The organism is Blautia sp. HA8986 (genome assembly GCF_056504635.1).
This window is the reverse complement of sequence record NZ_JBWLUQ010000001.1, coordinates 1501963-1559633: the sequence shown is the minus strand read 5'-3', so window position 1 is coordinate 1559633 and position 57671 is coordinate 1501963. Positions and strand designations below refer to the sequence as shown.

45 protein-coding genes, 3 rRNA genes and 4 pseudogenes (2 of these 52 only partly in view) are annotated in these 57671 nt (G+C 44.8%); 45 read left to right on the top strand and 7 right to left on the bottom strand.

The genetic code is table 11. The features are described from left to right. From AC04Q4_RS07290 to thiI, 3 genes and pseudogenes are all read left to right on the top strand, one after another. Positions 1-228, top strand: the end of a protein-coding gene (locus tag AC04Q4_RS07290; protein ID WP_173737332.1) for a 16S rRNA (uracil(1498)-N(3))-methyltransferase. 516 nt of this gene lie to the left of the window's left edge; 228 of the gene's 744 nt are visible here — the last part of the coding sequence; the start codon falls outside the window, past its left edge; the stop codon is at positions 226-228. 3 nt (positions 229-231) lie between these two features. Continuing rightward, positions 232-1387, top strand: a pseudogene (locus AC04Q4_RS07285) (cysteine desulfurase family protein). 20 nt (positions 1388-1407) lie between these two features. Next, a complete protein-coding gene (gene thiI / locus AC04Q4_RS07280; protein ID WP_173737330.1) occupies positions 1408-2589 on the top strand; it encodes a tRNA uracil 4-sulfurtransferase ThiI in 1182 nt (393 codons plus the stop codon). A 186-nt stretch (positions 2590-2775) separates the two neighbouring features. On the opposite strand, the gene AC04Q4_RS07275 is transcribed toward thiI, so the two are convergent. Beyond that, positions 2776-3012 (bottom strand): HPr family phosphocarrier protein, encoded by a 237-nt coding sequence (locus tag AC04Q4_RS07275; protein ID WP_015527084.1) that lies wholly within the window; start codon positions 3010-3012, stop codon positions 2776-2778. A gap of 130 nt (positions 3013-3142) precedes the next feature. Here AC04Q4_RS07275 and mtaB point away from each other — a divergent pair, with 130 nt between their 5' ends. From mtaB to AC04Q4_RS07230, 9 genes are all read left to right on the top strand, one after another. Further along, a complete protein-coding gene (gene mtaB, locus AC04Q4_RS07270; RefSeq protein ID WP_173756945.1) occupies positions 3143-4471 on the top strand; it encodes a tRNA (N(6)-L-threonylcarbamoyladenosine(37)-C(2))-methylthiotransferase MtaB in 1329 nt (442 codons plus the stop codon). A gap of 89 nt (positions 4472-4560) precedes the next feature. After that, on the top strand, positions 4561-4833 hold the full coding sequence (locus AC04Q4_RS07265; protein ID WP_015527087.1) for an IreB family regulatory phosphoprotein: 273 nt from the start codon (positions 4561-4563) through the stop codon (positions 4831-4833). 1 nt (position 4834) lies between these two features. Then, a complete protein-coding gene (ruvX, locus tag AC04Q4_RS07260; protein WP_173737328.1) occupies positions 4835-5290 on the top strand; it encodes a Holliday junction resolvase RuvX in 456 nt (151 codons plus the stop codon). Between the two features lie 68 nt (positions 5291-5358). Further along, entirely contained in the window at positions 5359-5628 is a 270-nt protein-coding gene (locus AC04Q4_RS07255; RefSeq protein WP_173737327.1) for a DUF1292 domain-containing protein, read from the top strand. Between the two features lie 290 nt (positions 5629-5918). Next, entirely contained in the window at positions 5919-7559 is a 1641-nt protein-coding gene (locus AC04Q4_RS07250; RefSeq protein ID WP_173756973.1) for a ribonuclease J, read from the top strand. A gap of 4 nt (positions 7560-7563) precedes the next feature. Beyond that, on the top strand, positions 7564-7902 hold the full coding sequence (locus AC04Q4_RS07245) for a YlbF/YmcA family competence regulator (RefSeq protein WP_173756940.1): 339 nt from the start codon (positions 7564-7566) through the stop codon (positions 7900-7902). Between the two features lie 14 nt (positions 7903-7916). After that, positions 7917-8321 carry an endolytic transglycosylase MltG gene (locus AC04Q4_RS07240; RefSeq protein ID WP_173756938.1) on the top strand — a complete coding sequence of 135 codons (405 nt, stop codon included), beginning with the start codon at positions 7917-7919 and terminating at the stop codon, positions 8319-8321. Continuing rightward, positions 8318-8974: a class I SAM-dependent methyltransferase gene (locus tag AC04Q4_RS07235; RefSeq protein ID WP_173756936.1), complete on the top strand. Its 657-nt coding sequence runs from the start codon at positions 8318-8320 to the stop codon at positions 8972-8974. The genes AC04Q4_RS07240 and AC04Q4_RS07235 overlap by 4 nt, the downstream gene beginning before the upstream one ends. Further along, positions 8971-10194: a peptidase U32 family protein gene (locus tag AC04Q4_RS07230; RefSeq protein WP_173737323.1), complete on the top strand. Its 1224-nt coding sequence runs from the start codon at positions 8971-8973 to the stop codon at positions 10192-10194. The genes AC04Q4_RS07235 and AC04Q4_RS07230 overlap by 4 nt, the downstream gene beginning before the upstream one ends. A 37-nt stretch (positions 10195-10231) precedes the next feature. Here AC04Q4_RS07230 and sigK read toward each other — a convergent pair whose 3' ends face one another. Beyond that, complete coding sequence (sigK, locus tag AC04Q4_RS07225; RefSeq protein ID WP_173756932.1) at positions 10232-10861, bottom strand: RNA polymerase sporulation sigma factor SigK; 630 nt, start codon at positions 10859-10861, stop codon at positions 10232-10234. A 179-nt stretch (positions 10862-11040) separates the two neighbouring features. On the opposite strand from sigK, the gene AC04Q4_RS07220 reads away from it, so the two are divergent. From AC04Q4_RS07220 to AC04Q4_RS07210, 3 genes are read left to right on the top strand one after another with little or no spacing between them, the layout of a single operon-like run. Further along, positions 11041-14580: a DUF5717 family protein gene (locus tag AC04Q4_RS07220; protein ID WP_476388781.1), complete on the top strand. Its 3540-nt coding sequence runs from the start codon at positions 11041-11043 to the stop codon at positions 14578-14580. Further along, positions 14577-15851, top strand: a complete 1275-nt coding sequence (locus tag AC04Q4_RS07215; protein WP_476388780.1) for a DUF5716 family protein — start codon at positions 14577-14579, stop codon at positions 15849-15851. The genes AC04Q4_RS07220 and AC04Q4_RS07215 overlap by 4 nt, the downstream gene beginning before the upstream one ends. Beyond that, positions 15848-16630, top strand: a complete 783-nt coding sequence (locus AC04Q4_RS07210; RefSeq protein WP_476388779.1) for a hypothetical protein — start codon at positions 15848-15850, stop codon at positions 16628-16630. Before AC04Q4_RS07215 ends, AC04Q4_RS07210 begins: the two co-directional genes overlap by 4 nt. A gap of 208 nt (positions 16631-16838) precedes the next feature. On the opposite strand, the gene AC04Q4_RS07205 is transcribed toward AC04Q4_RS07210, so the two are convergent. Then, positions 16839-18071, bottom strand: coding sequence for a hypothetical protein (locus tag AC04Q4_RS07205; protein ID WP_476388778.1), 1233 nt, complete (start codon positions 18069-18071; stop codon positions 16839-16841). 176 nt (positions 18072-18247) lie between these two features. Here AC04Q4_RS07205 and AC04Q4_RS07200 point away from each other — a divergent pair, with 176 nt between their 5' ends. The 7 genes from AC04Q4_RS07200 to AC04Q4_RS07170 all read left to right on the top strand — a co-directional run bounded on the left by AC04Q4_RS07200 (position 18248) and on the right by AC04Q4_RS07170 (position 25411). Then, the gene (locus AC04Q4_RS07200; protein WP_173737318.1) at positions 18248-18970 is read left to right on the top strand and encodes a LytR/AlgR family response regulator transcription factor; all 723 of its coding nucleotides are present in this window, start codon (positions 18248-18250) and stop codon (positions 18968-18970) included. A 91-nt stretch (positions 18971-19061) separates the two neighbouring features. Further along, positions 19062-19949 carry a transporter substrate-binding domain-containing protein gene (locus AC04Q4_RS07195; RefSeq protein WP_476388777.1) on the top strand — a complete coding sequence of 296 codons (888 nt, stop codon included), beginning with the start codon at positions 19062-19064 and terminating at the stop codon, positions 19947-19949. 202 nt (positions 19950-20151) lie between these two features. Further along, entirely contained in the window at positions 20152-20802 is a 651-nt protein-coding gene (locus AC04Q4_RS07190; protein WP_173737316.1) for an amino acid ABC transporter permease, read from the top strand. A 21-nt stretch (positions 20803-20823) separates the two neighbouring features. Continuing rightward, on the top strand, positions 20824-21516 hold the full coding sequence (locus AC04Q4_RS07185; protein WP_173737315.1) for an amino acid ABC transporter ATP-binding protein: 693 nt from the start codon (positions 20824-20826) through the stop codon (positions 21514-21516). A gap of 122 nt (positions 21517-21638) precedes the next feature. Continuing rightward, complete coding sequence (gene purB / locus AC04Q4_RS07180; protein ID WP_118624081.1) at positions 21639-23072, top strand: adenylosuccinate lyase; 1434 nt, start codon at positions 21639-21641, stop codon at positions 23070-23072. Between the two features lie 108 nt (positions 23073-23180). Continuing rightward, on the top strand, positions 23181-24455 hold the full coding sequence (locus AC04Q4_RS07175) for an adenylosuccinate synthase (RefSeq protein WP_119240432.1): 1275 nt from the start codon (positions 23181-23183) through the stop codon (positions 24453-24455). Positions 24456-24589: 134 nt separating this feature from the next. Next, positions 24590-25411 carry an HAD family hydrolase gene (locus AC04Q4_RS07170; protein WP_173737314.1) on the top strand — a complete coding sequence of 274 codons (822 nt, stop codon included), beginning with the start codon at positions 24590-24592 and terminating at the stop codon, positions 25409-25411. Positions 25412-26024: 613 nt separating this feature from the next. Here AC04Q4_RS07170 and AC04Q4_RS07165 read toward each other — a convergent pair. Next, positions 26025-26312, bottom strand: coding sequence for a hypothetical protein (locus tag AC04Q4_RS07165; RefSeq protein WP_476388776.1), 288 nt, complete (start codon positions 26310-26312; stop codon positions 26025-26027). A gap of 217 nt (positions 26313-26529) precedes the next feature. Further along, positions 26530-27462: pseudogene (locus AC04Q4_RS07160) on the bottom strand (transposase family protein). Positions 27463-27964: 502 nt separating this feature from the next. Between AC04Q4_RS07160 and AC04Q4_RS07155 the strand changes: the two are divergent. The 3 genes from AC04Q4_RS07155 (at position 27965) to thrS (ending at position 31343) form a co-directional block, all read left to right on the top strand. Continuing rightward, entirely contained in the window at positions 27965-28474 is a 510-nt protein-coding gene (locus AC04Q4_RS07155) for an SEC-C metal-binding domain-containing protein (RefSeq protein ID WP_173737313.1), read from the top strand. After that, positions 28474-28956, top strand: a complete 483-nt coding sequence (locus AC04Q4_RS07150; protein WP_022427352.1) for a YdcF family protein — start codon at positions 28474-28476, stop codon at positions 28954-28956. The genes AC04Q4_RS07155 and AC04Q4_RS07150 overlap by 1 nt, the downstream gene beginning before the upstream one ends. Positions 28957-29381: 425 nt before the next feature. After that, a complete protein-coding gene (gene thrS / locus AC04Q4_RS07145; RefSeq protein ID WP_476388775.1) occupies positions 29382-31343 on the top strand; it encodes a threonine--tRNA ligase in 1962 nt (653 codons plus the stop codon). Between the two features lie 61 nt (positions 31344-31404). Here the strand turns inward: thrS and AC04Q4_RS07140 are convergent, their stop codons facing one another. Beyond that, the gene (locus AC04Q4_RS07140; protein WP_476388774.1) at positions 31405-32271 is read right to left on the bottom strand and encodes a shikimate dehydrogenase; all 867 of its coding nucleotides are present in this window, start codon (positions 32269-32271) and stop codon (positions 31405-31407) included. Between the two features lie 312 nt (positions 32272-32583). On the opposite strand from AC04Q4_RS07140, the pseudogene AC04Q4_RS07135 reads away from it, so the two are divergent. The 15 genes and pseudogenes from AC04Q4_RS07135 to AC04Q4_RS07065 form a co-directional block, all read left to right on the top strand. Continuing rightward, positions 32584-32754: pseudogene (locus AC04Q4_RS07135) on the top strand (sigma-E processing peptidase SpoIIGA); the annotation flags it as partial. A 49-nt stretch (positions 32755-32803) separates the two neighbouring features. Next, the gene (locus AC04Q4_RS07130) at positions 32804-33082 is read left to right on the top strand and encodes a hypothetical protein (protein WP_476389097.1); all 279 of its coding nucleotides are present in this window, start codon (positions 32804-32806) and stop codon (positions 33080-33082) included. Further along, a complete protein-coding gene (locus tag AC04Q4_RS07125) occupies positions 33027-33317 on the top strand; it encodes a sigma-E processing peptidase SpoIIGA (protein WP_476389087.1) in 291 nt (96 codons plus the stop codon). The genes AC04Q4_RS07130 and AC04Q4_RS07125 overlap by 56 nt, the downstream gene beginning before the upstream one ends. A 133-nt stretch (positions 33318-33450) precedes the next feature. Further along, positions 33451-34176: an RNA polymerase sporulation sigma factor SigE gene (gene sigE, locus AC04Q4_RS07120; RefSeq protein WP_119240425.1), complete on the top strand. Its 726-nt coding sequence runs from the start codon at positions 33451-33453 to the stop codon at positions 34174-34176. A 190-nt stretch (positions 34177-34366) separates the two neighbouring features. Continuing rightward, on the top strand, positions 34367-34549 hold the full coding sequence (locus tag AC04Q4_RS07115; RefSeq protein ID WP_476388773.1) for a hypothetical protein: 183 nt from the start codon (positions 34367-34369) through the stop codon (positions 34547-34549). Further along, the gene (locus AC04Q4_RS07110) at positions 34546-35364 is read left to right on the top strand and encodes a helix-turn-helix domain-containing protein (protein WP_476388772.1); all 819 of its coding nucleotides are present in this window, start codon (positions 34546-34548) and stop codon (positions 35362-35364) included. Before AC04Q4_RS07115 ends, AC04Q4_RS07110 begins: the two co-directional genes overlap by 4 nt. A 103-nt stretch (positions 35365-35467) precedes the next feature. Beyond that, positions 35468-38116, top strand: a complete 2649-nt coding sequence (locus AC04Q4_RS07105; RefSeq protein ID WP_476388771.1) for a family 78 glycoside hydrolase catalytic domain — start codon at positions 35468-35470, stop codon at positions 38114-38116. Between the two features lie 162 nt (positions 38117-38278). Further along, positions 38279-39103 (top strand): HD domain-containing protein, encoded by an 825-nt coding sequence (locus AC04Q4_RS07100; RefSeq protein WP_476388770.1) that lies wholly within the window; start codon positions 38279-38281, stop codon positions 39101-39103. 477 nt (positions 39104-39580) lie between these two features. After that, a 16S ribosomal RNA gene (locus tag AC04Q4_RS07095) occupies positions 39581-41110 on the top strand. A 60-nt stretch (positions 41111-41170) separates the two neighbouring features. Then, positions 41171-41288, top strand: a 5S ribosomal RNA gene (gene rrf, locus AC04Q4_RS07090). 437 nt (positions 41289-41725) lie between these two features. After that, positions 41726-44615: ribosomal RNA gene (locus tag AC04Q4_RS07085) — 23S ribosomal RNA — on the top strand. The 16S, 23S and 5S rRNA genes sit together here, the layout of an rRNA operon. A 405-nt stretch (positions 44616-45020) precedes the next feature. Further along, positions 45021-45632, top strand: coding sequence for an ECF transporter S component (locus tag AC04Q4_RS07080; protein WP_178773253.1), 612 nt, complete (start codon positions 45021-45023; stop codon positions 45630-45632). 269 nt (positions 45633-45901) lie between these two features. Beyond that, entirely contained in the window at positions 45902-46324 is a 423-nt protein-coding gene (locus AC04Q4_RS07075) for a MarR family winged helix-turn-helix transcriptional regulator (protein ID WP_118170774.1), read from the top strand. 93 nt (positions 46325-46417) lie between these two features. Beyond that, on the top strand, positions 46418-47701 hold the full coding sequence (locus tag AC04Q4_RS07070) for a cytidylate kinase family protein (RefSeq protein WP_021976210.1): 1284 nt from the start codon (positions 46418-46420) through the stop codon (positions 47699-47701). 19 nt (positions 47702-47720) lie between these two features. Further along, positions 47721-48617 carry a DMT family transporter gene (locus tag AC04Q4_RS07065; RefSeq protein WP_118170771.1) on the top strand — a complete coding sequence of 299 codons (897 nt, stop codon included), beginning with the start codon at positions 47721-47723 and terminating at the stop codon, positions 48615-48617. Here the strand turns inward: AC04Q4_RS07065 and AC04Q4_RS07060 are convergent. Next, positions 48592-49653 carry an AraC family transcriptional regulator gene (locus AC04Q4_RS07060; RefSeq protein WP_173738536.1) on the bottom strand — a complete coding sequence of 354 codons (1062 nt, stop codon included), beginning with the start codon at positions 49651-49653 and terminating at the stop codon, positions 48592-48594. The two genes, AC04Q4_RS07065 and AC04Q4_RS07060, sit on opposite strands and share 26 nt — an antisense overlap. A gap of 281 nt (positions 49654-49934) precedes the next feature. Between AC04Q4_RS07060 and AC04Q4_RS07055 the strand changes: the two are divergent. The 5 genes and pseudogenes from AC04Q4_RS07055 to AC04Q4_RS07035 all read left to right on the top strand — a co-directional run. After that, a pseudogene (locus AC04Q4_RS07055) lies at positions 49935-51356 on the top strand (MFS transporter). A 131-nt stretch (positions 51357-51487) separates the two neighbouring features. Continuing rightward, positions 51488-54286, top strand: a complete 2799-nt coding sequence (locus tag AC04Q4_RS07050) for an alpha-L-rhamnosidase (RefSeq protein ID WP_173738534.1) — start codon at positions 51488-51490, stop codon at positions 54284-54286. A gap of 1 nt (position 54287) precedes the next feature. After that, the gene (locus tag AC04Q4_RS07045) at positions 54288-55157 is read left to right on the top strand and encodes an MBL fold metallo-hydrolase (RefSeq protein ID WP_118071934.1); all 870 of its coding nucleotides are present in this window, start codon (positions 54288-54290) and stop codon (positions 55155-55157) included. Next, complete coding sequence (locus AC04Q4_RS07040; RefSeq protein WP_118170769.1) at positions 55154-56143, top strand: ROK family protein; 990 nt, start codon at positions 55154-55156, stop codon at positions 56141-56143. Before AC04Q4_RS07045 ends, AC04Q4_RS07040 begins: the two co-directional genes overlap by 4 nt. A gap of 12 nt (positions 56144-56155) precedes the next feature. Further along, positions 56156-57671, top strand: partial view of an oxidoreductase gene (locus tag AC04Q4_RS07035; RefSeq protein ID WP_173738533.1) — the 5' portion only. It continues 431 nt past the right edge of the window; 1516 of the gene's 1947 nt are visible here — the first part of the coding sequence; its start codon is at positions 56156-56158; the stop codon falls past the right edge of the window.

Below are 57671 nucleotides of genomic sequence, written 5' to 3'. Positions count from 1 at the left end.
GAGCTTGCAAAAGGAATGAAAGAGACAAAGGAGCTGATCCGGTCGATCGAACCGGGAAAAAGCATAGGTGTCTTTATCGGCCCTGAGGGTGGTTTTGAAGAGCAGGAAGTGGCAGATGCCATGGAAGCGGGTGCGAAACCTATCACCCTGGGACACCGAATCTTACGGACGGAAACCGCGGGACTCGCAGTACTTTCTGTTCTGATGTTTCAACTGGAGGATGAATAGATTATGGAAGCATATTTTGACAATTCCGCGACAACGAGATGCTTCGATGAAGTAAAGGATATTGTCTGCAAAACCATGACAGAAGATTTTGGAAACCCTTCTGCCATGCATGAAAAAGGGAATGGAAGCGGAGAATTATGTCCGCAGAAGTGCCCAGACCCTTGCAAAATTACTGAAAGTGAATGAAAAAGAGATTCTTTTTACCTCCGGTGGAACAGAATCGGATAACCTTGCCATCATTGGCGGTGTGGAAGCCAATAAGCGTATGGGAAACCATATCATCACAACAGCAGTAGAGCATGCAGCGGTGGCCCAGCCTTTTGCTTATCTGAAGGAGCAGGGCTATGAGGTGACAATTCTACCTGTTGACGAGCGGGGAGTTGTAAAGCTGGATGCATTGGATGCAGCTTTGCGTTCGGATACGATCCTTGTGTCTGTTATGTATGTAAACAATGAAGTTGGTGCGGTGATGCCGATCGACGAGATTGGAAAACTGGTTCATAAGAAAAGTCCGAAAGCACTTTTTCATGTAGATGCGATCCAGGCATTTGGTAAGTACCGTATCTATCCGAAGAAACTGGGAATAGACCTTCTTTCTGTGAGCAGCCACAAGATCCACGGCCCGAAAGGTGTGGGATTTCTTTACATCAATGAGAAAGTAAGAGTACAGCCTCAGATCCTTGGTGGTGGGCAACAGAACGGTATGCGTTCCGGAACAGACAATGTACCGGGAATTGCAGGTCTTGGTGTGGCAGCTGAGATGGTTTACACAGATTTTGACAAAAAAATACAGCACCTCTATGACCTGAAACAGCGGATGGCAGAGGGCTTAAGAGAACTTGGAGACGTTACTGTCAACGGAATGCCGTTAAATGAGGGGGCACCGCACATTATGAGCGTTACCTTCCACGGAGTCCGGAGCGAAGTTCTGCTTCATACACTGGAAGAATTCGGAGTATATATTTCCGCAGGAAGTGCATGCTCCAGCCATAAGAGAAAACCAAGTGCGACTTTGACAGCAATGGGATTATCAAGAGCTGATGTGGAGAGCACTGTCCGTATCAGCTTCTGTGAGGAGAATACTTTTGAGGAAGTGGATTACTGCATCGATACCCTGAAGAAATCGATTCCAATGTTGCGCAAATATGCACGCAGATAATATACAGGAAAGGAATTTTTATGTTAGTACACGCATTTCTGATCAAATATGCGGAGATTGCCCTTAAGGGAAAAAACCGCTACCGTTTTGAAGATGCTCTCGTACATCAGATGGAGATCGCACTCTCCAAGATTGAGGGCGAGTTTGAGGTAAAAAAAGAGCAGGGAAGAGTCTATGTATTCTGTCCGGAAAATTATGATTATGATGAGGCTGTGGATGCACTGCAGCATGTATTTGGTATTGTTGGTATCTGTCCGGTTATGATTTATGAGGAACAGGGATTTGAGAAGCTTGCAGAAGATGTGGTTGGATATATGAAGCAGTGGCATCCGGACTTTAACGGAAGCTTCAAGGTATGGACACGCCGTGCAAAGAAGTCTTATCCGATCAGCTCTATGGAAGTCAGCGCAGAGCTGGGTGGACGTATTCTGGATGCTTTTCCTGAGGCAAGTGTGGATGTTCATCATCCGGAACTGGATCTTTCTGTTGAGATCCGTGACAAAATCTATGTATATTCCCAGACAATCCCGGGAGCAGGCGGAATGCCCATCGGAACCAACGGAAAAGCCATGTTGCTTCTTTCCGGCGGAATAGACAGTCCGGTTGCCGGTTATATGATCGCAAAACGTGGAGTTAAGATCGATGCGGTATATTTCCATGCACCGCCTTACACAAGCGAACGTGCCAAACAGAAAGTTGTGGATCTTGCCCGTCTGGTAGCAAAATACAGTGGACCGATTCGCCTTCATGTTGTTAATTTTACAGATATCCAGCTTTATATTTATGATCAGTGCCCGCATGATGAGCTTACTATCATTATGAGAAGATACATGATGCGTATTGCTGAGCACTTTGCGAAAAAAGACCGCTGTCTTGGCCTGATTACAGGTGAGAGCATTGGACAGGTTGCAAGCCAGACATTACAGAGCCTTGCTTCCACAAATGAAGTCTGCACACTGCCTGTATACCGTCCGGTGATCGGCTTTGACAAAGAGGAGATCGTCCGCATTTCCAGAAAGATCGATACTTTTGAGACATCCATACAGCCGTTTGAGGACTGCTGTACTATTTTTGTTGCCAAGCATCCGGTAACGAAGCCCAATCTCAAAGTGATCCGCCGTTCTGAGCAGAAACTCTCTGAGAAGATTGATGAGCTGATGGAGACTGCACTGAACACAACTGAAATTATTGAGATCCGGTAAATGAGAGAAAAGGAACCCCGGTAAACAGGTTTCATGAAATGGATGAGGCTTAACTGCAATATAAAAAAGCCGCATACCGGAAAAAAGGGAAATTCCGGTGTGCGACCCATTCATCCATATAGTTTATCACATGAAAAAAGAGGAACTGCATGTTCCATACAGTTCCTCTCAAATATACATCATGGATTAGTCGATTGTATATTTGGAAATAATCTGCATTACGTTATCCAGAGCAGCGCCGTCTGCGTGGATGTTGAGGTCGATTGGCTTGGAGAGATCCAGGCTGAAGATACCCATGATGGATTTTGCATCGATCACATATCTTCCGGACACTAAATCAAAATCGCAGTCGAATTTGCTGATCTCGTTTACGAATGCCTTCACCTTATCGATGGAGTTCAGTGAGATTTTAGCTGTTTTCATTATAATAACCTCCCTTGATAGATTTTTGTTTTACAGCTTTCATCTTACCTGTCGGCCCCAGAAAAGTCAAGGTAAAAAGAGATAAAAATTGTTTCAATAATTAGTTAAAATGTAAAAAAAGTGAGGAAACATGGGAAATAAAGTTGCATTACACAATCTTGGCTGCAAAGTCAATGCTTATGAAATTGAAGCTATGCAGCAGCTCCTGGAGGAGGCAGGCTATGAAATCGTACCTTTTGAACCGGGAGCGGATATTTATGTGATCAATACCTGTACTGTCACCAATATTGCAGACAGAAAATCAAGGCAGATGCTCCACAAAGCAAAAAAAATGAATCCGGAGGCCATTGTTGTGGCAACAGGCTGCTATGTACAGACAGGTGGAGACAAGCTGGAAAAGGATGAGGCTATTGATCTTGTGCTTGGCAATAACCGGAAAGGAAATATCGTGGATGCACTGGCAGAATATGCCGAGAACAAACCGGGCCACGGCTCTCACGTGATCAAGATCAATCAGACAAAAGAATACGAGGATCTTTCCATTGATCATACAGCGGAGCATGTAAGAGCGTACATTAAGGTTCAGGACGGATGCAACCAGTTCTGTACCTACTGCATCATTCCTTATGCAAGAGGCCGTGTGAGAAGCCGCAATATTGAAAGTGTGCTGAAAGAAGTCCGTGCACTTTCCCAAAAAGGATATAAGGAGATAGTTCTTACAGGAATCCACTTAAGCTCCTATGGAGTGGACTTCCCGGAGGAGAAGAAAGAGACGTTGCTTTCGCTGATCCGTGCAGTTCATGAGATTGAAGGAATCAAAAGAATCCGTCTTGGTTCCCTAGAGCCTGGAATCGTTACCAGAGAATTTGCAGAAGGGATTGCTGCACTTCCGAAGGTTTGCCCGCATTTTCATCTTTCCCTTCAAAGTGGCTGCGATGAAACCCTTGAGAGAATGAACCGCAGATACAGAAGTGGCGAATACAGGGAACGCTGTGAGCTTTTAAGGGAAGTTTACGGAAATCCGGCATTGACTACAGATGTGATCGTTGGTTTTCCGAAGGAATCAGAAGAGGAATTTCAGAAGTCCTATGATTTTGTGGACAGTATCCGTTTCTATGAGACACATATTTTCAAGTATTCCAGAAGACAGGGAACAAAAGCAGCTGCCATGGATGGACAGCTGACAGAGGCCGAAAAAGCTCTTCGCAGTGAAAAAATGATCGCCATGCATCACAGACATGCAAGCGATTACGAGAAATCCATGCTTGGAAAAATACTGGAAGTTCTTATAGAGGAAGAGTACAAAAAAGACGGCCAGACCTGGTATCTGGGACATAGCCGGGAATATATCAGGACAGCTGTGAAAAAGTCTGAAAGCTACGGTGTGAATGATATTGTGAAAGTGAGAGCGGAGGAATTTCTGGAAGAACATATCATGACAGGCAAAGTTGTGGAGTAGAGAATGAGAGCTCGCTTAAAATTAAGATTGTAATTTATGTAAATTTATATTAAAATAAAAAAGAATATATTTTAAGGACGTGAGAGATAATGGCAGAGAATAATCTGGGAAATACACAGTATTTCAGAACAAAACCGGATCAGGAACTTCAGGTAAAAGAAGTCCTGGACCTGGTGTACAATGCAATGGATGAGAAGGGATACAATCCGGTAAATCAGATCGTAGGATATATTATGTCCGGAGACCCGACCTACATCACCAGCCACAAGGGTGCGAGAAGCATGATCATGAAGGTGGAGCGTGATGAGCTGGTAGAGGAACTTCTTACCGAGTATATCAAGAATAAATCCTGGGAACGGTAATATGAGAGTACTGGGACTGGATTACGGCTCGAAGACAGTGGGAGTTGCAGTAAGCGATCCTCTTGGTCTGACAGCACAGGGCGTGGAGACAGTATGGCGCAAGCAGGAGAACAAGCTGCGCCGTACACTGGCACGTATTGAAGAGATCATTTCGGAGTATCAGGTGACAGAGATCGTTCTGGGATACCCGAAGAATATGAACAATACCGTAGGAGAGCGGGCTGAGAAATCTCTGGAATTCAAGGAAATGCTGGAGAAACGTACAGGCCTGCCTGTTATTATGTGGGATGAAAGACTGACTACCATGGCAGCGGACCGTACACTGGAAGAGACTGGCGTGCATAAGGAAGACCGTAAACAGTATCTGGATCAGGTAGCTGCAGTCTTTATTTTGCAGGGATATCTGGATGCCGCAGCATACAAAAAAGCGCGGGAGAACGATAACCCGGAAGAGTAGACCACGAACGAAACAGGAACGCGGATCATAATATCCGCCTGACAAGAACGGATAAGGAAGAATTAAATATGGAAAAAATAATATTTCAGTCAGACGACGGCACAACTGCTGAGTTTTACGTAGAGGAGCAGACCAACATTGCGGGTGTGACTTATCTTTTGGTGTCCGATTCACAGGATGAGGAAGCAGACGCATATATTCTGAAGGACATTTCAGCTCCGGGAAGCACTGAAGCTTGTTATGAGATAGTCGAGGATGAAGAGGAGCTTCAGGCTGTATACGCAGTTTTTCAGCAGATGCTGGATGACGTGAATTTTGAATGGAGGAGCGATTTTTGAAAAGCGAGAACAACGGTGACAACAGAAACGCGGAAAACAGAAACTTTAACTCCGCAGGCGGTTCCAGAAGACAGGGACCAAGACAGAGAAACGCTGGATCAAGGACAAGACAGTACAGGGGCGGGAATAATAACAATAAGAGCCGTCAGGACAAGCCCTTCCGCTCGGCAGTAAAGAAGACAGCGGCCACTGGAACAGTAAAGAACAATTTCAGAAACACACAGAGACCGGCAAGAAACAGCGGCAGACCTTCCGGACGGAAAAACAATAACCGCAGATCATCCTCGAAACTGAAGATCATACCGTTAGGCGGTCTGGAACAGATCGGAATGAATATCACTGCTTTTGAGTATGAAGACAGCATTGTAGTTGTAGACTGCGGACTTTCTTTTCCTGAAGATGATATGCTGGGAATCGATCTTGTTATTCCTGACGTAACGTACTTGAAGGAGAACATCTCAAAAGTCAAAGGATTTGTGATCACTCACGGACACGAGGATCATATCGGAGCACTTCCGTATGTACTGAAAGAGGTCAATGTTCCGATCTATGCGACCAAGCTTACGTTGGGACTGATCCGCAATAAACTGAAAGAACACAATCTTGTGCGCTCCACGAAGATGAAAGAAGTGAAGCATGGACAGGTGATCAATCTTGGAGATTTCGCTGTGGAATTCATTAAGACCAATCACAGTATCCAGGATGCATCTGCACTTGCCATCTACTCTCCGGTAGGAATCGTGGTACACACAGGAGACTTTAAGGTAGATTATACGCCGGTATTCGGAGATGCCATCGACCTTCAGCGTTTTGCTGAAATCGGAAAGAAAGGGGTTCTTGCATTGATGTGCGAGAGCACCAATGCCGAGAGACCGGGATTTACAATGTCCGAGCGTACAGTAGGGCACGTATTTGATAACCTGTTTAACGAATACCGTGCATCCAGGATCATTATTGCAACATTTGCTTCCAATGTCGACCGTGTGCAGCAGATTATCAACACTGCATATCGTGTTGGAAGAAAAGTTGCAGTAGAAGGCCGAAGTATGGTTAATGTTATTTCCGTGGCATCTGAGCTTGGCTATCTTCAGATTCCGGAGAATACGCTGATTGATATCGATCAGGTGAAGAATTATCCGGATGACAAGGTTGTTCTGATCACAACGGGAAGCCAGGGCGAGTCCATGGCAGCACTTTCCCGTATGGCAGCCAATATCCATAAAAAGATCACCATCAAGCCGAATGATACCATTATTTTCAGTTCCAACCCGATTCCCGGAAATGAGAAAGCCGTTTCGAAGGTTATCAATGAGCTGTCCATGAAGGGCGCCAAGGTTATCTTCCAGGATGTCCATGTTTCCGGACATGCCTGCCAGGAGGAAATCAAGCTGATCTACTCCCTTGTGAAGCCGAAATATGCGATTCCGATCCATGGAGAGTACCGTCATCTGACAGCACAGAAACACATTGTGGAGGATCTTGGAATTCCGAAGGAGAATATCTTTATTCTTGCTTCCGGCAATGTACTGGAACTGGATGGACAGGATGCAAAAGTAACAGGAAGCGTCCACACAGGAGCAATTTTTGTAGACGGACTTGGTGTGGGTGATGTTGGAAATATCGTGCTTCGTGACCGCCAGCATCTGTCTGAGGACGGAATCATGATCGTAGTTATGACACTGGAGCGTCACAGCAATGTGGTTCTTGCAGGACCGGATATTGTTTCCAGAGGTTTTGTATATGTAAGAGAATCCGAGGATCTTATGGAGCATGCAAAACAGGTCGTAGAGACCGCACTGGATTCCTGTCTGGAGAACAACATTACAGACTGGGGCAAGATTAAGACTGAGGTAAAAGATGCTCTGGGCGAATATCTGTGGAAACGTACCAAGAGAAGTCCGATGATCCTGCCAATCATTATGGAGGCATAAGAACATGGATGAGATCAGCATGGACATTGAGAGGCTTCTCGATGCTGTGCACAGAAGCAGTGAATACCAGGAATATCAGAAACAGGCAGCTCAGCTTGATAAAGATCCTGAGCTTAAGGCAAGGGTGATGAGATTCCGGGGAGATAATTTCAGACTTCAGAGCCAGGTAAACCAGGATGAGCTGTTTCATGCAGCGGAGCAGCTCAACCAGGAGTCTGCAAGTCTGAGACAGAATCAGAGAGTGAATGCCTATCTTGACGCTGAGCTTGCACTGTGCAGACTGATGCAGAGAATCTGCAGAACTCTGGTGGCCGGGATAGACATACAGATTCCTGATTTATAGGAGGAAGAAAAACTATGGCAGACACAAGAGACAAGCTGGGCAGAGCCGGCGTTTTTCTGGCTGGAGGGGTATTTAAGATTGCCCTGTATATCTGCGTCATTGTATTTCTGATCTGGGTTGGAAAATCAACATATCAGTTTGGCTATAATGTGTTCAACCAGCAGGCTATGAGCCCTGGTGAGGGACAGCAGGTGACTGTGGTTATCAAAGAAGGTTCATCTGCATATAATGTTGGCAGGACACTTGAACAGAAAGGTCTTGTAAAAGATGCACTTGCTTTTGCAGTACAGGAGAGAATGTCCGCATATCACGGACAGATCAAGACAGGTACATATCTCTTGAGCACAGCTTACACTCCGACCAGGATACTGGCCGTGCTGTCGGGAGAAGATAGTGAGGAAGGATCGAACAGCCAGTGATCGTAGAAGAACGCATGAAAACCTATATCAATTCTCTTGATATGGGGAATACTCCTTTTTTGCAGGAGTTGGAAGCACAGGCACTTGCGAACAGGGTGCCGATCATCCGGAGGGATATGCAGAGCTTTATGAGGATGCTTCTGGCCATGAAACAGCCTAAGCGAATTCTGGAGGTGGGGACTGCCGTAGGCTTCTCCACACTTCTTATGTGCGAATATGGACCGGAGGATCTTAAGATCACCACCATAGAGAATTATGAAAAAAGAATTCCTGTTGCGAAGGAAAATTTCAGACGTGCAGGAAGAGAATCCCAGATTACACTTCTGGAAGGGGATGCCGGTGAGATTTTGAAAGAACTTACCGGAACGTTTGACATGATCTTCATGGATGCGGCTAAGGGCCAGTATATCAACTGGTTGCCAGATGTGCTGCGCCTGATGGAAGAAGGAAGTGTACTGGTGTCAGATAATGTTCTGCAGGAGGGAGACCTTATTGAATCCCACTATCTTGTGGAACGGCGCAACCGAACAATTTATAAGAGAATGAGAGAATATCTCTGGCAGCTGACCCACAGTCCCATACTTCGTACTTCGGTCCTTCCGCTGGGAGACGGAGCAGCTGTAAGCATAAAAACAGGAGAACAGGTTTTATGAAACGACCAGAACTTTTGGTTCCGGCGAGCAGCCTTGAGGTTTTGAAGGTTGCCGTCATATATGGTGCAGATGCCGTTTATATCGGTGGAGAAGCTTTTGGACTTCGTGCAAAAGCTAAGAATTTTTCAAAAGAGGATATGTGCGAGGGTATCAGATTTGCACATGACCATGGCGTAAAAGTTTATGTGACAGTGAATATCCTGGCTCATAACAGAGATCTTGAGGGAGTAAGGGAATATCTTCAGGAACTGAAAGAGATTGGTCCTGATGCATTGATCATCGCAGATCCGGGAATCTTTATGTATGCAAAAGAGATCTGTCCGGAGATCGAACGTCACATCAGCACTCAGGCCAACAATACCAACTATGAGACATATCGTTTCTGGTATAATCTTGGTGCAAAGCGTGTGGTAAGTGCCAGAGAGCTTTCTCTGGAGGAAATACGTGAGATCCGCGCACACATTCCGGATGATATGGAGATCGAGACATTTATCCATGGAGCGATGTGCATTTCCTATTCAGGAAGATGCCTGCTCAGCAATTTTATGGCCGGAAGGGATGCCAATCAGGGAGCCTGTACACATCCATGCAGATGGAAATATTCTGTTGTTGAGGAGAAGCGTCCCGGGGAATACATGCCGGTATTCGAGAATGAGAGAGGAACTTTTATTTTCAATTCCAAGGATCTCTGTATGGTAGAGCATATGGAAGATATTCTGACAAGCGGTATTGACAGTCTGAAGATCGAGGGCCGTATGAAAACAGCTCTTTATGTGGCAACAGTAGCCAGAACTTACCGTAAGGCTATTGATGACTGTCTGGAAAGCCCGGAGAAGTATCATGAAAATATGCCATGGTATCAGGAACAGATCTCAAACTGTACATATCGTCAGTTTACAACCGGATTTTTTTACGGAAAACCGGATGAGAACACACAGATCTACGACAGCAATACTTATGTGAGAGAGTACACATATCTTGGATTTGCAGAGGAAATCGATGAAAGAGGGCTTGCGAGACTGACGCAGCGAAATAAGTTTTCTGTAGGAGAGACCATCGAGATCATGAAGCCGGACGGAAGAAATATTTCTGTTCAGGTAGAAGCTATCTACAATGAAGAAGGCGAGTCCATGGAGAGTGCACCGCATGCACAGCAGAGAATCTATGTGAAGCTTACTGAGACACCGGAGGTATTTGATATCCTTCGAAGAGGTGAATAAGATATTACCAGGGGAGAACGGAAAAACGTTCTCCCCTTTACTGCTTTTCGGGAAAAAGAGCTCTGAGTTTTCGTAGTGCATTTTTTTCGATGCGGGATACATAGGAACGGCTGATGAAGAGATCTTTTGCGATTTCCCGCTGGGTCAGGGGCTCCTGGCCGCCCAGACCGTAGCGGCAGCAGATCACATGGTACTCTTTTGGAGAAAGGCTGTTTTTGATGTGCTTAAGAAGATGGGAAATATTGTCCCGTTTAAAACAGTCTTCCACAACATCTACCGGCGGACTTTCAATCACATCCAGAAGACTGATCTCGTTGCCTTCCCGGTCAGTGCCGATCGGGTCGTAAAGAGAGACTTCCCTGGAGCATTTTTTGCGGGCGCGCAGCATCATAAGAAGCTCATTGTCAATACAGCGGGCAGCGTATGTGGAAAGTCTGGAAGTGCGGCTTAAGTCAAAGGTGGAGATAGCTTTGATAAGACCAATGGTGCCAATGGAGATCAGGTCATCCGGGTCTTCTTCACAGCTCTGGTATTTCTTTGCAACGTGGGCTACCAGACGGAGATTGTGTTCGATCAGAATGTTTTTGGCTTCCGGATCGCCCCTTTGGAAGCGGAGCAGATAGTGCTGCTCTTCATCAGCAGACAGCGGTTTTGGGAAAGTTTTCAAAGATTCACCTCAAAGGGGATTTCCATACAGTTTATGAAAAGGACACGCTTTTCGTGCTTTTCCAACAAAAACTTTCCGTTTGGGACAAAGGCGAACACCTGTTGCACCGCTTTTGGTTCTGGTGTATAATCATAAAATATGAATGATAATAACAGTGTATATGACGAGGAGTATATATTTTGAAAAAGAGGATAGAACAGCTTCTTAACGGAAAATTTATTTATGAACAGCCGGGGCTTCTGTTTTCCCAGGATGAGATCTCCGTCAGTCTTAAAGCAGGAGATACGACAAAGAATGAGATCTATTTTGGAACAGATGATAACCGCAGAATCAGTGGCTTTGTCACATCTTCAGACAGGCGGCTGGTACCGGGATTTGACCGCTTTTCAGGAACAACGGTGCGTATGCCGTATGGAGTAGACGCAGAAGGAATGGAGCCAGGCGAGTGCTTTGAGGGATGGCTGTGTTTTACAACAAGCATCGGAGAATATAAACTTCCGTTTAAGGTAACGACAAAAACAGAAGAAGTGAAGAGTTCTGGCGGCAAGGTTTCTTCACTGGATGAATTTATCCGGATTGCGAAGAGGGATTCCCGTGAGGCATACAGGATCTTTACTGAACCTCATTTTTCCCTGATCCTTAAAGATCAGAGTGAGAAGATCCGTGCCCTTTATGCTGGATTGTCCCAGCAGCCGGTGACATACCAGCATCTGGAGGAATTTCTGATAGCTGTAGGTGCCAAGGAGAAAGTAACTCTGGAATTGAATAAAGATGAGGCGAATTTCTATGATGTCAGAGAGACTGTTCAGGAGTCACTTTACATCCACAGAAGCGGCTGGGGACATTTGCGTGCTGATATCGAAGTAAACGGAGATTTTCTGGAAGTCAGCAAACATGTTGTTACGGAGGACGATTTTATCGGAAGTGCCTGCGAAGTGAATTACGTGATTCACAGAGAGAGAATGGGTCGAGGCAACCAGTACGGGGAGATCATTGTACGGACTCCATATCAGAAGCTGATCTTTGGGGTGCTGGCATCCCGCGGAACAGAGAGTACTGTAAATATCGATCTTCTGGAGAAACAATACAGGGCTGAGATGATCAGGGAATATTTGGGATATGTCTGTGGCAGAGTGGATTTTGATACCTGGACAGCGAATGCCCATGAGCGTTTTAACAAGCTTGGTGAGAACGGGCTGAAATATCCGGAGTATGAGCTTTTTGAGGCATATGTCCTTCATCTGGAAGGTAACGATGAGGAAGCAGAGAAGATTCTGGCGCGATATCAGAACAAGTCCTTTCATCATAATGAACTGGAACTGGCCGGAATTTATCTTTATCTTTGTGTGGAGACCGGTATTTACGGAGATAAATCCCAGGCTCTGCGTAAGATCCAGAATTTCCAGATGCAGAAGGAGGACAGTTTTATCCTTCTGAAGCTTTTGTTTGACATGGATCAGAATCTTTCCCCATCCAGAAAGATCTTTCTTATGGAGGAACTCTTTGAGAGAGGATGTACAAGTCCGTTTCTGTATCTGGAAGCATGGAACAGCATCTGCAAAGATATGTCGCTGCTTCACAGAATGAATCGTTTCTGGGCGCAGGTATTCCTTTTTGCGGGCAGGGAACAGATGCTTACAGAGGAGCTTGTGATGCGTCTGTCTTATCTTTCAGGTTACGAGAAAACATTTAATGAGAGCCTTTACCGTGCCATGGTCATGGGATGCGAGGCATTCCCTGAGGATGATACAGTTGAGGCTATCTGTAAATACATTATGAAGGGAAATCCGAGAAGGGCAGAATATTTCCGCTGGTTTTCCAAGGCTGTGGATCGGGGAATCCGTATCACAAGACTGTATGAATATTATGTGGAAACACTGGATACCTCTTACAGAAGAGCACTGCCGAAGCCGCTTCTTATGTATTTTACTTATAACAACAATACACTTGGAGATTCTAAGCGCGCATATCTTTATGCCTGCATCATCGCTGAGAAAGAACGTGATCCGCAGACTTATGAGAGCTACAGGGAGAGCATGAGAGAATTTGCTTTGCGCAAGCTCCGTGAAGGCCGGATGAATGAGAATTATGCAGCTGTCTACCAGGAATTTATGAGGGAACCGGGAAACAGTGAGGAAGCACAGGTAACTGCTTCCAGAATGTTTACCAGCAGATTGTATACAGATGATCCTAAGGTACGCAGTGTGATCGTCCGACACAGACAGATAAATAAGGAGGAAATCTATCCGTGTATTCACGGCGTTGCCTATCCACGCGTTTATACGAAGGATGCAGCTGTTGTTTTCCAGGATGAGAAGCAGAGACGTTATGCTGCAACTGTGGATTACAACCGTTCTCCGCTATTTGACGACAGGGAGATGGTTCCGGCAGTTCTGGAGAAGGGAGCAGATGAACCGGGTGTGCTGCTTTATTACTGTGAAAGCCATGAGATTACCAGAGAAAATCTGGGAATTTTCCATAAGCTGGTACGTTCTGCTGCTTTTACCGAAGAGTACAGATGTCTTGTGCGAAAAAGAATTCTTGATTATTACAGTGCCCACATCCAGGGAGAGGATCTGGATGTATATCTTAAAAGAATGGATTACCGTGAATATGCAATGGTGGATAAGAAGACACTGCTTACGATCCTGATCCAGAGAGGGCTTTTTCCACAGGCAATGAGTGTTGTGGAAGCCTTTGGTTTTGAAGGTGTGGATGAACGTGCACTTCTGAAGCTGGTCAGCAGAATGATCATCCGCTGTGACAGTGCGGAGGATGAGGAACTGATCGCCCTTGCTTCTTATGTATATCGTACGGGGATCTATGACGAGGTAATCTTGCAGTATCTCATGAAGTTCCGTTTCGGACCTGTGGATGAACTTCTGGATATCTGGAAAAGTGCCTGTGGTTTTGAGATGGATACCTACAAGCTGGAGGAGAGGATCCTTTCTCTTCTGATGTATACGTCAGATTACAGGGAAGAAGGAGAGAAGATCCTGAAAGCGTATGTCAGCCATTCCGGAAAAGAGCGTGTGATAGGAGCTTACCTCACTATGAAGGCTTACGGAATGTTTGTAAAAGACAAGCCGGAGACACCATGTATCTGCGAGTACCTGAAATGCAGACAGGAGAAAGAATGGCCTGGTGACAGGATCTGTGATCTGGCACTTCTGAAAATTCTTTCTGAGGAGAAAGATTCTGATGAAGCAATCCTTGCGCTGGAAGAGAAGATCCTTGCTTCCTGTGTAAAAGAAGGTCAGATGTTTGCATTTTTTGCAGATCTGGATCAGTCTATCCTGCAGCCTTACCAGCTGGATGATAAGACATTCGTGGAATATCATGGTTCTCCCGAGGATTCCGTTACACTGTATTATTCTTTGGATACAGGGCTTGGAACTGCACCGGAATATAAGAGCGAACCGCTGCGTAATATATATGAAGGAATTTTTGTGAAGACATTTACTCTGTTTTACGGAGAAACCCTGCGCTATTACTTCCAGACAGAGGATGCAGACGGAGTGCATAAGACAGATGAAAAAGTTCTTACAATGAACCAGACTGATGACAGGGCATCCAGTAAATATCTGCTGATCAACCAGATTCTCTGTGCCAGAAAACTGGAGAAAGAACAGGAAGTCAGGGAGAAGCTTGAACAGTATCTTCGTCAGGAACAATACGTCAAAGAAATGTTTATCATAGAGAAGGAATCCGAAAGATGAATGAAATTCGTGATCTGATCATAGGAATCGATATAGGAAAAGAATATACGCAGATCTGTTACTACGACAGAAAGGCAGAAGAAGCCCGTTCTCTTTCCATGAAGGTGGGAACCAGTCAGTATGAGGCACCGGGATGCCTCTGTTACCGTGCAGAACATGATGATTATTGTGTGGGACTGGAAGCGGAATATTTTGCCAGGGAAAAAGGCGGCATCATGGTTGGAAATATTTATGATATCTGCCGCAGGGAGGAGAAACCTCAGGTAGCAGGAGAAGAGAAAGATCCTGCAGAGCTTCTGTCCTGTTTCTTAAAGGGAATCCTGAGATTTCTCGGAATTCAGGATATCGTAAAAAATACAAAGTGTTTATGTATCACCTCACCGGAGCTTACAGGAGTTCAGGTGCGGAATTACCAGAAAGCCTGCAGCCTGGCTGGTTTTCCGGCTGAGAAATACATGCTTATGGATTATGGTGAGAGTTTTTATTATTATGCACTGGGCCAGAAGCGTGAAACATGGAACAGAAGTGTAGGCTGGTACACATTTATAGGAGAGAACGTAACGTTCCGCAAACTGACGATCAATGGATCTGTAAGACCGTTCCTTGTAAAAATGGAAGAACCGGTAAGTACACAGCTTCCATCGGAAGATGAGATCCGGGATGTGGAGTTCTGCCGCTTTGTGACCAAAACTTTGGGAAAAGAGCTTTTTTCCAGCGTACAGATCACAGGGGAAGGATTTGACCAGCAGTGGGCACAGCAGTCAGTGAGGCTTCTCTGCCATCAGGGGCGGAAGGTATTTTATGGAAATAACCTTTTTGCAAAAGGTGCCTGCATAGCCGGTAAGGACCGTCTGGAGGATAAGAAGCTGAAAGGCTACCGTTTCTTAAGTGATTCCCTTGTGACAACAGATGTGGGAATGGATATGCGTGTGATGGGCTCCCCGGCTTACTATCCGCTCATCGAAGGCGGTTATAACTGGTATGAGTGCGGAGCAGGCTGTGAACTGATCCTGGATGATACGGAGGAGCTGGTGTTTGTTGTGGGAATTCCGGATGAACCGGAAAAGAGGCGTGTAGCCATGTCTCTCCCGGGGATTCCCAAGCGTCCGAACAGGACAACGAGATTGTCTCTGGAACTGAAATATGTATCACCGAAAGACTGTGAGATCACAGTAAAGGATCTTGGGTTCGGAGAGATGTATCCATCCAGCGGAAAAGTCTGGAAGGAACTGGTACGTTGGGATGAGACAGAAGAAAGGAAACAGGCATGAGTGGATATATTTTATGTCAGGTAAGAAAAGCAGAGAAGCCTTTTTTCATAGAGAATATCAGCACCAACATCTATTCTATTGAAGAACTCTGCTATTATTTTTATAACAATCTGTATCTGATAGACAGTTCACTGATCAATCAGAAGCTGTGTACCTGGATTGAGGAGGAACTGGAACTGCCCAAGCTCGCAGCAAAACTTCGGCCTTATATCGGCAGGGAGGCAGGGCTTGAGGAAGTTTTGTACCCTGTTTTTAAGGAGATCAATTATCTTGCCTATGAAGAGCTTCGAAGCCTGAATGCAAGGATCGAGACACGAAATGCGGAAGCAGAAGAGATAAGAGAGAAGCGAAAAGGCGATGCACTGATGGAGAACCGGATGTATGTCAATGCCATCCGTGTTTATCAGAAGCTTATTGAGAAAGAAGATGCAGCTGCGATTTCAGATGAGATGAGAGAGCGGATTTTCCATAATCAGGGATGTGCCTACAGTTATCTGTTCCAGATGGATAAGGCTTTGGACTGTTTCTGGATGGCATGGCAGGTGAAAAAATTAGAAGAAGCTCTGAAAACATATCTTCTGGCATACAGAAGTGTGCATACACAGGAAGATTTTGAGAAGACAGAAGACGAACTGAAGGTGGAAGAACCTATGAAAAAAGAGGTTTCTGAAATTTTGAACTGTTTTATCAGTCTTCCCCAGGAGCAGATCGCTTCCGGGGAGACAGATCGTTTTCTGGAAGATATTACAAGAGAATATCACAGAAGTACAGGCTCATGATGAGAGCCCTTCAAGAAGTCCGAGCAGGAGCTGCCGGGCTTCTTTTTGTGTATAAACCGCGTCTTCTTCTGCGAGAGAACAGAGATAATCGTCCAGTGCCTGTCCGATGCTGGTCTCTTTCAGATAAATGCAGAGGAAGGTATCTTTCTCTGAGAGAAAGCAGAGAAATACAGAGTAATCCGACAGAACTTCCAGATGGATTCCTGTTTCAGAAAGAATGGAAGGTTTCAGAATTCTTGCATTTCTGATTTCCCATATCTGTATCCAGAAGATACTGGAGAGCTTTTTGGCGCACAGACTTTGGAAGAGGCGTCTGATGGTAGGAATACGGACCATTAAAAAGACCGGTATCTGCCAGCTTGCGAAGACCATCCAGGGTAAAATAATTGCAGGAGGTTTCATTAGCTGCGAAAGTAAATTGTGGCTGTTTCATAATTGCAGACAGCTGTGTATAGACCGGGCTGCAAAGATCAACATCTCTGTGAGTAAACAAAGCCTGGATAAATTCCGGACCATAGGACATCAGTGCAAGGCAGGGGTGGGATTCCAGTGCAAAATTGGTGGTAGCTTTTGACTGGAAGATCGCTCCGAAAATATTAAGAATCTGCTCAGGAGAGTCAGACTGCTGGAAAAGGCGTCTGGAATTGTTAAGGATACGCTGAAACTCCTGGTTATAAGAACGGACAACTTCCGGATTATCTGTGAAAATAAACGTCATCATGTCTGAGGAAAGAAGAAGCAGCCGTTTCTCTGTGATAAAGAAAAACGGATACAGTTCAAACTGCAGATCCTCACGCCCGAACCGGGTGTAGTAATAGTAAGGCTGGTAATTCTGGAAACCGGACAGGATCGGCAGGAGCGTGCAGAGAAAAGTATCCAGATTCATATTACAATCCGGTGATGTCTTGGGATTCTGGAGAAGCGGAAGAACCTGGATTACCGGCGGGAGCTTATGATACTGTGGATACAGATGGGCAAAAATCTGTACAAGAAGCCGGCAGCCAGCAGGTATATTGGTGCGGATCTGTTCTTCGGAACCGGAAAGCAGGATGTCTTCAAAAAGACTGAGAACTTTTTTCTCCACGTCAAAAGAGAATTCTCCTCTGTAAAAAGGCAGTGCAGGAAGTCTGCGGAATGCGGTTTGTGAAAAAGCCTGTTGAGAGCTGATCACACGGAGAAGCTCCTGGATATATTTTCGGTTATAATAAACTTCTTTTCCTATCTTTTCAATCTTATATAATTCCATCAGTTCCTGGCGCTGTGCAGGGTTGATACGGATGGAGTCACAGAACTGGCGGACGAAATCTGTGCCTGGCAGCCGTTTGCCTGTGATCATACGCTGCAGGGAAGTCCTGTCAAGTCCGGAAGAGGCAGATAGCTGATAGACAGTCTCTCCAGTGTTTTTGATGTATTCACGACATTTGCTGCTGAATTCAGACATTGTTTTTGTCTCCTTTTGATATATTATGGCATTATTATACGGAAATGGTTCATGATTTGCAATAATTTGTAAAAAAACAAGGCACAATTAGTAGCACATATTGAAAGACAGCCCATGGAAAAATAAAATAAACCTATAAGGTTTACATCGAAAAACAGGAAAGGGCAGCATGAACTATGGCAGTTATAACGATTGCAGTGTGTGATGAAGTGCGGAAAGATGCACAGAAACTGGTAAAGAAGCTTTCCGAGCTGATTCCGGAGGCAGAGCTCCTGGTGTACAGGAAAAGAGAGAGCCTTCTTAAAGGGCTGAAAGATGAACATAAGAGATGTGATGTCCTGTTTATGGGACTGGACGGAGAAAAGGGAGAAAGTCTGGAGACCGTACGTGCCATAAGGCTTGGGGGCAATTATGTTCCGGTCGTGTTGGTGGCGGCCAATGATCACTTCTATAAAGAAGCTTTTGAAGTGTTTGCATTTAACTATATCACTAAACCCGTAGGGATCGGGGAACTGGAGCATGTGATGAAACCGATCCTGCGCTCCTGTGAGCTGGATGGGGGAAAGGTGCTTCACTTTCAGTACAGAACGCAGATATATACTTTGCAGCACAGACGTCTGGCATACATATCAAGCAGCCTGCATAATGTGGTTTTTCACCTCACAGACGGTACAGTTATCCGGTGCAGGGCAAGGCTTACAGATTTTTCTGATCAGCTGGCGGACAGCAGTTTTCTTCGATGCCATCAGAGTTTCCTGATTAATCTGGAGAAAGTTACTTCCCTAAATAAGAACAGTTTCATAGTAGGAGGGGCAGAAATTCCCATTTCAAGAACTTATCTCAAGAATTCCAGGCAGAAATATAAAGATTATCTGGATCAGCAGAAGGTTCCCTCTTGACAGCTTCTTTTTGGTATGTTACTATAACCATACGCTTTCGCGTGGTAGAGTGACCACGTGATAAAGGAATGATAAATAAAGGAGAACAATCATGAAGAAGAGAACAGTTGCAGTAGTAATGGCGGCAGCGATGACAATAGGGATGATGGTAACAGGAGTCAGTGTACAGGCAGGTGTTGAGGATAAGACCCTGATCGTCGGATTTGATGCGGAGTATCCGCCATTCGGATATAAGGATGATAATGGAGAATATGTAGGATTTGACCTTGACCTGGCACAGGAAGTATGTGATAATCTTGGCTGGGAGCTTGTTAAGAAACCGATCAACTGGGATTCCAAGGATATGGAGCTGAATTCCGGAACGATTGACTGTATCTGGAACGGTTTCACCATTAACGGACGTGAGGATGACTACACATGGACAGATCCTTACATCAACAATGAGCAGGTGATGGTAGTTGCCAAGGATTCCGGAATCGAGAAGCTTGCAGATCTTAAAGGAAAGAACGTAGTTGTACAGGCTGCATCCGCTGCACTTGATGCGCTGAACAATGATGATAACAAAGATCTCAAGGACAGCTTTGCATCTCTTACGGAGAATCCGGATTACAATACAGCATTTATGAACATTGATTCCGGTGCTGCAGACGCAGTTGCGGTTGATATCGGTGTAGCCAACTATCAGCTTTCCCAGAGAGGCAAGGATAAATATGTGATCCTTGACGAGCCGATTCAGAATGAGCAGTATGGTATCGGATTCAAGAAGGGCAACGACGAGCTTAAGGATCTTGTATGGGATGAGGTTAAGAAGCTTGATGAGGCAGGCGAGGTTGACAAGCTTGCGGATAAGTATGAACTGGATAAGAGCATGCTCTGCATCAGCGAGGATAAGGATGCAGAAGATTCTGATTCCACAGAAGCTGACGCAGAGGAAAGTGCAGACAGCACAGATAAGGATGCAGATTCCGAGTCCAAATAAGAGCAGATAGTTTTATCAGAGAACTGTTCAACAGTAGAAATAAGAAACATAGCAGAAGCTATTGAGGTTTCTGCATAAAAAAGGAAATGAGGGTGCTTCGGTGCATATTGAAATACCGGGCACGCTCATTTCCTGTTGTTTACAGGAATTACAGGTATCAGTTCCATAAAAGGGACAGATACTCCGAACCAGGAGGAAAAAAATGAGTTTTAGTGTAATGCTTCAGCAGCTGGCAGGAGGAATGCTGGTCTCCATTGAGATCTTTTTTGTAACTTTGCTGTTTTCTCTGCCACTGGGACTTCTGATCTGTTTTGGCAGAATGTCCAAGAAAAAGATGATACGAAGAATTGTATCTGCTTACATATCCATCATGCGAGGAACACCTCTTATGCTGCAACTTATGGTTGTATATTTCGGACCATATTTCATTTTCGGCATCCGCATTTCTATGGGATACAGCCTGATTGCTGTATTTATCGCGTTTGCCATTAATTATGCGGCTTATTTTGCAGAGATCTACCGCGGGGGTATTGAGTCCATGCCTGTAGGACAGTATGAGGCTGCGAAAATTCTGGGTTACAACAGAGTGCAGACATTTTTCCGCATCATCCTTCCGCAGGTAATCAAGAGGATTCTGCCGTCCATCACAAATGAGGTTATTACGCTGGTCAAGGATACCTCTCTTGCATTTGTAGTTGCAGTAGCGGAGATGTTTACCATTGCGAAGCAGATCGCAAGTGCACAGACGACTATGATGCCTTTTGTGATTGCAGCTGTGTTTTATTATGTATTTAACCTGTTGGTAGCCATTGTGATGCAGAAGGTTGAGAAGAGTATGAATTACTACCGTTAATCGGAATGGAGAATATACAATATGAAATTATTTGAAATGAAACATATCAAAAAAAGCTTTGACGGACTGGAAGTTCTCAAAGATATCTCCCTTGATGTGGAAGAGGGAGAGGTTTTAAGCATTATCGGCCCTTCCGGTTCCGGCAAGTCTACTATCCTGCGCTGTGCAACAGGTCTTGAAACACCGGATAGCGGCGAGATCATCAAGCATGGTGATGTGGGACTGGTGTTCCAGCAGTTTAATCTGTTTCCGCATTTTTCCGTGATGAAGAATATTGTGGATGCACCTTTAAAAGTACAGAAAAGAAAAAAAGACGAAGTTTATGCACAGGCAAGAAGCCTTCTTAAGAAAATGGGTCTTGCAGATAAGGAGAAGGCTTATCCTTTCCAGCTTTCAGGAGGCCAGCAGCAGCGAGTATCTATTGCCCGTGCGCTTTGCATGAACCCGAAGATCCTGTTTTTTGATGAACCTACATCTGCACTTGACCCGGAGCTTACAGGTGAGATCCTGAAGGTTATCAAGGATCTTGCTCAGGAGCATATTACCATGGTGATCGTTACTCATGAGATGAATTTTGCAAGAGATATCTCAGATCGGATCATCTTTATGGATAAGGGTGTGATCGCAGTAGAAGGAACCCCAGAGGAAGTATTTTCTTCAGATAATGGAAGAATGAAGGAATTTCTGGGAAAATTCCACAGTGATATGGAGTAACAAACGGTTGCTTTTAAAGAGGCAATGTTATATAATTTCAAGAGGCGTGAATTAACCAGAGCCGGGCAGATAACGGACTTTTCGCCATTCCGGCCCGGATGTATGCAATCAGGAGGATAATAATGAATACAGACAGATATGTAAGCCCGCTGTCAGAGCGGTATGCAAGCAAAGAGATGCAGTACATTTTTTCCCCGGACATGAAATTCCGCACATGGAGAAAACTGTGGATCGCACTTGCTGAGACGGAGCGTGAGCTTGGCCTTAACATTACCCAGGAGCAGATTGACGAGATGAAGGCTCATGCGGATGATATCAATTATGATGTGGCTAAGGAGCGCGAGCGTCAGGTTCGCCATGATGTAATGTCTCACGTATACGCATTTGGTGTACAGTGCCCGAAGGCAAAAGGCATCATCCATCTGGGAGCAACCTCCTGTTATGTAGGAGATAACACTGATATTATCGTTATGACAGAAGCACTGAAGCTTGTACGCAAGAAACTTGTGAACGTTATCGCAGAATTGTCCAAGTTTGCTGCACAGTATAAGGATCAGCCTACTCTGGCATTTACACATTTCCAGCCGGCACAGCCGACAACCGTAGGTAAGAGAGCAACATTGTGGACACAGGAATTCCTGATGGATCTGGAGGATCTTGAATATGTTTTAAGTACTATGAAGCTTCTTGGCTCCAAGGGAACAACCGGTACACAGGCTAGCTTCCTGGAACTTTTTGACGGGGATCAGGAGACCATCGACAAGATCGATCCGATGATCGCAGAGAAGATGGGATTCAGATCCTGCTATCCGGTTTCCGGACAGACCTATTCCAGAAAGGTTGATACCCGTGTGCTGAATATCCTTGCGGGAATCGCTGCAAGTGCACATAAGATGTCCAACGATATCCGTCTTCTTCAGCATCTGAAGGAAGTAGAGGAGCCATTTGAGAAATCCCAGATCGGATCTTCCGCTATGGCATATAAGAGAAATCCGATGAGAAGTGAGAGAATCGCTTCCCTGTCCAGATATGTGATGATCGATGCATTGAACCCGGCAATCACATCTGCAACACAGTGGTTTGAGAGAACTCTGGATGACTCTGCAAACAAGCGTCTCAGCGTTCCGGAAGGATTCCTTGCGATTGACGGAATCCTGGATCTCTGCCTCAATGTTGTAGACGGACTGGTTGTTTATCCGAAGGTTATCGAGAAGAGACTGATGTCTGAGCTTCCGTTTATGGCAACTGAGAATATCATGATGGATGCAGTTAAGGCAGGCGGAGACCGTCAGGAGCTTCATGAGCGTATCCGTGAGCTTTCCATGGAAGCAGGAAAGAACGTGAAGGTAGAGGGTAAAGATAACAATCTTCTTGAGCTGATCGCAGCAGATCCGGCATTTAACCTGACTCTTGAGGATCTTCAGAAGGCCATGGAACCGTCCAGATATACAGGACGTGCCAAAGAGCAGACAGAAGCTTTCATTGCAAATGTGGTGCAGCCGGTGCTGGATGCGCATAAAGATCTGCTTGGCGTTAAGGTTGAGATCAACGTATAATGCTGTAAGCATAAAAAGAACACAGACAAGAATGTCAGTTTTCTGTGGATGATAACAGATAACGTGGCATTCCGAATAATAGAGAAAGACACAAGGAGGAACTGTGTTATGGTAACTGCAGTAGTAGGAGCAAACTGGGGAGATGAAGGTAAAGGCAAGATCACAGATATGCTTGCTGAGAAAGCCGATATCATCGTAAGATTTCAGGGTGGAGCCAATGCGGGTCACACCATCGTAAATGATTACGGTAAATTCGCACTTCATACACTTCCGTCAGGTGTGTTTTACGGACATACGACCAGTGTCATCGGAAACGGTGTTGCACTGAACATTCCTGTATTTTTTAAAGAGTACAATGAAGTGGTAAGCCGTGGAGTACCTGCACCGAAGATCCTGATCTCCAACAGAGCACAGATGGTAATGTCTTACCACATTCTGTTTGATCAGTATGAGGAGGAGCGTCTTGGCGGCAAGGCTTTCGGTTCCACAAAATCCGGAATCGCTCCGTTCTATTCTGACAAATATGCAAAGATCGGCTTCCAGGTAAGTGAGCTTTTTGATGAGGAAGCACTGAAAGAGAAGGTTGTACGTATCTGCGAGACCAAGAACGTAACACTTGAGCATCTCTATCATAAGCCTCTTCTGAAACCGGAAGACATCATGAATGAGCTGATGGAATACAAGAAGATGGTTGAGCCATACGTATGCGACGTATCTCTCTATCTCTGGAATGCACTGAAAGAGGGAAAACAGGTTCTTCTTGAGGGACAGCTTGGAACCTTAAAAGACCCGGATCACGGAATCTATCCGATGGTTACATCCTCTTCCACACTGGCTGCTTATGGTGCCATCGGTGCAGGCCTGCCTCCATATGAGATCAAGAAGGTCGTAACCGTATGCAAAGCTTACTCCAGTGCAGTTGGAGCAGGTGCATTCGTTTCTGAGATCTTCGGCGAGGAAGCAGATGAGCTGAGAAAACGTGGCGGTGACGGTGGTGAGTTCGGTGCTACTACAGGCCGTCCGAGACGTATGGGATGGTTCGACTGTGTTGCATCCAAATACGGATGCCGTCTCCAGGGAGCTACAGACGTTGCTTTTACAGTACTGGATGTTCTGGGATATCTGGATGAGATCCCGGTTTGCACAGGATATGAGATTGATGGAGAGGTAACAACAGAATTCCCGACCACTGTACAGCTTGAGAAAGCAAAACCAGTTATCGAGAAACTTCCGGGCTGGAAATGTGATATCCGCGGAATCAAGAAATACGAGGATCTTCCGGAGAACTGCAGAAAATATGTAGAGTTCGTAGAAAAACATATTGGATTCCCGATCACAATGATCTCTAACGGACCAGGAAGAAGCGACATCATTTACAGATAATTATTTTTACAGTATCAGGATTATGACAACAGGAAGCGCCGGGGAAGAATTTCTCCGGCGCCCTTTTGGTTCAAAGAGATATTCAGTTAAAATAACAGATAGAATAGCTGATGTATCATGTGAAAGGAAGCTCAATGAAAAATTTTAAAAGAATCGCGGCACTTGCAGGTGTTGTCATATTACTTCTTATATTCTGCCTTCCAATGGCATTTGCCTGGGGAAGCAGTGAAAACGCCCAGGCTTTGTTCCGGGGGGCTTTTGCGGCAGCAGTTCTGGTACCGATCGTAGCGTATGTTTTCTGGATGGCGTACCGGATCTGGGGAAATAAGAAACCGAGAGAGAATGAAAACCGTATGATCGAGAATATTATTTTTGATGTGGGAAATGTGCTGATGGGCTATGACTGGGAAGAGTATCTTCGGAGCTATGACTTCCCGGAAGAAAAGTATCAGAAAATCGCAGATGCAGTATTTCGAAACCCGATCTGGGAGGAACAGGACCGTGGACAGCATGAGGAGTCCTGGTATGTAGATAAATTTGTGGAAAGTGCACCGGAATATGAAGCAGATATCCGTGAGGTGGTACGACGTGATCCGGAGTGTATGCATCTGTATGATTATGCGGAAACCTGGGTGAAATATCTCAAAAATCAGGGATATCATCTCTATGTCCTTTCCAACTACGGAACTTATATGCTGGATCGTACAAAGCAGGATATGTCTTTTCTGAAATATATGGACGGAGTGGTATTTTCCTGTGATGTGCAGCAGATCAAGCCTGAGGTGGATATTTACAAAACACTTCTGAAGCGTTACAGCCTGAAACCGGAGAAATCGGTATTTCTGGATGATCGTGCCGTGAACTGTGAGGGAGCCGGAAAAGCCGGTATTCATACCATTCAGTTTGAGAATCTGAAACAGGCGGCGAAGGAGCTTGAGAAGCTTGGTGTGAAATGACCTTCAGTGTGAAAAGAGAAACGCAGAGGGCCTGCACCATCGCGAAGCCCTCTGCATTCTAAAGGGGAGGATATGATAAGTATCTCCCGGAACGGCATCTGTTATACAGAAAATATATAAGATCTTGTGATCTTTTTGACACATGTGGTGGTAAGTTTTTATTTTTAGGGTAACTTTAAGAAAGGTAAGCAAAAAATTATATTTTTACTTCCCATTTGATGCAAAAAGGGCTATATTGGACATGGGCAGTTACTGCTAACGGTAACAAAAGCTCATGGGTACCCTGGCAAATACTTCCTGTACAATATAAGCATATTTTTGGCTATGAAATGCTTTTAAACATAGTGGGGATTTTAGATCCCGGTATGCTGTTTTCTGTGACCATCTGAGATGGTAGAGTTCTTTTAAGTGATCCATATCAAAATCCTTTTTTTACAAGGAAATTCCTTAAGTAAATGACATTGGGAGTGAACAGTAACTCTGAAACAGTTAAGACAGGCGGAAAATCCGCCTGCTCTTGACATACAGATTTGCACCTGTTATATATAAAGAGTAAGGGCAAAAAGCTCTGTGAAAGAACTTTTCACCCTTTATTATCATAGAAGAATCTTATTTACAGACTTTTTCTCACAGTTTCTCTGTAGTTTACTATTGCTTTTTGGGCAGCATCAAAATCCTTTTCTAGTACATAAATACATGTTGTTTCATTCTTATGATCAATTCCCGATGCAAAAGTATGATAAAAAAACAAGAAAAAAAGATTATTGATAAATGTTGCTTTTTTCAATCTGGTTTCATAAGGAATATTATTTTCATTCAACGCTTGTGTTAACCGTACGAGATGATCCATATTATCAGTTTCACATAATTTAATTTTCCCATTATCCTGAATATACTTCATAAAACCACCTCCGTGCTATATGTACACATATAAGAATAAATAATTTCCTGAATCCGTGAAGTTCATCCTTTAAGTGAACCAACCTGCCAAGGGCAAGTTAGTTCCATGATAAAAATATACTTCCCTGTCTATTTTCAATACCAATGTCGTGACTCCAAGCGCTTATTGGGCAAAAAAAGGTACACGAAATAAGCCTACTATAAAATTGCTTTGTTACTTATGCGTTTGTGACAGCATATTTCTGACAGATATCAGAAAATATATGCCGCCAGATGTTGCTTTTTCCAAGTCCGATTATCAACTGGCGTGCACGCATGGTTACATGGCCTGCCATCATGATCAGGTTGCTGATAACTGTGCGTAAACGACGGCGTTTAACATCCCTCTTCTGACGAGGTGCTCGTCCTCCAATTGTGCCCTGACCGATCATACGGAGAATGTTATATGCGATCATCCCCAATTCGAGTATCAGTGCATTGGTCGTGAACTTTCCAGATTGAACTGACCATATTTATCAATGGTTCGTTCCGTAATCTTGTAGCCGGTACGGAGTGTAAACTCTTTAATCCATCAGAACAGCAACATTGTCGATGGAGTCATTGCCGGAATCAAGGCGAATCAACAGCGGCTTATCTGTCAGTTTGTGGCAAAGCGTTATTGTTTCCTGCAGAAATTTAACCGTCCCCTTCTGACAATGCTGTTTTCCTTCACGGAGTTCGAAATTGATGGCGTACCCCTCTGTACCTATATATGCCATCATAGGCGCATAGCCGTCAGCACCTTTGTAGGTTCGTGAAACACCGATGTCATCCATACGCTGGCGCAGTGTCTCTTCGGAAGGAATGCTCCGGGTGATGCCAAGAGCGGCTTTGTAAAAGTCCTTGTCATCGTCCATTTCATGGACAGCTTCAAAGTAAGGTTTGCCCATGCAAAGCATTCCAAGGTAAGTGAGTACAATATCACCGTTCTTAATCTGATGCTGAGACCGGTTGGATGTCACATCCATGCGATTGAGTTTTTTGATGAAATTGCTTTTTCCAAGGAGGGTGCCCACAACAGCCAGACCGCTGGCTGGGATAATGCGTTCATTTGTAAACTCGACAATAATGTTCTTATTAGTGTTCAGTGTGATTCGGTGGTTGTTATTTATGGTAAAAAACTCCAATCCATAGGTTTTGTTACGTCTATTTTACCATAGATTGCTTTCACCGGTTGGGTGAATAATGATATTGAACAACAGAGTATTGCAAAAGCTTGAAATTATAGGATTTAAGGAGCCTGTGAAGAAATCAACTTCACGGATTCAGGGAAGATATAAAAGTGGAGCTGCATAGAGCAGTTCTAAACTGATTTAATTTTAGCAAAGAAGGTGATGCCTGCCAAGAGGAAAACACAAATTTATGCACATTTTTTTTAGAGAGGGAATCCGTGTAATCATTCAATGTGGATAACTTTCCTAAATTTATAAGAAATGTGTAAATATGTGAAATCACAAAATGGGTAGGCTATAAAATAAATTTACCTTTCAAAACTGATATGAAGCAGATGTATTTGATTTCTTCGCCAAAAGATGATATAATAAATAAAAATTGCGAAGCGGAATATAAATCTCCGTCTTATTTATCTAAAATTTTGGAAAAGAGGATCAGACAATGAGCGATATGACAATTCTTGAGCAGTGGCGTTCCATTGCTTATAATCAGAATGCAGATAAGAATAAGCTTCAGCGCTTCTGGGCAAATTATTTTAACATTGAGAAGAATATTTATGAGCAGCTTCTTGAGAACCCGGATGAGATCGTTTCCGGAACTGTAAAAGAGCTTGCTGAGAAATACGGTCAGGACGTTATGACTATGGTTGGTTTCCTTGACGGAATCAATGACAGTCTGAAGGTTCCGAACCCGATCGAGACTATGGATGAGAATACCAAGGTAAACCTTGCATTTGATAAAGAGGCTCTCTATAAGAACATGGTAGATGCCAAGGCTGACTGGCTTTACAACCTTCCTCAGTGGGACAAGATCTTCACAGAAGAGAAAAAGAAAACCCTCTACATGGAGCAGAAGAAATCCGGCACAGTTGTGAAACCGCACAAGGTCGGAAGAAACGATCCGTGCCCATGCGGAAGCGGCAAGAAATACAAACACTGCTGCGGAAGATAATGAGCGTAAAGAAGAATCTGGATTACATTATCGTGTTAGGTGCCCATGTGGACGGAACACGGATGACACTTGCCCTTCTGGAACGAGCCAGAAGGGCCCTTCTTTATCTTGAAGAAAATCCGGGTACGAAGGCAGTGCTCTCCGGAGGAAAAGGTGATGGAGAAAACATTTCCGAGGCAGAGGCCATGTATCGCTACCTTACCGGTCACGGAATAAACGGGGACAGACTGATACGGGAAGAGGAATCTACCAGTACGAAAGAGAATTTGGAGTTCAGCCGCAGAAAGATCGGAACCACAGACTGTTCCGTAGGCGTGGTGACGAACAATTTTCATGTATGGAGAGGAGCAGCCATTGCAAGAAAATGTGGATTCCGGGAAGTGGCCATGGTACCTTCCAGGTATCGAAGCTGGCGTCTTTTTATCTACATTCCCCGTGAGATTCTGGCCATTATCAAAGACAAACTCATGGGAAATCTGTAGATCTGTGCGAGAAGAGAAATCTCAAAAATTTTGCCAACATGCGTTGACAAATAAAAATCATGAGCTTATAATAAACCACAGAAAAAGCAATAAAGCAACACGTTGACGAGACGAGTAAGCTGTGAAATGTTACAGAGAGAGATGTGAAGTGCTGGAAACATCTTATCAGGAAACAGTCGAAAACTACCTCCGAGTGACCCCAATCCGGTCCGGTGATTCCGTTATAATCTAAATTGAGAGGCTTTGTATCCTGGCGTGACCAAGGAAGCAGAGCAAGCAGGGTGGAACCGCGAGAATGAACAAACTCGTCCCTTACAGTGCACGATGTACTGTGAGGGATTTTTTGTTGCAAAAAAATCCTTCATAATAACAGAAACTGCACTGTGTACCATAGAAATTTACCGAAAATGAAAGGAGAAACGATTATGATCATCACATTAAAAGACGGATCAAAAAAAGAATATGCAGAAGCAAAATCTGTAATCGATATCGCATATGATATCAGTGAAGGTCTTGCACGCGCAGCATGTGCAGGAGAGGTAAACGGAGAGGTTGTAGATCTCCGTACAGTTCTTGACAGTGACTGTGAGCTTAACATCCTTACAGCAAGAGATGAGAAAGGTCTTGCAGTTCTCCGCCATACAGCATCCCATGTAATGGCGCAGGCTGTACAGAACTTATATCCGAACGCAAAAGTTGCCATCGGACCATCTATTGATACAGGATTCTATTATGATTTCGATCATGAGCCATTTTCACGCGATGATCTTGATGCCATCGAAAAAGAGATGAAAAAGATCATCAAAAAAGGCGCAAAGATCGAGCGTTTTACAAAATCCCGTGAAGATGCCATCGCATACTTCAAGGAGAAAAATGAACCATACAAAGTAGAGCTGATCGAGGAACTTCCGGAGGGAGAAGAGATTTCCTTCTATTCTCAGGGAGACTGGACAGATCTCTGCGCAGGACCGCACCTTATGAGCGTGAAAGGCATTAAGGCGTTCAAACTTCTTTCTTCTTCCAGCGCATACTGGAGAGGCAGCGAGAAGAACGCAATGCTTACACGTATCTATGGAACAGCATATGCAACAAAGGATGAACTGAAAGAGCATCTGGAGCAGATGGAAGAGGCTAAGAGACGTGACCACAACAAACTTGGTCGTGAGATGAAGATTTTTACAACTGTAGATGTAATCGGACAGGGACTTCCGCTTATCATGCCAAACGGTGTTATCATGATGCAGGAACTGCAGCGATGGATCGAGGATGAGGAGACAAAGCGTGGATACGTAAGAACAAAAACTCCTCTTATGGCAAAGAGCGATCTTTACAAGATCTCCGGACACTGGGATCATTACAAAGATGGTATGTTCGTACTTGGTGATGAGGAGAAGGACAAAGAAGTTTATGCACTTCGTCCGATGACATGTCCGTTCCAGTACTATGTATACAAAGCAGAGCAGCACAGCTACCGTGATCTGCCGATCCGTCTCGGTGAGACCTCCACACTGTTCCGTAATGAGGATTCCGGTGAGATGCATGGCCTGACACGAGTTCGTCAGTTTACTATTTCCGAGGGACATCTGATCGTAAGACCGGACCAGATGGTAAAAGAGTTCAAAGACTGTATCGCACTTGCTCAGTACTGTTTGCAGGTACTTGGTGTTGAGGAAGATGTAACATACCATCTTTCCAAATGGGACCCTGCAAATAAAGAGAAATACATTGGTGAGCCGGAGGTATGGGAAGAGACAGAAGGCCATATCCGCCAGATGCTTGAGGAGCTGAACATTCCGTTCACAGAGGATGTGGGAGAGGCTGCTTTCTACGGACCGAAGGTTGATATCAACGCCAAGAACGTATACGGAAAAGAAGATACTATGATCACAATTCAGTGGGATGCACTTCTTGCTGAGCAGTTTGATATGTACTACATCGATGAGAACGGTGACAAACAGCGTCCGTACATCATCCACCGTACATCTATGGGATGCTATGAGAGAACACTTGCATGGCTGATCGAGAAATATGCCGGTATGTTCCCGACATGGCTTTGCCCGGAGCAGGTTCGTGTGATCCCGATCTCCGAGAAATTCAATGGCTATGCCGAGAAGGTTGAGGCTCAGATGAAAGAAGCCGGCATCCGCTGCTCTGTAGACGGACGTTCTGAGAAGATGGGCTACAAGATTCGTGAGGCACGTCTTGAGAGAGTACCGTATATGCTTATCGTTGGTGCAAAAGAGGAAGAAGAGGGCAAGGTTTCCGTAAGAAGCCGTTACCTTGGAGACGAGGGAATGAAAGACCTGGGTGAGTTCATCAGCTTCATTAAAGAAGAGATTAAGAACAAGACGATCCGTAAGATCGAGGTTCAGGAAGAGAAAAAATAATTACAGGAAATTTTAAATAATAAGAGGCGGTCCGCATTGTATGTAATGTGGACCGCTTTTTTTATTTAAAATACTTCTCCCGCACGATCTCAGCCGGCATATCCAGTCCAGTCCAGATATGAAACGCCTTTACACCCTGGTGGAGCAGCATATACATGCCGTTAAATGTTGGACAGCCGGCTTCTCTGGCTTCCCGGAGAAGTCTTGTTTCCCTTGGTTCGTATACAACATCTGCAACAGTAAGCTCCGGGTGGAACAGAGATTTATCCGGGATCACAGTTCCAGTAACATCAGGAACCATACCAACAGAAGTGGCGTTGATCAGAAGGCTGCTCTCTTCCATAGCATCTTTCAGTGCTGCATGGTCATCCATCTCATGAAGAATCATTTCACACTCAGTCATATGGGACATTTTTTCAGCCATGGCAGCAGCACGCTCCCAGTAACGGCTGGTAGGACGGGCAAAAACATGGATCTTCTTTGCGCCTTCCAAGGCAGACTGGCCGCAGATAGCCATTCCGGCACCGCCTACACCCATAACTGTGATCGTACGTCCTTTCACATCACAGCCGGCATCTCTGGCAGACTGGGTAAAACCATAGCCATCTGTATTAAATCCCTTTAATATCCCATTATCATTACGAACAGTATTTACAGCTCCGATCAGCTGTGCAGTAGGTGAAAGCTCATCAAGAAGCTCCACGATCTTGTTCTTGTTAGGCATGGTCAGGTTAAAGCCCTTGATTCCGCAGGCTTTCAGTCCTTCAACGGCCTGGGGAAGCGTTTTCTCTGTTACATCAAAACAAAGGTATACATAATCAAGACCAAGGTAGCGGAATGCCTCGTTGTGCATTAAAGGTGATACGCTGTGTGCAACAGGGCTTCCAAGCAGGCCGGTAAGTCCTGTATGTCCGGTAATATTAATCATTGTTCGATTCCCTCCTGTATCTTATGAAAGAATGTGGTTCGACAGAAACCACCAGATTCTGCTAAATATTATCAGAAAACATTTTAACACTATAAAGCGCGAAAAACAACAAATAAGGATATTGTACGAAAATTTATACATTTCTGTCGCGGATTCATAAAAAATATCTATAGATGTCGAGTAACCCAGAAATCCCACGACAAATTTGCAGGACTGGCTTCCAGGCTTTGACAAAATATGCAGGGAAACTGCCATATAATAAACTCACTTACCAAAGCTGAGAATCAATGGCAATAGCAGCGGGGGAATCTTATGTATCACACTATATACATAGATATCGTTTTTATGACGAATTTCCTTATGGATTATATGCTTTTAAGGCTTGTGGGAAAATTCCTGCATCTGGACGTAAAACGTTTTCGGTGCATGATATCCGCTGTATTTGGATCTTTTGTATCCTGCCTGCTTCTTTATGTACCTTTCAGGATCATTCTTCCTGTGGCTGTACTGATTCATGGCGGCTGCGCTTTTTATGGCGGCATTTGCATTTCGTCTAAAAAAAGGCGGGCTTCTTGCAAAAACCATCCTGGCAATGTACCTTACAGCATTTGTAGTCGGAGGTATTTACCAGGCACTGGAAGCAGAAAAAACCATGACAGTAAAAACATTTCTGCTTTTTATGGCAGGGATCTACGGAGGTCTTTACACGCTGACGTGCGCGGCAAATTCCATCCGGTTAGGAAGAAGAAACATTTATCCGGGTAATCCTGAAATATCAGGAAAGAACACAGCAGTCCTACGGCTTTTTTGACACGGGAAACCTCCTTATGGATCCTGTGAACAAACAGCCCGTATCGATTATAAAACCGGAGCTTCTGGAAAAGCTCCTTTCCAGTGAGCTGACAGAAAAACTGATGTACATAAAAGAAGAACCGCAGAATCTGAAAAGCACGGAGCTTTCCACGCTGGCAGCCGCATTTTTTGTCTTTCCGGGGAGCCGGAGGGAAAGAAGGCATTATGCTGGCTGTGGTTTTGGGGGAACTTGAGATCCAGACTCCCGGAAGGGTGGTGCATGTGGGAAAACCGGTGCTTGCCATAACATCTGAGCCCTCAGCTTTGGGAGAAGAGTACGGGATACTTTTGAATTCCAGACTATTGCATTAAGGAGGGGGCATTGCTATGAACAGAGCAGCAGCTAAATATTATCCATTTCAGGTGATTTCAAGATTTATGATCAACAGGCCGGGAGAGGTTTTTTATATCGGAGGGAATGATATCCTTCCGGCACCGCTTCCTCCTGAACAGGAGGCAAGTGCCATCAGCCTGTTAAATACAGATCAGGAGAAAGAGGCAAAGGCTGTGCTGATCGAACACAATCTCCGGCTTGTGGTATATATTGCCAAAAAATTTGACAATACAGGAGTTGGAGTGGAGGATCTGATCTCCATTGGGACGATCGGGCTTATCAAGGCGATCAATACTTTTAATCCTGTGAAAAATATCAAGCTTGCAACCTACGCGTCCAGATGTATTGAAAACGAGATCCTGATGTATCTCCGCAGAAACAGCAAAACCAAGATGGAGGTTTCCATTGATGAACCACTGAATGTGGACTGGGATGGAAATGAGCTTCTGCTTTCTGATATTCTGGGGACGGATGATGATGTGATCTCACGGAAACTGGAAGATGAGGTGGAGATCACCCTCCTGGGAAAAGCCATTTCCAAGCTTACCAAACGGGAACAGATGATCATTCGTCTCCGCTTCGGTCTGGGAAACAGAGAGGGTCTGGAGAAAACCCAGAAAGAGGTAGCTGACCTTCTTGGAATCTCCCAGTCCTATATTTCCCGACTGGAAAAAAGGATCATGAAACGTCTTCGAAAAGAAATCGTGAAATATGAATAGAAGATAGGCATTTCGGAGGAACTGGCTAAAAAACAGTTTACCGTGAAAAATGAAAGTGTTATATTGTAATTACTGAGCGTGAACTACTGCATCAGGCTGCGAAAGTCAAGCATAGCTCAGGTTTCTTTTGAATAATCTTGGAAACCGATGTAGGATAAAGAGCAGAACATTATCTGCAGGAGTATACATAATGAACAGAGAAGAACTTGACTGCTACTTACGGCAGTCAACACCAAGAGAAAAAGAGGTGCTGCAGGGAATCCCCCTGGAGGAACTGCACAGGCAGGATACCTGCCGCTTTGCAAAAGCCGGCCAGGGAACTTATCTTTTTGAGGAAAGCTTATTTATGGCTCCGGGGAGAAAATCGTGGTGAGCAGGCAGGATCGTTATGTGGAGGTACTGCCTCATCAGCATGATTATATTGAACTATGTTATTTATGGTCAGGGAGCTGCGGCCAGACCATAGAGGGAAAAAAGATCGTCACCGGTGAGGGAGATGTGTGTATTTTTGATACACAGGCCGTACATTCCATTGAACCAGGCGGCGAGAACGATATTTTGGTAAATATCCTGATGAGCCGGGAGTTTTTTGACAGCGCATTTTTAAGTCGGATGCCAAGACAGGGAATCGTGTCGGAATTTCTGGCAGAGTCTGTTACAAAAAGCAGGAAAAAACAGCATTATCTGTATTTTAAAGCCCACCGGAACAGCCGTGTACGTGAGATCATGGAAGAAATCATCTCGGAATATTATACCCGGGACATCGGGATGGAAGAAGTGATGGAAAGTTATGTGATTATTCTTTTTACAGAGCTTCTCCGCGTGTGGAGAGATGAGACCAGAAAGCAGGCCTCCGTTTCCAGGGAAGTACAGATCCTGGAGCTTCTTGCCTACATTGAGAAGAATTATGAGACCTGCACACTTCCGCAGATGGGAAAAGCTTTCGGTATGCATGGCAATTATCTTACTGCCCTTCTTAAAGAAAAAACAGGGCGGAGTTTTGTAGAACATGTTCAGGAGCAGAGGCTAAAAAAAGCCCGCACCTTGCTTGAGACAACAGAACTGCCTCTATCAGAGCTGATCCCTCTGTGTGGCTACAACAATATGAACTTTTTTTACCGGAAATTCCGCGAGGCGGAAGGATGCACTCCTGCCAGGTATCGGAAAGAACACAGACATACATTATAAATGGTTAATATTTTGATGAAAAAGCGTTATTGAAGGATAACGTTTTTTTTGTTACTATTTTTGCAGGAAATAACCATAACACAGAAAAACGAGGGTGAAAAATATGTTAAAAATTACAGAAATCCGTATGGATTATGAGAAAGAACAGATTGGAATCACACATGTTCCGGAATTCAGCTGGACATTAGAAAGTGACAAGAGAAATGTGATTCAGGAGTCTTATGAGCTGGAAATTGCAGAAGACGCGGCTTTTGATAAGAAGATATATGAGAGCGGTAAGGTAAAAGGCGATGCATCTGCACAGATCCAGCCGGATAACGTGAAGCCGGAATCCCAGAAGAAATATTTTGCCCGTGTAAAAGTAACTGCTGCAGGGGAAGAAACCGACTGGGCAGAGACATCTTTTGTTACAGGAATTATGGACAATAAAGAGTGGAAAGCTGTGTTCGTATCTGCTGAGGAAGAGAATGACAAGGATAATTCCAAAGGAACTTATGTAAGAGGCGAGTTCACAGTAGCGAAGCCTGTAAAAGAAGCATTCGTATCTGTAACTGCACTTGGACTTTATAATTTCTATCTCAATGGAAAGAAGGTAGGAAACGATCAGCTTACACCAGGCTGGACATCCTATCGCAAGCATCTTTGTTTCCAGACATACGAAGTAACCGATTACCTGAAAGAAGGAAAGAATGCAGCAGGTGCAATTCTGGCAGCGGGCTGGTATAAAGGAAAAATGGGCTTTGACGGCCTTGCAAAAAGAAGAAACCATTATGGTGAGAATACAGCACTTCTTGCACAGATGGTCATCCGTTATGAGGACGGAACAGAGGAAACAGTTGTCACAGATGAGAGCTGGAACGGCGCAGATGCACCTGTAGTATTTGCAGAGATCTACGATGGTGAGATTTACGATGCAGCTAAAGAGATCAAAGACTGGGCAGAAGCAGACTGCAAAGATGGACAGTGGAAACCGGTCCGCAAACTGGATTATGACTTCTCTGTACTCACAGGCCAGGGTAGCGGAAAAGTTTCCCTTATGGATGAAGTGAAGCCAAAAAAAATCTTCAGAACACCGGCAGGAGATACAGTTATCGATTTCGGACAGAATATGAGCGCACTGATCCAGGTTACAGCAGCAGGCAAAAAAGGTGATGTGATCCAGCTGGACTGCTTTGAGGTGCTGGATTCCAAAGGAAATGTATATCTGGATAACCTGAGAGGGGCAAAGGAATCTCTTCAGTATACATTCGGGGAAGACGAAACCATCACGTACCGTCCGTCATTTACATTTATGGGATTCCGCTATGCGAAGATCGTTTCCTTCCCGGGTGAGCCATCCCTTGACAATTTTACGGCAAATGCCATCCATACCAATATGGAGCGTACAGGATTCCTTGAGACATCTAATCAGGATCTGAATCAGCTGGCGCACAACATTCTCTGGGGACTGAAGAGCAATTTCGTGGATGTTCCAACAGACTGCCCACAGCGAGATGAGCGTCTTGGATGGACAGGCGATGCGGAGATCTTCTGCCGTACAGCATGCTTCCTTGAGAATACCTATTCCTTCTACCGCAAATGGCTCCGTGATGTGGAGGCAGATCAGACAGCAGAAGGAGGCGTTGCCCATGTTGTTCCGGATATCATTTCCGGTAATGAGGGAGACAACTGGCTTCTGGAACAGGGCAGCCATTCTGCAGCAGCCTGGGCAGACGTAGCTGTGATCAATCCATGGACAATGTATCTGACATTCGGTGACAAAGAGATCCTGAAGATCCAGTACAATAGCATGAAGAACTGGATCAACTTTATGAGAGAATATTCTGTAGATTATATCTGGAACTACAAGCTTCAGTTCGGTGACTGGGTAGCTCTTGATGCTGAAGAAGGCAGCTATTTTGGTGCAACACCAAATGATCTGACCTGTACTGCATACTTTGCATATTCCACAGGTCTGTTTGTAAAAGCAGCAGAAGCTCTGGGATGTACTGAGGACGTGAAAGAGTACACAGATCTTTACAATAAAGTTGTAGATAAATTCCAGAGAACCTTCTTTGATGAAAACGGTGAGATGACAGCACAGACACAGACAGCCCATATCGTGGCACTGTACTTCGGACTGGTACCGGAAAAATACAAAGAAAAAACAGTTCAGGGACTTTTAAGACTTCTGAAAAAAGAGAATGATCATCTTGTAACAGGATTCGTGGGAACTCCGTATTTCTGCCACGCATTAAGCCAGAACGGACATGTAAAAGAAGCTTATGACCTGCTTTTTAAAGATGATTTCCCATCATGGCTGTATCAGGTAAAAATGGGCGCAACTACAGTCTGGGAGCACTGGGATGGACTGAAACCGGACGGAACCATGTGGAGTGCAGATATGAACTCCTTTAACCACTATGCTTACGGTTCTATCGGAGAGTGGCTGGTTCGTGTAATGGCAGGTCTTGAAGTTGACGAGAAGAAACCTGGATACAAACATGCAGTGATCTATCCGAGAATGGGTGGAAACCTGGACTATGTAAAGGCTGAGTATCGTTCTGTATACGGACCGGTAAGAAGCTTCTGGGAAGAAAAACCGGAAGAGACAGTTCTTCATGTTTCTGTACCTGTGAATACAACAGCTACCATCTGCCTGGATGGTGCGAAGGAAGTGAAAGCCGCAGACGGACTTAACTTCACAGCTGCAGATGGATTTATGCAGGCTGAAGCCGGATCAGGAGATTATGAGATTCATTTTGTGAGATAATATATAGAATAATATAGGAAAAATGTTAAAAAGAAGACAGCTGCCTGGTTTATCGAGAAGATAAATTCCGGGCAGCTGTTTTTATGATTTTCAAAATTTCAGGAAATACAGTAGAATTTGTCAGAGACCTTCGATATAATAAACACAGAATGTTGTTAAAAAATGCAGAACGAAAGAAAAATACGGAAAGGTTGTGACTGGATGATCGACATTGCACATGCAAAACAGGAATTCGAAAAATATCTGGATGAATACGACCGGGAGGATGAACAGATCTATCTGAAGATCGAGCATACTTACGGTGTTGTGAAATATGCAGGAGAGATCGCCGAAAGAATGGAATGTTCCAGGGAAGATGTGGAGCTTGCAGAGCTGATCGGTCTGCTCCACGATATCGGACGTTTTGAACAGATCCGGAGATTTCATAGTTTTGAGCCGGGAACCATGGATCATGCAGTATTCGGGGCAGATCTTCTCTTTGGGGAGGAGAAGATGATCCGACGCTTTGTGAAGGATGATAAATTTGATGAGCTGATCGATGCAGCAATCCGGAAACACAGTGATTTCAAACTGGATGGAATCCACGATACAAGAACACTTTTCCATGCAAAACTGATCCGGGATGCAGACAAGCTGGATAACTGCAGGGTAAAGCTGGAGGCGTCAATAGAGGCCATGCTTGGTGTATCAGAGGAGACTGCAGGGGAAGGACTGATCTCACCGAAAGTATGGGAATCCTGTCTGAGAAGAGAATCGGTGCTCTCAGCAGACAGGCAGGTGCCTGTAGATTACTGGGTCTCTTATCTTGCGCAGTACTATGATATCAATTTTTCGGAAACCTGCGAGATCATAGAGGAAGAAGATTATATCACCAGGATCGCGGAAAGAATCCATTATAAGGAACAGGATACCAGGGATAGAATCCGCATACTCACAGAAGATCTGAAACGATATCTGGAGATGCCGGCTGTATCCGTGAAAGAATAAAATTCAAAAAAACTGGAATTTATAGTTGACAAGCATAACTCCCGGTGGTATTATAACTGAGCTGTCGCAAATAATTGTTTTTGAAAAACAAACAATTAAAAAGAATTTCAGAAAAATGAAATTCATAGTTGACAAAAGACAGAAGATATGATAAAGTATCCAAGTCGCCAACAAAGCGGCAACAAAATCTTAACTCGAAAATGTTTGAAAAAAACTTAAAAAAGTGCTTGACAAACAAAAAGAGATGAGATAAAATAAATGAGCTGTCTGAGAGACAGACGCAACAAACCTTGATAACTAAACAGTGAAACACATACGATTCTCGAAAATTTCTTTACATTTATTTAAAGAACGGTTCGGGTGAATGCGAAAGCATGAACCTGCTCCGATGAGCGGAAGCGAGTCGGAGTTACGACCTATTTAGCAGTAAAACGAGAGATAGCCAAACGGTTGTCTTGAGTAAAAGATTCAAACACTTTATCAGAGAGTTTGATCCTGGCTCAGGATGAACGCTGGCGGCGTGCTTAACACATGCAAGTCGAACGGGAAACCTTTTATTGAAGCTTCGGCAGATTTAGATTGTTTCTAGTGGCGGACGGGTGAGTAACGCGTGGGTAACCTGCCTTGTACAGGGGGATAACAGTCAGAAATGACTGCTAATACCGCATAAGCGCACAGAGCTGCATGGCTCAGTGTGAAAAACTCCGGTGGTATAAGATGGACCCGCGTTGGATTAGCTAGTTGGTGGGGTAACGGCCCACCAAGGCGACGATCCATAGCCGGCCTGAGAGGGTGAACGGCCACATTGGGACTGAGACACGGCCCAGACTCCTACGGGAGGCAGCAGTGGGGAATATTGCACAATGGGGGAAACCCTGATGCAGCGACGCCGCGTGAAGGAAGAAGTATCTCGGTATGTAAACTTCTATCAGCAGGGAAGAGATTGACGGTACCTGACTAAGAAGCCCCGGCTAACTACGTGCCAGCAGCCGCGGTAATACGTAGGGGGCAAGCGTTATCCGGATTTACTGGGTGTAAAGGGAGCGTAGACGGATGGACAAGTCTGATGTGAAAGGCTGGGGCTCAACCCCGGGACTGCATTGGAAACTGCCCGTCTTGAGTGCCGGAGAGGTAAGCGGAATTCCTAGTGTAGCGGTGAAATGCGTAGATATTAGGAGGAACACCAGTGGCGAAGGCGGCTTACTGGACGGTAACTGACGTTGAGGCTCGAAAGCGTGGGGAGCAAACAGGATTAGATACCCTGGTAGTCCACGCGGTAAACGATGAATGCTAGGTGTCGGGGAGCAAAGCTCTTCGGTGCCGCCGCAAACGCATTAAGCATTCCACCTGGGGAGTACGTTCGCAAGAATGAAACTCAAAGGAATTGACGGGGACCCGCACAAGCGGTGGAGCATGTGGTTTAATTCGAAGCAACGCGAAGAACCTTACCAAGTCTTGACATCCCCCTGACCGGAACTTAACCGTTCCTTTCCTTCGGGACAGGGGAGACAGGTGGTGCATGGTTGTCGTCAGCTCGTGTCGTGAGATGTTGGGTTAAGTCCCGCAACGAGCGCAACCCCTATCCTCAGTAGCCAGCAGTCCGGCTGGGCACTCTGTGGAGACTGCCAGGGATAACCTGGAGGAAGGCGGGGATGACGTCAAATCATCATGCCCCTTATGATTTGGGCTACACACGTGCTACAATGGCGTAAACAAAGGGAAGCGAGCCTGTGAGGGTAAGCAAATCCCAAAAATAACGTCCCAGTTCGGATTGTAGTCTGCAACTCGACTACATGAAGCTGGAATCGCTAGTAATCGCGGATCAGAATGCCGCGGTGAATACGTTCCCGGGTCTTGTACACACCGCCCGTCACACCATGGGAGTCAGTAACGCCCGAAGTCAGTGACCTAACCGCAAGGGAGGAGCTGCCGAAGGCGGGACCGATGACTGGGGTGAAGTCGTAACAAGGTAGCCGTATCGGAAGGTGCGGCTGGATCACCTCCTTTCTAAGGAAAAAGTAGAGAAACAAGATGTGTTTTACTGTTTAGCTATCAAGCTGAAAGATTTCTGGTGCCGATGCGGTTGGGGGACACACCCGTTCCCATCCCGAACACGACGGTTAAGACCCAATCGGCCGATGGTACTGCACTGGAGACGGTGTGGGAGAGCAGGTGGGCGCCAGATTAAAAAGAAAGAAACAGGCGAAGCTGCCTGATAAAAATAGAACGGGCACTGGAAAGTGAGCTCTGTCGGGAACAGAGTGGAACCAGAAGATTTTCGATAAGTCCGGTGCTAACCCTAAATCAGTCGGGAAGGACTGTTATAATAGCTGGTTTTTACCAGTGATCAGAGTTTATAAATGTGTTTGTAAGTTCTGATGGCTGATAAAACATCAGTCAGCATTGTACCTTGAAAACTGCATACATGAAATTTGATTAAGTTAATCAAATATCCTTAAACGCAAAGTATTAAGAAATTAATGCAAACGCAAAGATAGGAAGACATCGATTTATCTGTTATTGAACAGAGTAATCAAACACATGTCGGAAGATACGTGAGTATCGGAAGACAGAGAATCAAGAAAGAGACCGCATCACCTACGCTAGGGTGATGAAGCGAAAGGTCAAGCAATAAGGGCACAGGGCGGATGCCTTGGCACTAAGAGCCGATGAAAGACGTGATAAGCTGCGAAAAGCTTCGGGGAGGAGCAAATATCCCGTGATCCGGAGATTTCTGAATGGGGAAACCCGCATGAGAAGACCTCATGCATCCATACGCCAATCCATAACGTATGGAAGGGAACCCGGGGAACTGAAACATCTAAGTACCCGGAGGAAAAGAAAGAAACATCGATTCCGTAAGTAGCGGCGAGCGAACGCGGAGGAGCCTAAACCGGTGTGCGTGCATGCCGGGGTCATGGACTGCATTTAAGATTCAGCGAAGTTAACAGAACGGTTTTGGGAAAGCCGGCCGGAGAGGGTGAAAGCCCCGTACGTGAAAGCCAGAGCTGACTGAGCAGGATCCGGAGTACCACGAGACACGAGGAACCTTGTGGGAAGTAAGGGGGACCACCCCCTAAGGCTAAATACTACTTAGTGACCGATAGCGCATAGTACTGTGAAGGAAAGGTGAAAAGGACCCCGGGAGGGGAGTGAAAGAGAACCTGAAACCCTGTGTCTACAAGCTGTGGAAGTACTTTATATGTACAACCGCGTACTTTTTGTAGAACGGTCCGGCGAGTTACGCTTACTGGCAAGGTTAAGCACTTCAGGTGTGGAGCCGTAGGGAAACCAAGTCTTAAGAGGGCCAGAGTCAGTAGGAGTAGACCCGAAACCGGGTGATCTATCCATGTCCAGGTTGAAGCTGCCGTAAGAGGTAGTGGAGGACCGAACCCACATCCGTTGAAAAGGGTGGGGATGAGGTGTGGATAGGGGAGAAATTCCAATCGAACCCGGAGATAGCTGGTTCTCCTCGAAATAGCTTTAGGGCTAGCCTCGGTGTGAGTCTTGCGGAGGTAGAGCACTGAATTTCCTAGGGGGCGTCAAAGCCTACCGAAGAATATCAAACTCCGAATGCCGTGTAGATATCACCGGGAGTCAGACTGCACGAGATAAGTTGGGCGGTCAAAAGGGAAAGAGCCCAGACCTACAGTTAAGGTCCCAAAGTGCGCGTTAAGTGGAAAAGGATGTGGGATTTCGAAGACAACCAGGATGTTGGCTCAGAAGCAGCCATACATTCAAAGAGTGCGTAATAGCTCACTGGTCGAGAGGTCCTGCGCCGAAAATGTCCGGGGCTGAAACGCGCCACCGAAACTAAGGAATCCGAAAGGATTGGTAGAGGAGCATTGTATATGGGAAGAAGCAGTACCGAAAGGAGCTGTGGACTGTATAGAAGAGAGAATGCCGGAATGAGTAGCGAGATAGAGGTGGGAATCCTCTAGGCCGAATATCCAAGGTTTCCAGGGTAAAGCTGATCTGCCCTGGGTGAGTCGGGACCTAAGGTGAGGGCGGGAGCCGTAGCCGATGGACAACAGGTTGATATTCCTGTACTGCAGTATAACAGAACTGTGGGGACACGTAAGGAGAGCGGGAGCCGGGGATGGATTGTCCCGGTACAAGCGAGGTACCAGTACGGTAGGAAAATCCGCCGTGCAATGGGAAGACGTGATGTGGAGCGAATTTTAGTAGCGAAGCCCGTGAGCCATGCGTCAAGAAAAGCCGCTATTGTTTATACTGTACCCGTACCGTAAACCGACACAGGTGGATGAGGAGAGAATCCTAAGGCCGGCGGAAGAAGTATTGCCAAGGAACTCGGCAAAATGGCCCCGTAACTTAGGGAGAAGGGGTGCCTGCGAGAGCAGGCCGCAGAGAATAGGCTCAAGCAACTGTTTAGCAAAAACACAGGTCTATGCGAAACCGAAAGGTGAGGTATATGGGCTGACGCCTGCCCGGTGCTGGAAGGTTAAGAGGAGAGGTTAGACGTAAGTCGAAGCTTTGAATTTAAGCCCCAGTAAACGGCGGCCGTAACTATAACGGTCCTAAGGTAGCGAAATTCCTTGTCGGGTAAGTTCCGACCCGCACGAAAGGCGTAATGATTTGAGCGCTGTCTCGGCAATACATCCGGTGAAATTGAAGTGCCAGTGAAGATGCTGGCTACCCGCGCCAGGACGGAAAGACCCCATGGAGCTTTACTCCAGTTTGGCACTGGGGTCCGGTGTTGCATGTACAGGATAGGTGGGAGGCTGAGAAACGGTAACGTCAGTTGCCGCGGAGCCGCTGTTGGGATACCACCCTTGTGATATTGGGCTTCTAACCAGCCGCCGTAATCCGGCGGTGGGACAATGCCAGGCGGGGAGTTTGACTGGGGCGGTCGCCTCCGAAAGGGTATCGGAGGCGCCCAAAGGTTCCCTCAGAATGGACGGAAACCATTCGAAGAGTGCAAAGGCAGAAGGGAGCTTGACTGCGACACCGACGGGTGGAGCAGGTACGAAAGTAGGGCTTAGTGATCCGGTGGTATTAAGTGGGAATGCCATCGCTCAACGGATAAAAGCTACCCTGGGGATAACAGGCTTATCACTCCCAAGAGTTCACATCGACGGAGTGGTTTGGCACCTCGATGTCGGCTCATCGCATCCTGGGGCTGTAGTAGGTCCCAAGGGTTGGGCTGTTCGCCCATTAAAGCGGTACGCGAGCTGGGTTCAGAACGTCGTGAGACAGTTCGGTCCCTATCCGGCGTGGGCGTAGGATATCTGAGAGGAGCTGTCCTTAGTACGAGAGGACCGGGATGGACGGACCGCTGGTGGACCGGTTGGCTTGCCAAAGCCATGGCCGGGTAGCCAAGTCCGGAAGGGATAAACGCTGAAGGCATCTAAGCGTGAAGCCCCCCTCAAGATGAGATATCCCATTCTTTAAGAAGTAAACCCCCTTGAAGACGACGAGGTAGATAGGGCAGAGGTGGAAGTGTGGTAACACATGGAGCTGACTGTTACTAATCGGGTGAGGGCTTGACCAAAAAGCCGAGGAAGCGGGCAGGAAACAGCGGGAATGAATCGGAACAAGCTTGCTTGTGGAGAGGCATTCATGATGATTCCTGAACATTTGCGAAGCAAATGGCATCTCACGACGGAGTCGTGAGATGACTACCGCTGAAGTATCGGTACGCAGGTTAAAATTGATTCAACAAAATGATTGACCATCAACAAAGCATGTATGTAGTTTTGAATATACAATCGTGGAAAGTGGCTTAAACAGCCACTTTTTTTGTGCTTAAATCCAACAAACTGTCCCCTGAAAAAATATTAAAATTGCCCCTTGTAAAATAACCAAATCAGCAGTACTATAACACACGTGTTATTACATTCGCACATTAAACCAATCACACACTAAAGTAATAACAAAAGACGAGAGGGGAATTATTATGAACACACAGAACAACACAGTAGTCAAACTTGCAGAAACTGCGTTATTAGCAGCTTTATGCTATGTAACCTTCACATTCCTGCAGATTAAGATTCCGGTGCCGGGCGGAGATGCAACATCCATTCATATCGGAAATGCTTTCTGCGTACTTGCAGCACTGCTTCTGGGTGGCATATACGGCGGACTTGCCGGAGCTATCGGAATGGGAATCGCGGACATCATGGATCCTGTTTATATCACAGGAGCACCGAAAACCTTTGTACTGAAATTCTGTATTGGCCTGATCGTAGGTCTCGTGGCACATAAGATTGCAAAGATCAACGAAAGCACAGATAAGAAATATGTATTTAAATGGAGCGTGATCGCATCCATCGCAGGACTTGCATTTAACGTAGTAGCAGATCCTATCGTAGGATATTTTTACAAACAGTACATCCTGGGACAGCCACAGGAGCTGGCACAGGCACTTGCAAAAATGAGTGCGGCAGCAACATTCATCAATGCAGTTGTATCCGTGATCCTGGTAGCGATCATTTACAACGCAGTACGTCCGGTACTGATCAAGAGCCATCTGATCACCATTACTAACAACAAGAATCAGGTTGCATAAAACAACACAAACATATTAACAGAAATAACATTAAACAGTGAAATGGAAGCGAATATCCATTTCGCTGTTTTTTTATGCGGACAGATAATCATTTTATTTATACGTTTGTCCCTGTGATTTTCCCTGTATTTTGTGCAGATTGAAATAAAAACAGCTCTCTTTTTTGTACAGAATTCCAATATATTTTAAAAATAATATTGACATACGTAATTAATATAGTTATAATTCTAAATGTTTGAATTATAACTATTAAAAAGGGAGAAAGATATATGAACGATTCTTTTCACTATCTATCCATGGCAAACCACATGATGGTCCAGAAAAAGCTGATGGAACAGTTAAAGGATACCGGCCTTACCCTGGGACAGCCAAAGGTTCTGGATTATCTGAAAGATCACGATGGCGCCAGTCAGAAGGAAATTGCGGCAGGATGTCTGATCGAGGCAGGATCTTTAACTTCTATTTTAAATCGAATGGAAGAAAAAGGACTGCTCGAGAGAAAAATGCTTAACGGAAACCGCCGTACCTTTCATATTTTTATGACAGAATCCGGAAAGAAAAATCAGAAGCTGGTAGAAGAGACTTTTGAAAAGATTGAAGAAACAGCATTAAACAATGTTTCAGAAGAAGAACAGAAAGTATTTATGGAGATATTTCTCAGGATATACAGGAATCTTGCTGAGATAAAGTAAACAGGCGGATATCCGCTTTACAATAACCGGATAATGGCAGCATAGACATAATTATCCGGCGAAAATCTGTACAATGAGGAGGAGACAAAAATAATGGAGAAACTAAAACGATACTTAATATTTCTGGTGGGACTGTTTGTAAACTCCCTGGGAGTCAGTCTGATTACCAAGGCAAATCTGGGAACCTCACCAATCTCATCAATTCCCTATGTGTTAAGCCTGAACTTTCCATTCACACTTGGAAACTTTACCATCTTTTTCAGTATCTTACTGATCATCCTGCAGCTGATCATTCTGCGGAAGAATTTTAAACTGGAGCACATCCTTCAGATCCCGGTATCCATCATTTTCGGATATTTTATCGATCTTACCATGATCCTTTTTTCCTGGGTCAATCCGGAAGTATATATCATGAAAATCGTATATCTGCTCATCGGGTGTATGATCCTTGGCGCAGGCGTTTATATGGAGGTCCTGGCGGACGTTGTCATGCTTCCGGGAGAATCCTTTGTCCGTGCCATTGTCCTCACATGGAAAACAAACTTCGGAACAACCAAGATCTGTTTTGATGTATCCATGGCAGTGATCGCTGCAGTACTTTCCTTTGTATTTGCAGGAAGACTGGACGGGGTAAGAGAAGGTACAGTTATTGCAGCCCTTCTGGTTGGATTTATCGCACGACTTATCGGAAAAAAACTTGCATTCCTGAAAGATATGATCTTCCCGGAAACAGCATCAGCAGAAAACGAGAGCGAAGCAAACGAGCAGACAACAGGAACTTATGGAAAAAATGTCATTGCCATTGGAAGACAGTTTGGAAGTGGTGGCCACGATATGGGCAAGGCACTTGCAGAAAAGCTGGGATACGATTTCTATGATGCAGAGATCATTCAGATGACAGCAGGAACCACAGGCTACACGCCGGAATTTATTAAGAAAAATGAGGAGATCATGACAAACAGTCTTCTCTATGATCTGGTCAATCAGATGTACCTGAACACAGATATGCAGGATGAAGCACCAAAGGACAAAATTTTCGAGGCGGAATCACAGGTTGTCCGTGATCTGGCAAAAAAAGGAAACTGCGTGATCGTAGGCCGCTGTGCAGATTACGTCCTCAGAAATTCCGCAAACTGCCTGAAGGTATTCTTCTCTGCACCTCTTGAAAGCAGAATCAAAAGAGTAGCACAGAGACAGAACATCTCTGAGAAAGAAGCCAGAGCTGTTGTCCAGAAAAACGAAAAACTCCGCGCAGACAACTACCGTTACTATACTCGCCGCATGTGGGGCGCAGCAGGAAACTTTGATCTCAGCCTGAATACAGATCTGGGAGAAGCGTATATTGAGAGCTGCATCCGTAGCGCAATGAAATTATAAAAAGGCAGGAATAAATAAAATGAAACAGGAAAATTATATAAAAGGTATGATAATGATCATCCTGTCAGCATTTTTCTTTGCATGTATGAATGTAAGTGTCCGTCTGGCCGGAAATCTTCCATCTGTGGAAAAAAGCTTCTTCCGGAATCTGGTTGCGGCAGTGTTTGCGGCGGTCATTTTATGTAAAGATCATACATTGCCGAAGGTTAATAAAAAATACTGGGGGCCGCTGATCTTACGCTGTGTATGTGGAACCATGGGAATCCTGTGTAACTTTTATGCGATCGATCATCTGCTGGTAGCGGACGCTTCAATCCTGAATAAACTGTCTCCCTTTTTTGCGATCATTTTTTCTTTTCTTCTGTTAAAAGAAAAAATCAGCCCGACGCAGGCAGTATGTGTGGCCCTGGCATTTGTGGGATGTCTGTTTGTTGTAAAACCGGGATTTCATAATGCGGAATTTATGTCTGCACTGATCGGAGTCTGTGGTGGACTGGGCGCTGGAATTGCATATACAATGGTACGTGTACTTGGAACCCATGGAGTGAAAGGCCCGATCATTGTATTTTACTTTTCTGTTTTTTCATGTTTGTCTGTGATTCCGTGGATGGTATTTCATTTCACACCAATGACGGTGAAACAGTTTGCAATACTTATGATGGCAGGATTATTTGCGGCAGGCGGACAGTTTACGATCACAGCGGCATACACGTATGCACCTGCGGGAAAAATTTCCATTTTTGATTATTCACAGATTATCTTTGCAACGCTGCTGGGATTTTTCCTGTTTGGAGAAGTGCCGGATAAATACAGCTTTACCGGATATGCGCTGATCATTCTGGCATCGTTTGGAACATTTATCTACAATATGAAAACAGCTTCAAAAAAGGTTACAGCAAAGAAGAGTCCGGACTGATACTGCTTCTGTATTCTGCTGGTGTCATATGAAACCTTTTTTCAAATATTTTATAAAAATGTGTAATGTTGGAGTAGCCGATTTCTTCCATAACAGTAGTTACCGGAAGGGTCGGCTGTTTTAATAATTCGGCTGCTCTGGAAAGCCGGATATCCTGGATAAGAGTGGAAAAGGTTTTTCCTGTATAGTTTTTCAGGATCCGTGTTAATTGTCGTTCGCTGTAATTAAAAAACGCAGATAATTCCGGGAGCGTAAGGGTTGCATAATGTAGTTCGATATATTTCAGTATAAAAATAATATTTTTTTCCTGCTTCTTTCCGGCCGGGTTGGGGACGATCATGTTTTTTTCATGATTTCTGAGAAGACAGATAAAAAAGATTTCCAGTAACGCATTTATCATGGAGGAGGTATAGCGCTTCTGGGTCTGATATTCTTTCAGGATTTTTTTAAATAAATTCACAAGCTGCGGATCTTTTCCAGATTTAAAATACAGATAAAACTGAGATCCGGGGGAATAAAGTGCCCGGCTGAAAAAGTCATGTAAAGTACCGTATTTTGGAAGGGAATTTAAGAATACAGCTTCAAAGGTCTGGCTTTTTATCAGGAAATTGTAGATCACACAGTCATCGCTGAAAGCACTTAATGCATGGATGATCGAAGGAGCCACAATGCAGATATCACCGGATCGCATGGAAATCGTATGGGAGGTAAATATGTTTTCACAGGTTCCACGAAGCACATAGATCATCTCAAAAAAAGTGTGCGAATGCAAAAAAGCAGGAGCATACCGGTTATGACGGAAAATGATCGTATCCTCATCGGAAGGAAAAATAGTTTCATCCAGAGCGTTTCCAGGATGGTAAGTAAAGCCGGCGGCTGCATGGGAAGATGCCTCCGGGCAGAGTTTTTCTATTTCCTCGACGGTATGTGCCTGGTCCAGATGTGCAGCCGGATATTCCAGAAAAATCCGTTTATAAAATATTTCGTCAGGTTCCATTTCAGGAATCATTTCTGTTAAATGTTTGTATTCATTCATAAAATCACCTAAATTAATTGAATCAGGAAAATTCTCTGCGGATTATGAAAGTCCGCTTAGTCTGTCAACGAGCTTCAACAGGAAAAACGTATATGTCCGAAAAGGATAAATCATATGTCGTTTAAAGACGTTATCCTGTTCGCTTATTTCTGATAATATCACTATCAACAGGAAAACACAAGAATGACAGAAGGTGATAAATAAAAGTAATTTCATAAAAACAGAAAAATACAGAAGATGCAGAAAACCCATTAGATGAAAAGGGAAAAGGAGAAAGAGATATGTTTAGTTTGGCAAGTAAACACAACGATCCAAATGCCAGCCTGGCATGGAGCGAACGTATCGGTTACGGAACAGGCGGATTTGCCTTTAATATGATCAATGGTATCATCGGTTCTTTCCTGACCATTTATTTTACCAGCACAGTAGGACTGAATGCAGGTATCATTGCAACAATTTTTGCAATATCAAAGGTTTTTGACGGAATCTCAGATGTGATCGTAGGACGTATGGTGGACCGTACAAAATCAAAACTCGGAAAAGGCCGTTCTTGGCTGTTACGAATGTGTATTCCATTTGGAATCACCACCATGCTGTTGTTTTTTGTACCACAGAATTTTCCGGAAATGGCACAGTATGTATATATTTTCCTGATGTATAACATTGTAAATGCTGTATGCCTTACCGGAATGCTGGTACCGTATTATTCCATGATCTCACTGATGACAGCAAATCCTTATGAGAGAGGATTCCTTGGAAACATCCAGCAGATTTTTCAGACACTTGGAAATGTAGTTGTAAACTCAACATTTGTTACCTTACTTGGAATCTTTACAAGCAGTACAGAAAACATTTATACACAGAGAGCATTTACGATCACAATGCTGATCTACTGCATCGCAATGATCGTAATTACAATTTTCAGTGTTTTCTCAACAAAAGAGAGAGTACATTCTGCTGAAAGCGCAGAGGAAGATACTCAGAAATCTGCAAGTGCTGGAAGAGAAGCAGGCACATGGGAAACTGTAAAAGCACTTTTTAAGAACAAATACTGGGTGATCGTAACAGTTGCAAGTTTTGTAGTATTTTTCGTAATTATCATGTACGCAATGGGAAATGTATATTACTGTCAGTATGTTCTCTATGATATGGGATAGTACAGCTGGGTATCCAACTCTATTTCCATTGCACAGTTTGCAGTTATGTTTGTAACACCTGCATTTATGAAAAAGTTTGGAAAAACAGCTGTTTATGAAGCAGGAATGGTAGTTATGGGACTTGGATTCCTCGGATTCGCTGTTCTTGGCGGTTCCAGTACGATCGTGATGATCATCTGCAACGTACTGAAAGGATGCGGTGTTGGTATGGCCGGCGGTATGGCACTTGGAATGGTTGCAGATACCATTACATACGGAACAAAGAAAACAGGAATTGATACCGTTGGTCTTGGAAATGCCGGTGTTTCTGCAGCACAGAAGATCGGTCTCGGACTTGGAACAGCTGTATTTGGCTGGGTTCTCAACGGAGCAGGCTATGACGGATCTCTGGATGCACAGGGTATCGCACAGCCGGAAAGTGTTTCCACAGCAATTAACTTCCTGTACAACTGGCTGCCATTTATCATGGTGATCGCTATCTTTGTACTGATGGTAATCCTGTATCATTGCGAGAGAGATTTAAAGAAAATGGAAGCAGCTGAATAAAGCTGATAAATGAATAACTGAGAAAAGCAGAGAAAACTGCTTGCGCCTCCGGAAATTAGATAACTATTCTAGTATTTGGAGGCGTTTCTGAAGTTGTGATCGCAGATATTCCAAAGTAAGAGGAGAGATATATGAAAGTTGTAAATGTAAGAATCAACGGTATGGAAAATCCTGTGGGATTTGATTTTGAAACCGTATGTGTATCGTGGAAAGTTCGTGAGACATCAGCCAGAAGACAGCAGAATGTAAAAATAGAGATAGCTTTGACAGAAGATTTTTCAGAGCTTCTCTGGACAAAAGAGGGAAAGAATCTTAACAGTGCGGCGGAAAAACTGGAATTTGAGCAGAGTGCATATACAAGATATTATGTAAGAGTAACCGTTACCAGCGATGAGGGAGAGACTGCTGTTTCCAAGCCTGCATATTTTGAAACCGGAAAGATGGATGATCCATGGATGGGAAAATGGATCACAACAAAAAAAGAAGATACCTTTCACCCTCTCTTTATAAAGAATTTTGAAGTAAAGAAAAAACCTGCTTCAGCCAGACTTTATATTTGCGGTCTTGGACTTTTTGAGGCAAAATTAAATGGAAAAAAAATCGGGGAGGAAGTTCTGACTCCTTATTACAGCAATTATCACGATGAAGAACAGTATCTTACATTTGATGTCATGGAAAATATCAAAAATATCGATAACCATACAGAAATGCAGGAAACAGCAGAAAACCAGTTGGCTGTATCGCTGGGAAATGGCTGGTACAAAGGAAAATTTGGACTGAACAGCCAGAGCAATAATTTTGGTGATACCTTTAAGCTGATCGCGGAGCTTCGTCTGATCTATGAAGATGGGGAAATCCAGGTGATCGGAACAGATGAAACCTGGAACTATATTGGCTCTGATGTGGAAGACGATGGAATTTATGACGGCGAGATCATCAACCATCTGTTATGGGAAGAAAAAGAAAATCCGGCGAAACAGGCAGTTCTTACAGAGGCAGAAGGAAAACTGGTTTCCAGATACAGCCTTCCTGTAATGGAAATGGAAGATATGCCGGTAAAAGAAGTGATCCATACACCGGCAGGGGAAACAGTCCTGGATTTCGGACAGAATTTTGCCGGATATGTGACCTTCTGGAATCATCTCCCAAAAGGAAGCAAACTTATATTTGACCATGGCGAGATCCTTCAAGATGGCAATTTTTATAACGAAAATTACCGTGCTGCAAAATCTCAGTTTGTATATGTATCCGATGGCAGGGAAGAGCTGGTACGTCCTTCCTTTACATATTTTGGATTCCGTTATGTGCGTGTGACAGGATGGCCGGGAGAAGTAAAAGCAGAAGAATTTACAGGAAAAGCAGTTTATTCAAAGATGGACAGGACCGGATATATGGAAACCGGCCATAAGGGAGTGAACAGACTGTTCCTGAATGCACTGTGGGGACAGAAATCAAATTTTGTGGACTTTCCTACAGATTGCCCGCAGAGGGATGAAAGACTTGGCTGGACCGGGGATGCTCAGGTATTTGCCGGAACAGCAAGTTTTAATATGGACACTGCAGCTTTTTATCAGAAATTCATCCACGACCTTCGAAATGAGCAGGTAAAATACGATGGAATCCTTCCGGGAGTGATTCCGGTACTTGATCCAAACGGACCGATCTTTTCCAGTGTATGGGGAGACATTGCCACATTCCTTCCAATGGTGGTTTATGAACATTCAGGAAATACAGAAATGCTGAGATCCAGTTATCCGATGATGAAGGACTGGGTGGATAAGATCACCAGGGAAGACCAGGCAAGAGGACAGAAATATCTTTATGATTTCGGAAATCAGCTGGGTGACTGGCTTGCACTTGACGGAAGAACCGAGCAGAGCATGGAAGGTGGAACAGATGCCTATTATATTGGCTCCAACTACTATGCAATGTCTGTGCAGAAGACTGCAAAAGCAGCAAAAATCCTAGGATATCATGAGGATAAAAAATATTATGATGGTCTCTATCAGAAGATCAGAGAAGCGATCATCCGGGAATATTTTACAGAAACGGGACGTCTGGCAATTGATTCCCAGACTGGATATATTGTAGCTTTATATTCCGGGATCTACAGAGAAAAAGAAGCTGTTGTGGCAGGACTGAAAGCAAGATTTTACAAAGACTGCTACAAATTAAAGGGCGGATTTACAGGGGCACCGATCCTTTGCAGGGTTCTCGCCGAAAACGGATTCGAGGAAGACGCTTTTTATTTCCTTCTTCAGGAAGATTATCCGGGATGGATGCACTGCATCAATCTTGGAGCAACAACAATCTGGGAAAGATGGAATTCCGTTCTGGATGACGGGCATTTAAGCGGTACGATGATGAACTCCCTGAACCATTATTCTTATGGCTCTGTTGTGGAATATCTTTACAGAGATGTAGCAGGCTTAAAGGCACTGGAGCCTGGATTTAAGAAAGCGCTGATCACTCCTTTGATGAACGGAAAGCTGAAATATATGCATATGACCTATGATTCTGCTTATGGAGAATATAAGGTAGACTGGGAAATCCTGAAGAACGGGAAGGTAACAGTAGATATCCAGGTTCCATTTGGATGCAGTGCAGTGATCGGTCTGCCGTTTTATGAGGGCGAAGTTATGGAAGTGGAAGCTGGAAGCTATCATTATGAATATCGTCCCACAGAAGATCTTCGTCAGCGTTATAACAACAAAACCATGTTTAAGGATATGATGCATGATCCGGAGGCAATGAAAGTGATCGAGAGAGTATCTCCAATGCTGATGTATTTCCTTTCTACCGGAAATCAGGATTATTTTTATGAGAGCATCCAGAGCCTGGAAAAACTGTTTTATATGGGATTTACCAGAGAAATCGTAGATAATCTCCGAACAGAGTTATCCAAGCTTCTTGATATGGAGGAAGAATAAAATGGCGGATTTTTACAGAGCAGAAAAAGTAAACGACAGAATCACAGCGATAATAAGCTTCACAGGAGAGATCATGTATCTGGTAAATGGATCGGAACGCTCCCTGCTGATCGATACCTGCGTGGGAGCAGGAAACCTTCGGGATTTTGTGGAAAGACTTACGGAAAAACCACTTACAGTGCTGCTTACCCATGGCCACATCGATCATGCAATGGGAGCACCGGAATTCACCGGGAATGATGGAAAGCCTGAATGTGAGATCTACATGAACCATGCGGATACCGAAATTTATCTGGGAATGAATTCCATAGAAAACAGAAAAGGATATGTACTGGCAGGACTTGGCGGCCAGATGCCGGAAGGACTGGAAGAGACATTTCTGCCGCCTGCACCGATGACATTTAAAGATCTGAAAGATGGTGACAGATTTGACCTGGGAGGGATTTCCGTGGAAACTTATGCCCTCCCGGGGCACACTCCGGGAACCATGGTCATGCTGATCCCGGAAGAAAAGATCCTGATCCTTGGAGATGCCTGCAACAATGCTACCTTCCTTTTTGATAAAAATTCCCTTACTGTGGAAGAGTACAGGGAAAATCTGATCCAGATCCAGAACAGACTGGAGGGACGTTTTGACACAACCTGTCTCTGTCATCATGTGATCTGGGCTTCCAAAGATATGATTCGCAGTGTGATCGAAGTCTGTGATACGATCATGAAGGATCAGGCAGATGATGTTCCATTTAACTTTATGGGGCAGCAGGCCTTTGTTGCAAAAAAGGCCAATGAATATTTCAACCGTCTGGACGGCGGCGAAGGCAATATCATCTACAGCAAAGAAAAAATCCGCAAAAAAGAGGTGACACCATGAATTATCTGGCGATCGATATAGGAGGAACATTTATCAAATATGCAGTGATCACAGAAAACTGTTCCATCCTGGAAAAAGACAAAACCCCTACAAAACAGGATTCTCTGGAAATATTTATCCAGTCTCTGACAGAAATCTGTGACAGGATCAAAGGGCAGTATGAGATCGAGGGAATTGCCTTAAGCATGCCGGGGATCATTGATTCCAAAAGGGGTTTTATGTATACTGGTGGAAGCCTTTTCTGCATCAGCAATGTAAATATCGTGGAGATCCTGGAGAAAAAAACAGGGATTCCGGTGACAGTAGAAAACGATGCCAAATGTGCAGCGCTGGCTGAGATCTGGCAGGGCTCTTTAAAGGACTGCCAGAATGCCATCGTTGTTGTCTGCGGAACTGCAGTAGGTGGTGCTGTGATCGTTAACCGCGAAGTAGTAAGTGGAAAAAATTTCATGGCAGGGGAATTCAGCTATGTGATCACAGATAGTAAGGATGACTACAAAATGTCTAACAGCCTTGCAGAAACAGCCGGTGCCCAGGCACTGCTTAAAAGCGTATCAGAGGAAACCGGCATTCCTGTAGAAGAGTTAAACGGAGAAAAAGCATTCTCCCTTGCGAACCAGGGAAATGAAAAAGCTCTGGCAGGAATCCGGAATCATGCAAAAAAACTGGCCATCCATATCCACAACTGTCAGTACATGTTTGATCCGGAAAAGATCGCAGTAGGCGGCGGGATCAGTGAACAGCCTTTGCTTCTCCAGCTGATCCGTGAAGAGCTTTTAAAGATCAACGGCATGTATCCCTGGACGCTTCCGGTCCCGGAGGTGACAAGCTGCCGTTTTTACAATGACGCAAACCTGATCGGTGCCGTCTATGTACACATGAAAGCAAGAGAGAAAAAGATCAGTCTTGAAAAAGTAAATGAACTCATGGAATTACTTGAAAACCGAAGAGAGGGCGAATATTTGAGAGCCCTCCTTACAGAATAACGGGAGGTAATTATGATCCGAAAATATCCAAACTTATGCAAACCGATCCAGATTGGCCGTGTAACATTTCGAAACCGTATGTTTTCTGCTCCGATGGGCGGAACAGATATTACAAACGACGGATGTATCGGCCCGAAATCTACAGCTTTTTATGAACTGAGAGGAAAAGGCGGTGCAGGTGCCGTAACAGTCAGCGAGTGTATGGTACATCCGAAAACCGATGGCTCCCATGCCTATCATCTGGACACATCCATCCTGAATTCCCTGGCATCCGCAACTTATACTGCAGACGCCATCCGTCGTCACGGAGCCATACCGAGTATTGAACTTTCTCATTCCGGAATGTATGCAGGAACTTATATGACAGATAAATCCAGACAGAAATCCATGAACCAGTGGGGCCCGTCTGATACCGTCCGTCCAGATGGCGTGGAGGTAAAAGCCCTCACAAAAGAGCTGATCGACGAGATCGTAGCTTCCTATAAAGAGACCGCGTCCCTGGCAAAAAGGGCAGGCTTTGAGATGATCATGGTACACGGCGGACATGGCTGGCTGATCAACCAGTTCCTTTCTCCGTATTTTAACAAACGTACCGATGAGTATGGCGGAAGCCCTGAAAACCGCTGCCGTTTTGCAGTAGAAGTTCTGAAGGCAGTGCGTGAAGGTGTGGGACCTGGATTCCCCATCGAGTTCCGTATGAGCGGTTCTGAACTTTTTGAAGGCGGCTACACACTGGAAGACGGTGTGGAGATTGCAAAAGTTCTGGAGCCATATATTGATCTTCTTCACGTTTCCGCAGGAACTTATCAGAGAGGGTTCGGTGACACCCATCCGTCCATGTTTAAAGACCACGGTTGCAATGTTTACCTTGCGGCTGAGATCAAGAAACATGTGGCCATTCCGGTTGCAACCATCGGTGGCCTGAACGATCCTGCACAGATGGAGCAGATCATTGCAGAGGGAAAAGCCGATATCGTTTACATGGCAAGAGCACTTCTTGCAGATCCCTTCCTTCCAAGAAAAGTCATGGAAAACAGAGACGAGGAGATCGTTAAGTGCTTAAGATGTTTTACCTGCATGGCAGAAAGAGCGGCAACTTCCACAAGAAGATGTACCGTCAATCCGCTGATCGGACGTGAGATGGAAGGGGATGAAGTACAGCCTGCACCTGCTAAGAAAAAAGTCCTGGTAGCAGGCGGCGGCCCGGGAGGTCTGTACGCAGCTTATACAGCGGCAAGAAGAGGCCATCAGGTCATTCTCTGTGAAAAAGAGGATACTCTGGGCGGAATCCTGAAAAGCGAGCAGGCCCTGCCATTTAAGCATGAGATGTACGAGCTTGCAGGAACTTACGAGCTTCTTGCAAGAAAAGCAGGCGTGGAGATCCGTACATCCACACCGGTGACAAAAGAGTATGCGGAAAAAGAAAACGCAGATGCACTGATCATCGCGGCTGGTTCCAGACCGCTGGTACCTCCGATCCCGGGACTGAACGGCGACAATGTGGTGATCGTAAATAACTACTATAAAG

Bases quoted from the DNA above. Each gene is read 5' to 3' on its own strand.
- thiI (WP_173737330.1), top strand. From the start codon at position 1,408: ATGTTAGTACACGCATTTCTGATCAAATATGCGGAGATTGCCCTTAAG.
- AC04Q4_RS07275 (WP_015527084.1), bottom strand. From the start codon at position 3,012: ATGAAAACAGCTAAAATCTCACTGAACTCCATCGATAAGGTGAAGGCA.
- mtaB (WP_173756945.1), top strand. From the start codon at position 3,143: ATGGGAAATAAAGTTGCATTACACAATCTTGGCTGCAAAGTCAATGCT.
- AC04Q4_RS07265 (WP_015527087.1), top strand. From the start codon at position 4,561: ATGGCAGAGAATAATCTGGGAAATACACAGTATTTCAGAACAAAACCG.
- ruvX (WP_173737328.1), top strand. From the start codon at position 4,835: ATGAGAGTACTGGGACTGGATTACGGCTCGAAGACAGTGGGAGTTGCA.
- AC04Q4_RS07255 (WP_173737327.1), top strand. From the start codon at position 5,359: ATGGAAAAAATAATATTTCAGTCAGACGACGGCACAACTGCTGAGTTT.
- AC04Q4_RS07245 (WP_173756940.1), top strand. From the start codon at position 7,564: ATGGATGAGATCAGCATGGACATTGAGAGGCTTCTCGATGCTGTGCAC.
- AC04Q4_RS07240 (WP_173756938.1), top strand. From the start codon at position 7,917: ATGGCAGACACAAGAGACAAGCTGGGCAGAGCCGGCGTTTTTCTGGCT.
- AC04Q4_RS07230 (WP_173737323.1), top strand. From the start codon at position 8,971: ATGAAACGACCAGAACTTTTGGTTCCGGCGAGCAGCCTTGAGGTTTTG.
- AC04Q4_RS07215 (WP_476388780.1), top strand. From the start codon at position 14,577: ATGAATGAAATTCGTGATCTGATCATAGGAATCGATATAGGAAAAGAA.
- AC04Q4_RS07210 (WP_476388779.1), top strand. From the start codon at position 15,848: ATGAGTGGATATATTTTATGTCAGGTAAGAAAAGCAGAGAAGCCTTTT.
- AC04Q4_RS07205 (WP_476388778.1), bottom strand. From the start codon at position 18,071: ATGTCTGAATTCAGCAGCAAATGTCGTGAATACATCAAAAACACTGGA.
- AC04Q4_RS07200 (WP_173737318.1), top strand. From the start codon at position 18,248: ATGGCAGTTATAACGATTGCAGTGTGTGATGAAGTGCGGAAAGATGCA.
- AC04Q4_RS07195 (WP_476388777.1), top strand. From the start codon at position 19,062: ATGAAGAAGAGAACAGTTGCAGTAGTAATGGCGGCAGCGATGACAATA.
- AC04Q4_RS07190 (WP_173737316.1), top strand. From the start codon at position 20,152: ATGAGTTTTAGTGTAATGCTTCAGCAGCTGGCAGGAGGAATGCTGGTC.
- AC04Q4_RS07185 (WP_173737315.1), top strand. From the start codon at position 20,824: ATGAAATTATTTGAAATGAAACATATCAAAAAAAGCTTTGACGGACTG.
- purB (WP_118624081.1), top strand. From the start codon at position 21,639: ATGAATACAGACAGATATGTAAGCCCGCTGTCAGAGCGGTATGCAAGC.
- AC04Q4_RS07175 (WP_119240432.1), top strand. From the start codon at position 23,181: ATGGTAACTGCAGTAGTAGGAGCAAACTGGGGAGATGAAGGTAAAGGC.
- AC04Q4_RS07170 (WP_173737314.1), top strand. From the start codon at position 24,590: ATGAAAAATTTTAAAAGAATCGCGGCACTTGCAGGTGTTGTCATATTA.
- AC04Q4_RS07165 (WP_476388776.1), bottom strand. From the start codon at position 26,312: ATGAAGTATATTCAGGATAATGGGAAAATTAAATTATGTGAAACTGAT.
- AC04Q4_RS07155 (WP_173737313.1), top strand. From the start codon at position 27,965: ATGAGCGATATGACAATTCTTGAGCAGTGGCGTTCCATTGCTTATAAT.
- AC04Q4_RS07150 (WP_022427352.1), top strand. From the start codon at position 28,474: ATGAGCGTAAAGAAGAATCTGGATTACATTATCGTGTTAGGTGCCCAT.
- thrS (WP_476388775.1), top strand. From the start codon at position 29,382: ATGATCATCACATTAAAAGACGGATCAAAAAAAGAATATGCAGAAGCA.
- AC04Q4_RS07140 (WP_476388774.1), bottom strand. From the start codon at position 32,271: ATGATTAATATTACCGGACATACAGGACTTACCGGCCTGCTTGGAAGC.
- AC04Q4_RS07130 (WP_476389097.1), top strand. From the start codon at position 32,804: ATGGCGGCATTTGCATTTCGTCTAAAAAAAGGCGGGCTTCTTGCAAAA.
- sigE (WP_119240425.1), top strand. From the start codon at position 33,451: ATGAACAGAGCAGCAGCTAAATATTATCCATTTCAGGTGATTTCAAGA.
- AC04Q4_RS07115 (WP_476388773.1), top strand. From the start codon at position 34,367: ATGAACAGAGAAGAACTTGACTGCTACTTACGGCAGTCAACACCAAGA.
- AC04Q4_RS07105 (WP_476388771.1), top strand. From the start codon at position 35,468: ATGTTAAAAATTACAGAAATCCGTATGGATTATGAGAAAGAACAGATT.
- AC04Q4_RS07100 (WP_476388770.1), top strand. From the start codon at position 38,279: ATGCAGAACGAAAGAAAAATACGGAAAGGTTGTGACTGGATGATCGAC.
- AC04Q4_RS07080 (WP_178773253.1), top strand. From the start codon at position 45,021: ATGAACACACAGAACAACACAGTAGTCAAACTTGCAGAAACTGCGTTA.
- AC04Q4_RS07075 (WP_118170774.1), top strand. From the start codon at position 45,902: ATGAACGATTCTTTTCACTATCTATCCATGGCAAACCACATGATGGTC.
- AC04Q4_RS07070 (WP_021976210.1), top strand. From the start codon at position 46,418: ATGGAGAAACTAAAACGATACTTAATATTTCTGGTGGGACTGTTTGTA.
- AC04Q4_RS07065 (WP_118170771.1), top strand. From the start codon at position 47,721: ATGAAACAGGAAAATTATATAAAAGGTATGATAATGATCATCCTGTCA.
- AC04Q4_RS07060 (WP_173738536.1), bottom strand. From the start codon at position 49,653: ATGAATGAATACAAACATTTAACAGAAATGATTCCTGAAATGGAACCT.
- AC04Q4_RS07050 (WP_173738534.1), top strand. From the start codon at position 51,488: ATGAAAGTTGTAAATGTAAGAATCAACGGTATGGAAAATCCTGTGGGA.
- AC04Q4_RS07045 (WP_118071934.1), top strand. From the start codon at position 54,288: ATGGCGGATTTTTACAGAGCAGAAAAAGTAAACGACAGAATCACAGCG.
- AC04Q4_RS07040 (WP_118170769.1), top strand. From the start codon at position 55,154: ATGAATTATCTGGCGATCGATATAGGAGGAACATTTATCAAATATGCA.